The following is a 57,671-nucleotide window of genomic DNA, read 5'->3' on the forward strand; positions in this document are numbered from 1 at the left end:
AATATCTGGTAGTGCAATCCGAAAAAATGAAAATAATATATTAGGTTTGAAATTAGTTGTCCAACAAAAGGGCAGTATCATATTCCCCGAGTTTGCCACCGATTGCCTGACCATCATCCGCACAGGAAAAACAAGTGGAAATGATCATCCAGAACAAGCTGATTTTTAACGCGGACCATCTCATAATTTTCCCTTTATACTGACAAATGATCTACCAGCGGTATCGCAAGAATCAAGCCATGATAATCGAAAGAACTCAGTTGGCCATAAATTCCCCCGTGGCGGAATAGGCCGCCTGGCGGATAACCGGCATATCAAGAATTTGGTAAAGTTCATCCAGATGGAGTAAACTACCATTGGCAAGATTGGTCAGCAAAACGATCGTAATGTCTTCTTTCAAGTCACGGATATACAAATTGCGGAACCCGTGCCACCATCCCGTATGGTATACTACCTTATGGTTTCCCGGATCAAACGTACGCCACCCGTAACCATAGTTAAACAGCTCCTTCTTTGGGGTACTGTATCCTGCATATGCCGAGTCGAGTGTCGCCGGTTTCAGCAGTCGGCCATCCCGAAGCGCCCGGTCAAACAAAAACAGATCTTGTACGGTACTGTAAATACCTTTGTCGCCCACGGGGCCATCCTGAAAATTCTGTACCACGGAACGCCGCCATACCTTGTCGTGTCCTACCGCAGCACTTGATGGAATTTTTTCATAAACCGCAGTAGAATAAACGGCTGTGTTTTTCATCCCGGCAGGGCCAAAGATATTTTCCTGCATATAGACTGCAAAATCTTGGCCGGACACCTTTTCGATGATTGCTGCCAAGACCATATAGTTGGTATTGTTATAAAAAAAACGCACCCCCGGGGGGGCATATCTATCCGGTTTGTGAGCGGCTAATAAATTCATGACATCTAGATTGGTCATGCCTTTCCGTTTGTCCGGCCATATTTCCGACTTATCAGTAAAATACAGGTAATTCATGAGGCCTGACCGGTGAGTCAGCAATAACTTGATGGTAACGCCCGGATACGGAAAATCCGGGAAAAACTCATCAACAGTCTGATCGAGACGGATTTTACCTTCCTCCCACAGCTTGAGTATACCCGTAGCCGTAAGTGGCTTAGAAACAGAAGCCAATTCAAACTGGGAAGTGATTTTCAGACTATCCTTCATCAGATAATTAGCCCATCCGAACGTATTTTGGTAGAGAATTTTGCCTTTCTTGGCGATAAGTACGTTTCCGTTGAACCCGGAGCGGCTATGCAACCGCTGCATAAATGCATCCAACCGCTGATCGGCTTTGGCTGCATCATATACCAGCATCAAACTGTCTTTTTCGTGTTGCTTGCGTTCCGCTTTGGCCCTTTTCTTTTCTGTGGATGTGCAAGAAGCACCAATTAACGCAATAAATAAAATAACAAAAGTAAGGTTTTTGAACAACGGCTTCCCAGTAAACGTCATAGTGCGCTAAAGTATTGCAATTGACTTGCAACAGCAAACTTTTTGTTTAATTAACGGAATTTTAACTTAAATATTACAGGTTACGTCTCCTTGCATCATCCATGTATGTGCTCAGTTTTACCATACGATTGGATAAGTTTACCCTCAAATTCCAGCCACTCTTTCCATCGTCTCTCCACGTCTACATCGATTGTATACCGACGGGCGAAATTTAAAAATGTCGTATAATGGTTCGCTTCCGATACCATCAGATCGTAGTAAAATCTAGCCAACTCCTTATCGTTGATGTTTTGAGATAGGACACGGAAACGCTCGCAACTACGTGCTTCAATCATTGCAGCAAAAAGCAACCGGTCTATAAAAGCAGTGTTACGGCTGCCGTCTTTTTTCATAAACTTCATCAGCTGGTTTACGTAGTCGTCTTTGCGCTCGCGCCCCAGCGCATAACCACGCCGCTTAATGATATCAATCACCAACTGGAAGTGCTGCATTTCTTCAATGGCAATCGCCGTCAGCTCATGCACCAGGTCCGGATGTTCCGAATTTTGGGTAATCAGCGATATGGCATTGGTGGCTGCTTTTTGCTCACACCAAGCATGGTCTGTTAAGATTTCTTCCAAGTTGGATTCAGCTATATTGGCCCAACGTGGATCCGTCAGTAGTTTTAATCCCAGCATCGTAAAATCGTTTGGGACAAACTTACACATATTTTATTTTGACGCAATCGTTGTGCCTGCATCCGAAAAGCGGTTCACCCGCTCAATGGCAGCGGCAAAGTGTTGTTCCGCTTCCTGTAACAGCGGCCTAGTTTCTTCATCCACCAAATCCGCATATTTTCTTTTCGATTTTTCGAAATACTTCTGTTCTTTTAACAATTCTCTTTTCAGTTGAGATTGCAGCTGAGCCAGTTGCTTTTTCTCGTAAGTATCCCGTTGTGCATGTTTTTTAACATAATCAGCTTCGATTTGCGCAATGATTTTTTTACTCTCTTCAACACGGACTCCCTTTTCGATATCTCGCTGATAAACGCCTACGAAGAATGTTCTGTCACGCTCCAGCTCTGCGTGGTTACCATGACTCTCCCGGATACGGGTTTCGGCCCTGCCATATTGCGCCCATAATGCATCCACATTCCGCTGATGGAAAGCGATTGTCTGCTTAAACGCCTCCGTATTTTTTTGATCATGGTTAGCTTTATGGTTACTTTCCTTTCCAACATGTGAAACAGTATGTGCGGTTGCCGCACTGTTTCCTACTGCTGCCACACAAATCAGGGCACTTAATACGAATGGTTTCATAACGATACGTCTTTTTGTTTTTCTTTTCGTTTTCTATCGTCGGACTTTCTAATCTTTCTTCCCGACTTCCTACTGATAAGACGACAACCTTGGAAAAACGTTGCACATAGCCTATGGGATAATAGACCAACAGCCACTTGTCATCGATAAAAACAAGCCAATTAGACGAACGTAGTGTTTGGATAGACGAACACGTGTGTGTGGTTTACCTCTTTTCTACAAAATAGATGAGAATTTCTTTTCTTTTTACAAATCCCAATTCGGTATACACCTTTATTGCTCTTGCATTATCAGCCTTTACGTGCAAAAAGGGGATTTCCCTTGCCAACTGAATCCGATGGATTTGCCTCCTCATAAGCGAGGTGGCTAGTCCCCTACCCAAAAAATCAGGATGCATGATTTATTTGAAAAGACAAACTAAGATAAAATTGTCTTTTTTCACAAGTGTTTGGCTGAATTGGTATGCAAGCTTCGTAAAAGTTTTTTATATTCGTCAGTTCCTAATGGCTATCATGAGCACGACAACAAAATTGGCATTTCTGACCGGTATTTTTACCGTGTTGATTGTTGTTATGGCCTGTGAGAAGCAATCCATGATCGGGAGCCCCGAAGCAGAAAGCTTGCTGTTGGAACGACTGCATGACGAAATCGATTCACTTGCCGCTGCGTATCCCTGCGACGATGTGACCAACTGGCGTTTTACCCCCATCGGTGAAAAACCTTGTGGAGGCCCGGCGGGCTATATCGCTTATTCTGCCGAAATGGATACCGCAGGATTTCTCAATAAAGTGGAACTTTATACCGAACGGCAACGTGCCTATAATATAAAATGGAACGCTGTATCCGATTGTATGTTTTTGACTCCACCGAGCCGCATCGTCTGTGAAGAAGGTAAAGCAAAATTAGTTCGGGATACAGAAGCAACCGCTGAATAATCCAGCCCTCACGATATTTTCTCCCAGCCAATTCCGGGCTCTCCCCGGGCAAGGTGTTCACGTAGCCGGATGTTTTCAGGGTTAGTTAGCTGGGGGTCATCTTTAAATAGCTGAATGACCCGGTTGCGCACTTCGGTCAACAAGGCTTGATCGGTGGTCAGGTCGGCCAGTTTGAGGTTAAGTACGCCACTCTGTTGCGTGCCGGCTAGATCACCTGGACCGCGCAACCGCAGATCTACTTCGGCAATTTCGAAACCGTCATTTGTCCGGACCATCGTCTCAAGCCTCAATTTACTTTCTTTACCCAGCTTACTTCCAGACATCAAAATACAATAGGACTGTTCCGCCCCACGCCCTACACGGCCGCGCAATTGATGCAGTTGGGACAAACCGAAGCGTTCCGCATTTTCGATAACCATCACCGACGCATTCGGCACATCCACTCCTACCTCAATAACGGTTGTTGCTACCATGATCTGTGTTTCGCCTTTCACAAATCGCTGCATCTCGAAATCCTTGTCTTTCACGGACATTTTCCCATGCACAATACTGATCCGGAAATCCGGCAGGGGAAATTCTTTCATCAACGTTTCCAAGCCTGCCTCTAAATATAACAGGTCTATTTTCTCGCTTTCCTTAATAAGCGGATACACGATATATACCTGCCTTCCTTTGGCAATCTCTTCCTTCATGAAACCAAACATACGCAGGCGGCTGCTTTCATAAAGATGCAGAGTTTTAATCGGCTTTCGGCCGGCGGGGAGCTCGTCGATGATAGAGATATCAAGGTCTCCATACAGCGTCATCGCCAGCGTACGGGGTATGGGGGTAGCCGTCATCACCAGCATATGTGGTGGGACCCGATTCTTACGCCACAGCTTCGCGCGCTGCTCGACACCGAACCGATGCTGTTCGTCGATGACCACAAAGCCCAGGTTTTTAAAACGTACGGTTTCTTCAATCAGCGCATGCGTACCGATGAGGATATCCAGCGTACCTTCTTCCAATTGCGTATGGATGATCCGCCGGTCCTTTTTGGGTGTAGACCCCGTAAGCAACTGCACCGACGCAAGGCCGTTGTCCAGCAGCTTTTTGATGCTGTGGTAATGCTGCTGAGCCAAGATTTCGGTTGGCGCCATTAAACAGGCCTGGAACCCATTGTCTATAGCCAATAACATTGTCATCAATGCCACCACCGTCTTTCCACTTCCTACATCGCCCTGCACCAGGCGATTGAGCTGCGCTCCGGACGCTGTGTCCCTCCGTATTTCTTTGATTACCCGTTTTTGTGCATTGGTCAGTGAGAAAGGCAAGTGATGATTGTAAAACGTATTAAACCTGTCGCCTACCACTTCAAACCGGTGTCCTTTGAATTTCTGTGTATTCAGCAGTTTGTTTTTCAGCAGTTTTAATTGAATGAAAAACAGTTCATCAAATTTCAATCGGCGGATGGCTTGCCCAAGTTCCTGCTGACTTCGGGGAAAATGGATGGCAACCAAGGCCTGTGGCAAGCGCATAAGCCGGTGCGCTTCAATTACATAATCAGGCAATTCCTCCTTCAACTGGGAGGCCAAAGTTTCCAGCAATGCTTCCTGTAGCCGTTGGATACCACGGCTGTCCAACGTAAACTTCTTGAGTTTTTCTGTGGAGCTGTACACCGGTTGCAGGTGCATGTTACCCATCTCTTTTGCGCCCCGCTGATACAATTCCATCTCCGGATGTGTCATCGAAAGCTCCTGATTAAAAAGATTGGGCTTGCCATAAATAACGTATGCGGCACCCACCTGCAGGGATTTTCGCAGCCATCCGATGCTTTGGAACCATACCAGTTCCATCGTTCCGGTATCATCTTTGAAAAGCCCTATCAAACGCCTGCTTCTTCGCTCCCCCCTTTCTTCCAAATGCACCAACCTTCCAATTACCTGGGCGGCAGGCATATCGGGATGAAGTTGCCGTATTTTGTGAAATTGGGTTCGGTCGATGTAACGGAACGGATAATGTTTCAATAAATCGCCGAAAGTATGGATCCCCAGTTCGATCTTAAGCACTTCGGCACGGGCAGGCCCCACACCTTTGAGGTATTCAATGGGGGTTATGGTGTCGAGCGGTGCCACAACTGCTTTTTGCTGTCTACGGTTCCCGCGAATTTAGCTAAAACTTTTCGAAATACCCCCCAATTAAACAGGATCACCGCCCCAAATAATACCGTATAAGCCAGTAGCTGATACAGATAAATAGGTTCTCCAAAATAGATTAGGGCAACGGCAAAGGCGATAATGGGATTGATATAAATGAGGACGCCGACCGTCGAAGAGGATATACCGTTAAGTGCATACATGCTCATGTAAAGCGGAATAATCGTAAATACAACCGCGATAATCAGAATGGGGCCCCAAAACCCGGCAGCAACAGGAAAAGGATGGTGCTGACCCAATACCAGGGGCAGGATTACCAGGCTGCAGATAACCAACTGTACACCCAATAGGTTGAGCTTGTCAACCTGCTGGATAATCCGCTGAGCCACCAGGTAGAGCGCATAGAACAACGCAATCCCGACAGACCAGGAAACTTCGTAAAAAGACCCCCGGGCCAATACAATCACACTCACTATGGCAATGCCAATACTGATTTTTTTGAGAACTGAGAGGTTTTCTTTGAGAATAAGGAAACCAGCCAATGTGGTAAGCAGCGGACACACCAAATAAGCGAAGGCAGCAGACTGGATGCTGACGTGGTTAACAGCATAAATAAAGGTAAACCAATTACCCATGATCAATAGGGAGGCTAATAACGTAAGCCATCCCAAACGCCGTTGGCCAGCTCGGGGTAATGCCCTGACATGGGCAATATCTGCAACCAACTTCTTTTTACGGAATGCAAAAATGAACAACCATATTACTACCGTCGATACAAAAATCCGGTAATAAAGAATATCCTCGGGTGGCCATTCCTTAATTGCCCGTAGGGGAATGGACATGAAGCCCCATAACGCCGCCGCGGAAAACGCTGCCGCAAAATATTTTATACGTCCCCGCATTTAGGCCTTCCAAGCGATAACCGAGATTTCAACATTGACATTTTTGGGCAACCCGGCCACCGCTACGGTCTCCCGAGCGGGAGCCTGCTCGGTAAAGTACTCGCCATACACGGTATTAACAGCTCCAAAGTCATTCATATCCCGGAGGAAAATAGTGGTTTTTACCACATCGGCGAAAGCGTATCCAGCAGCCGCTAGCACGGCTTCGAGATTTTTAAGCACCTGGCGTGCTTCGTCTGCCACCGTACCTTCAATCAATGCACCTGTCTCTGGCACGAGCGCAATCTGCCCGGATACATACAGTGTATTGCCTGCCCGGACAGCTTGATTATAGGGGCCGATGGGAGCCGGTGCATGTGAAGTGTTGATGATTTCTTTGTTTGTAAACATGGTGTATTCGACTATTTAAAAAAAAGGCTTTCGATAATTTTGTATAAAATGGCTAACACAAACAGAATAATGGCCGTTGCATTAATGCCATGCATCACCCGGAGATTAAAACTATCCGGCCTATTCGGATCTTTTTTTCTAAAAAAATACATGATGCTACAAAATTAAAAAAAGCCGCCCTGAAAGTAACCATTCGGAGCGGCGTCGTGATTCTACGATGAAAATTTATTTCACCCGCTTCAGCGCCTTTTCCGCGCGCTTATTGGCTGCATTTATTTTATAGTTAAACCAGCGGTCTTTAAAAATTTTCCGCATGGTATTGTCAAAATTACGGGTAATGACCAGATTTCTGAACCCTCTCCACTTATCGTAAACTTTTGACGGGAGCGCCCGCACGCTGATTGAATATCCCTCGGTTACGTACTGGATATAATGCCACCACCCTGAGGGCATAAATAACGTTTCGCCCGGATGTATCTCTGCCTCATACCCATCCAGGTATTTCAGCGCGGGGAATTTTTCGTAGTCCGGATTCTTGATGTTCGCAATACTATGAAAATTATAAGGCAATTTGTACATCAAATCAGACTGTTCCAACGGAAACAACCAAATTCTTTTAACTCCTTTATACTGGGTAATGAATACATGCGACATATCAATGTCGAAATGGTTACGTGTACTCGAGCCTTCTCCGCCAAAAAAGAGATAAGGTAACCATTGCAACACCTTTCCACCGGTCACGTCGTTATAAATCAGATCGTGGTTCAATTCCGGCTTCAATTTCATGAGGTTAAACAGGAAAATACGCAAATCGGTAGGTTCGCGTTCAATCAAGTCTAAATACTCACTGAATTTCATTTTCGCAACAGGTGCGCTCGCGGCCCGGTCATTCGACGCATCTTCCCGCCCGTGCAGTGAAATCACTGTATCTCCGGCTATTTCCTTGAAATAGTCATAACTCCATTTTTTCCAAGCCGGGCTATCCTTGCTTACAAAATCATCCAAGATCACGGGAACGCCCTTATTCAGGTAATTTTTAATGAAGTCAGCCGAGCTTATCCCGGAGATCTTCTCTACTTTTTTGAGTTGCACGACTTAATATCCGTTTAAAACTAATTGTTAACGCATTAAATGCAAACTTAGGAAAACTTCATACGTCCTAATATGCCATACCCCAATTTTACATTCGCATTATAAAAGGAACATAACTATTTACGTGCCAAAAAATAAAAGATTCTGTTAAGTGACGAAAATCACTTTCCCGTAGCTTAATAAGACCACAGATCCTGCTCAAAATCCACGAGACTCTTCTTGATACGCTCCGCTTCGTTAAGCCGATCCACACCATTGTCGATGTAATCCCTTATCCGCAAATCTTCCGGGTTGGATTGTTTTACAATATAACTTGCAAACAAGCGCTTGATAAATACATCGTCATAGCTCAATCCGGTCGCATCGTTCTGCCGGGACGTTACTTCTTTGTTTACGAAAATATGCCTGGCTTCCGGAAAATAAATCCAAAAGGCAGGATATGCATCCGCCGATATCGAACCTGCATCCGTACCCATATCCAAACCTGGGATATCGGCAGGCACTTCTTCTCCTCCTAAATCGCCGGCAGCTACCCCTCCGCCGGTAATCTCATCCATTTTGGGAGTTACCAACGGTGCAATACCTATAATACGGGGCTCAAATACCGACCGCTGTTTATCGAATATCCAATCTTCCTTGATCCGGAACCGTACCACATCATCCGGATTAAAGGCCGCAGCCTCAAAATGAGAAGCAACCACATTGCCATCTTCATCGTATTCTTCCACAAGGGTACTGTCGGAACCAAACCGGCCGAGCACCTGGTCCGGTGCGAGGCGTTCCATGGCACTGAAGTCATCTCCGGTCGGATTCTTGTCCGTTGGTGTGGGGTCATAGGCGGTCAACTCACCCGCTAACACAGCTTCCATAATGATATCGATCAGCCTGGATTTGGGAGAAGCATATAGCGTATTCATTTTCTCGCGCACATCAAATTCACGCCATACCCGTTTTATATAGGCTACATCGGTGGGACGTATAACGGAATAAGGCACAACTTCCCGGTCCAGTATATCTGATTTGACATAATAGCCATCCACCGGTGGTTCCTCAGCCGCAATCGGCGTGGTACTGTTTGAAAGGTTGCCTTGCTGCGCATACGCAGTAAGCCCTACGAACACCGAAACAAAAAAAACAAACACCTTCATCGTGACCTCCTTCATGACAAAATTAATTAACCCTAAACGAAATCGGATCCAGCTCCTGCTGCAAGCCGTCTGGACCAACTGCGATAATATTGTAGAAAAACACAAAAGAACCCGGAGAAACCGAACTCAACGCATTCTTCATCGGTCCCGAGATCGCCCCATTGGTTCCCTGATAGGGCCCCATCGGATCTACCCGTGGCTTCTGTATCAACATGGAGAAACGGGAAATGTTGAATTTCGCATCAAATTCAAAATCCTCCAACGCAGCGAAAATGCGATCCTGCCCTTTAATCTGTGCGGCGGCAACCGCTCCGCCTGACCTTCCGGCAACCCGTGCCTGCGGCTTCGGAATCCGTTTTACACGGAAGTTTGTTGAACCGAGCGACTGTGTCTGCTCACCGATCCGGGCTGACACCTGAATGCTCGCCGTACCCGGCTGCGTGACCCGAGCAACATACTTTCCGCCCGAACCCGAGATGGAGACGCCCTGACCACTCACTGCCAAACTCTCCTTCGGAATACCGGGTGCTGATACGGAAATCGGGTTATCTACCCCGATGTACAGTACGTTCATCGCATCCGGTGAAACCACAGCGGAAGGCCTGGCAACCTGATACGTCTGCGGCTCGGTTACGTACTCTTTAACGGTCCCATCGGTTTGCTTCACCCGTATCGTACCCGTCCAGTTAAATACCCCCTCACTGGAAGTATTCACGGAATACGTAGCCTGCCCATCTATTACCGGCAATGTATTACCACCCACCGTTATTTCCGGATTCGACTTGGAGTCATAGGCGGTAAGAAAAATTTTCGCGGTGTAGGGTTGCCCCTGTATAACATACGAAGACGGCGCTACCGCCACAGCGGCAAAACGATCGAGGTTAACCACCGCCATGTCCATTTCACCGAAAATATGCTTCACAACAGCTGCTTCTGCATTTTTTACGTCGGCCTTTATCTTCTCCAGCGATGTAATGGCTGCCGTGAGGGGAATTCCGTCACCAAAATTAGCCTGTTCCCATGTTTTCTTAATGCCCCCGCGTGCCGGCGGGTCCTGTGCATCCAGCGAAAAAGACACCTCATTATTCGACAATTCGAGCAATTTCTGCCGGGTTTCGCTAATCAGGCCGCGCAGTCTTTCAGCGCGCTTCTCTTTCTGCCTGATCATGATGCGGGGACTGATGCTGAGATTATCACGTTTTCTTACATCGCCGGTCGATTCATTTTCCCCGCCACCTTCCTGTTCGAGCAAGGTTTTAAGCGAGTCTATATAGCTGGAAAGATTATTGGCTAGTTGACTGGCCTGCTCGGCCCTACCTAATATAGGCTGGGCACGTTCGGGTTCATCCTTCAGTTTGGTAGCCCGGAAGGCATTAAACATATTGTCAATTCCTTCCTGTGTGTTTTGTGTGGAGGTACCTAAGCTTGTTGCAAGGTTTTTGAAAGCATCGAGAACCGAATCGCTCACGTTCAATGCCACCAATCCCAACAATACGAGGTATAGGATCCCCATCATTCGTTGCCTTGGAGTCTGTTTTCCTGCTGCCATTGCGTAATTTCCTTTTTAGGTCAAAAAATTACACCCGGGGCTGGTTCATGGCAGCAAGCATATTCCCGTAAATCGCATTCAGTGATACCAAATTTTTGTTGAGATGGCTCACTTGTTCTTTTAGCTGCTGGGTATCCGAGGCAGACTCATTGAAGTTCTGTAACGTTCTCGCTATGCTGTCGTAATGCTGGGTAATATTCTTCAATTTCTCACCTGACTCCTTAAGCTCCAACTCATATACTGCATTGAGCTGTTGTAGGTTATTGGCTAGTTTGCCTACCTGCTCTTGGTAAGTTTTAGCATCTGTACTGGTTCCTCCTATGCTGGCTAGATCACTGGAGGCTTTCTCAAATGCAACATTCAACTTATCAAAGCTATGGGTTGCACCTTTTACTTTTTCGGTAAATTGATGGGTAGCCAACGAAGCATCGGATACGTTGGATATTGCGGCTACCTTATCACCAAAAGCACGCAGACCATCACCCAGGTTTCCAATCAAATCCGGGCTGATGCGCGCATCCTGCAACATCTTGTCAAGCGCTGCCGTTGTACCGACATTGGCTACCGGGCGTGCAGATGCTTTGGGAAGTTCACCTTGATATGCCTCATCCAATTCGGGATAAACCCGGGTCCAGTCTACATCTTTTTCCTCACTTTGGAAACCTAACAGAAAAAACAAAATTGCTTCCGTCCCCAACCCTGCAATAATCAACCAGTCACCGGCCGGCCAGTGCTGCAACTTGGCCATAAGCCCGATGATAACCACCGTTGCTCCCCATGAGACGATATTATTGATACCTACTTTGAATTTGCGTTTTCCTGCCATGATAGAATAGTCATTAATGTTTAAGTATGATTTAAAATAGTTAGTTATTCATTGGATCTACCCCCGGATAACCAGATACACTCCTGAAACCAATATATGATTTAGCGGTATCCTGATATTCATACGCACGGGCGGAATTCTGAAGAAAATAACCGATGTCTTTCCACGACCCTCCCCTAATAACTTTACGTTGCAGGGATTGCGGGTCTCCCGGTTTCGTATCATAACGATAGGTAGGGTTCATATCATGAACAAAAGATGAGGCAGATTCATTGAAAGTTGATGAGGTCCACTCCGCCACGTTGCCTGCCATATTGTACAATCCAAAATCATTGGGAAAATAGGAATATACCGGTGCAGTATAAGCTGCTCCATCGTCGATATAATTTCCCCTCCCCGGCTTGAAATTGGCCATTAAACAGCCTTTCGCATTGCGTGCCGAAGGCCCACCCCAAGGATACTGCGTACCCACCCTTCCGCCACGGGCTGCATATTCCCACTCCGCCTCAGAAGGCAGCATATAGGGTTGCCTGATTTCCCGGCTTCCTGATTTCCGGCTACGCTGGTAATTTTCGAAAAGCCGGGTACGCCACGTATTGAAAGCCTGTGCCTGACGCCAGGTGACGCCAACCACGGGGTATTCATCAAATGATGGATGGGAAAAATACCCCTCCACCATGGGTTCGTTTTGCGCATAACTGAAATCATTGAGCCAAACAGTCGTATCGGGATAGACTAAAATGGTATCCCGCCGGATAAAATCAGACCGTGTTTTCGTAGGATCATTTTTTGCCGCGGTTGCAGCACGTAGGTCGTACCACTCGTAATGGTAACGCAGCAAACGCACATCCAGTTCATCTTTACCGAAAATACGGTCCTCTCCCTGATAAAACATCTGGCGGGTACGTTCCCTTACTTCCTGATCCCGTGAGCCCCATAACGACCGTCGACCACCGTTTACCTTTGACCAATCGATGTATCGTTCGTTAGACCCTTCTATTTCCAGAAAATAGCTGTCGTCCTGCAAGTAATTGTAAATCAATATTGAGTCACGAACCCAGTTGACAAACTGCCGGTATTCGCTGTTGGATATTTCAGTTTCATCCATGTAAAAAGAGGAGATCGTCACCTGCCTGTTCTGGGCAACCTGCGCAAAGGTAATATCCTGGTCAGACTGTCCCATAATGAATGTCCCCCCCGGGACGAGAACCATTCCATGTGGAACCCGGTTCGTTTTTAAACGATCCCGCTTTACACCAACCAGTTCCCCGCCTCCGGATTTGCTGCAGCCACCTGCAAACACTGCGAATATAACAATGTATAGTATAGGTAAGTATTTTCTATTCATTTAGACATACATATGGTTAGGAACATGCTATACGACGCCAGCATCCATAAAACCCATGATTAATAACTCGTTATAAAAGCAAAATTCAGACCAAAATCGCATATAGAGCTCCCACATTCCTTAAGTTGCACAAAGCCAACATCCCCCTACGTGTTCAAAATCGTTTCTCAAGTAGATACATCCTTCCTATCCCATCTGGAATAGCGGCGATAAATTTATTAAAAGAAATGATATTTCTTTAGTAAAAGGGAAAGATAATTAAAAATATACTATTTGTTAACCGTCTTTATATATTGCTCAACCGCCATGGTCATACTGGGCGCTTCGGGAGTTGGCGCCGCAATATCCAAAATCAGTCCACGATCCAGAATAGCTTGATGAGTGCTGGGGCCGAATGCTGCAAGCCGCGTATTATTTTGTTTAAAATCCGGGAAATTTTCAAACAGCGACTGAACGCTCGATGGACTGAAGAAGACAATGATATCGTAAAAAACGTCTTTCAGGTCAGATAGATCACTCACTACCGTCCGGAAAAGTACTGCAGGAGTCACATTGTACCCGTTTTCCTGCAGCCAACTGTAGGTTTCTTCGTTGGCTACATCCGAACAGGGGTATAAAAACTTCTCCTTTGCATGCTTCTTCAACACATCCGCAAGATCTTTGGCCGTTTGTTTGCCAAAGAAGATCTTCCGTTTGCGGTATTGGATATACTTTTGCAGATACAATGCAATGGTTTCAGAAAGGCAGAAATACTTCATATCTGCGGGCACCTCGTAGCGCATTTCTTCACAGATCCGGAAGAAATGGTCGGCTGCATTGCGGCTCGTAAAAATTACCGCCGTAAAATCAGCAAGGTTAATACGCTGTTCCTTACGCACATCACGCGCAGGTACCCCCTCTACATGAATGAAAGCCCTGAAATCAAGCTTCAAGTTGTACTTTTGTGCCAAAGCGAAGTAGGGTGATTTTTCGTTTTCTGGCTTAGGCAACGTTACCAAAATGCTTTTTACTTTCTTTGCTCTATCTGCTTCTGACACTTGCATGTTCTTTACGTTAATTACCCAATACTTTTACTAAAATCAGTACCGGAGCGATTTCGAGGCAGCAAAGATACATAAATAAATAAAACTTTGAAAATCGATGGTTCGTAAGCACGTTGGCCGCAGTTTTTGCAAACCGGAAAATGAACAGTCCCAACACGATGGTCAGCGCCGCCGGGACAACCCAAACCATCTGAGTCTGCGGGACTAAACTTAAGATCAGTACGACCGGCAGAAACACCAACGCCGCATTAAAATAACTTAAATATAATATGGAGACATATTCACGGACGATCCGCTGCACATCAAAAACAACCCCTAAAAACCGGGTAACGATGATTTTGAGTATAAACAACAGCATAACAAAAATCGATATACCCAAAAAAGTGTCCAAACCGCGTTGGTAGCCGCCCTGCAGGTAATAAAGGTTGCACACATAAATGAACAAGCCTACCGCAAAACCAAATAACACATATAAAAAAACAAAAGGCCAAGAGCTGTATAAGGTGTCCTCTTTATTGATTTGCAAGAGCATCCGGTCATTATAAAAGGCTTGGATAATGGAAAGCACCTCGTTGGGAAACGAAACCCGCACCACCCCCAATAACAGCAGCAACAGCCCAATGACAACGATGACCCATTGCTCACGGGCGGCCTTTTCATGATCCGTTTCGACTTGCTGCTCCAACGAACGCGCAAAATCCAGCCAGCTCAAAAAGTCTCCGTTCTGGACCACAACCAGTTTACGCACGCTATCGGCCAATTGGTTGGGCCGGTCCGGATCCGGCATCCCGATGAACTGCATGACCAACGAGTCCTGCACCCGCTTTATCGAATCTGCTAATCGTCTTTCCTGCGCTATCTTTGCCTCTCTTATCGAGTCCTTCGCAGACAGATACCGCGGTTGCTGCAACGTTGAAACACCGGCAAGCGCATCGTTTATTGGAATAAACCAGCAAAAAGCAGCGACCGCCCATATAAAACACCTCATTGCCACACGGATTAGCATAGATGCGGCAAAGTTAGGCAAAAATTGAAGTTCTTACAGCCGTTTAATTTTTATATTTCTGAAGCTGACCCTATCACCATGATCCTGCAGGAGAATATGACCTTCTTCCGCCTGACCGAAGTTATCCCAATTTTTGTATTTGCTTTCGCTCACCAGCTGTTTGTATACATCGGAACCCCGTTTATACTCCAGCACCTTTTCACCGTTGAGGTAATGAGTCACCGTGTTATCCGGCTGCACCACCACACGCCCCTTATTCCACTCCCCGATTTTACGGATTGCCCGGCGGTTCTTCTGTGCTGTAATCAAATCGTAGAGCGAAGCGAGCGTACGATTACCATCCCTTCCCATCTTTGCATCGGGATGCCGCTCATCATCCAATACCTGGTATTCGAGCCCAATGGCAGACCCCCTATTGTTTTCGCTCAATGTGACAAAATACTTTACACCGCTATTCGCTCCCTCTGTCAATTTAAATTCAAACGAAAGGTCAAATGCACCGTATTGATCGACGGTTACAATATCGCCTCCATTGGTTGACTCTGCGCCATCCGAAGGAAGCACGGTAATGGTCCCATCCTTAATTTCCCATCCTTTTTCAGGAAACGAATCTTTATAGGCTCCTACCCATCCTGCAGGACTGCTGCCATCAAAGAGCAACTCGTACCCGCCCTGCTTTTCATACGCAGAAAGACTGTTGGGCGTAAGGTTTACGGTATATATCCCCGCCGGAAAATCCTGTGGTTTCAGGTTTTCAGTCTGGATACGGATATTCTTGAAATACACTTTTTTGCCCGCCAATGCTTCATCATTGATGCCATGCACCTGCAATCCGATAAAACCGGTTGCATCCAGCGTATCCACTACATAGGCTATGGGGACATCGTTCACCCATGTTTTGGTTTCGTTTCCGATGGCTTCGATGCGGATGTGATTGAATTCCTCTTTTTTATAAGCACTCTTTGCACTTTCATTTAAATCAAGCGGATACAACCACCCGCGGCGAGCCTCGTCATAAATACCTCCCGTCCAAGCCCTCGATGCGGGATCAATTTCCACCTGCCTGCCGTATACCCTTCCCCTGCCGTTATTTGCTTCTTTATCCAAATGGCTGCGTGTCTGTATACCGGAATTGGTTGTTTCACCTTCCAGCTTCACATCCAATTCCAGGATAAAATCGCCGTACTCTTTTTCGGTTATCAAGAAGGAGTTAGGTGTTTCAGCAGTCATTGTTCCGACAATTGCTCCGTCTTCCACGGCGTAAGGCGCCTCGCCTCCCACCGCCTGCCATCCGGTAAGGGTTTCCCCGTCAAACAGGGGCTCCCATCCGTCGTGGGGGGCCGTGGTACACGCAGTAAGCGCTACGCCCGCCATCAGGTAAACCAATGGAACCTGACGACTTAATCTTTTGATTTTCGATATACGCATATGATGATCTATTTATTGGTATAGGGTTATTAAAGGTGATCCAGAATAATTTAATTAGCTTTGCTTATAAGCTTATATTTGATTTTACATTCAATATTAGGCATTTTGAGCACAAATCACGTAAGTTTGCGTCATTTTTTTACGAAAACGATATCGTAATATCCAAATGGAACCACCCAATTTCTTTGAACAAGTATACCGAATTGTCAGGCAGATTCCCGAAGGCCGGGTTACTTCTTATGGAGCAATTGCCCGTGCATTGGGAGCCGGTGGTTCTTCTAGGATGGTCGGCTGGGCTATGCGGGCGGCTCGTACGGCACATCCCCCTATACCTGCCCATCGGGTGGTTAACCGTATCGGGGTACTAAGCGGCAAAATGGCTTTCGGCAGCCCCATTTTAATGCAACAGCTACTCGAAAACGAAGGAGTTACTATCGTCGACGACCGGGTAGTCGATTTCGACCGTCTATTTTGGGAACCACCCCTAGATGACGGGAAATAACCCCTTGCCTACCTTAACAAAAAAAGCAAGATATCGTTAATATCGATGGTACCCACCACATTTTTGTCCTCATCAATAACGGGCAACGCGTGCATATCTGCCTTTGCTATCAACTCTGCAACTTCCAAAACAGAAGAATCGAGAGAAATTAAAGTGGGGTTTTTAACCATTACCTGATCGGCCTGGAGCATGTCAAACATCCCTATTTCTACGTCTTCACGTCCGTCATATTCATATCCAAAGCCTAAATGCAGGATGTCTTTTCGGCTAATGATGCCAACGATTTTGTCTACATCAATAACCGGAATATGCTTTAGCTGAAATTTTTTCATCAGCCGATAGACCGCGCTTATCCGATCTTGCGGATTTACAGTGACCTTACTTTTTAATACGATCGCTGCAATTGGAATATTTTTTTCCATTCCAACAAATATTCCCAAGTGGAATACAATATTTGTTCCAACTTTTTTTGTGGCTGCTAGCAGGTCTATTTGACAGTAAAGCTTACCCTTTATCTTCGGTGCGAATCTCTTTATAAATATCCGGAAGAGTACGTCCTAATCCCTGATAATCCAATCCATATCCAACAACAAAATCATCGGATATCTCGAAACCAACGTAAGCGATGTTACTGAAAGAATGCCGCAGGGCTGCAGGTTTGAGCAGCAGGGTACAAACAGAAATGGAAGCCGGCTTTTGTGCTTCGATCAGCTCCAACGTGTGTTTCAACGAATTGCCCGTATCCACGATATCTTCCACGACGACAACTTCTCGTCCTTTTAAGTCAATTTCGAGCCCGATCAGCTCATCCACGTGTTCCCGTCTGTTGCTTCCATCGTACGAAGCTAATTTTACAAACGATATCTCACTTGTAATATGAATCTGCTTCATCAGATCTGCCATAAACATGAAACAACCGTTGAGTACCCCGATAAAAACCGGATACTGATTTTCATAGGCCACATTGAGCTGGATACCGATGAGCCGGATCCGTTTTTTGATCTGGTTGTAATCGATAGCTCGCTCAAACACCCGCTGGTTAATGGTTATCTTCACGGTGCTTCCTCCTCTTTGGGGTCCGTCCGGAATATGCGGTCCAATAGGCCCCTAACTTCTTCCAGTTCCGCATCAAAATCCGGGGTGGGCGCCTGCAGTTGAAGGGTATCAACGTTAGCGGGCTTATCCGGCCGCAATGGCTCCCTTAGACTTACAGCATAAAAACCGTAGCCGCCCGCCGAATCGGGCGGGGCCAGACCCCGCCTCGCCATGATATTTCCGATGTAAGTGAAATAACGCCCCAGATAAGGCTTGAGCCGCCCCTCATAGTCAAATGCGTATAAGCCTGTCTTAGGCCGCGGTACAATGCTCGCCAAATAGATGCTTTCCCCCAACGTAAGCTGAGAGGGATGCTTGCCGAAATAATAACGCGATGCCTCTGTAATACCGTAAACATTACGACCCCATTCAATGACATTGAGGTACACTTCATACATCCGTTCTTTGCTGACCGCCCTCGTACTTTCCATCAGCCATACAATCAGGATTTCTTCCAGTTTCCGCACAAGCGTCTTGTTCCGGTTGAGAAATACATTCTTTACCAGTTGCATGGAAATGGTACTGCCTCCGCGTTTAAATGCTTTTTCTTTGTAATTGGTAGCAATGGATGTCCGTATCGCTTCTTCCACAAATCCATTGTGGCTGAAAAATGATGGGTCTTCCGTGGTAAGAATCGCATTCCGCAGGTAGGGAGAGATCTGATTCAGCGGAATAAAATTAGGATTTTCCGGCCCCACCACAATATCGCGTACCGGTTTTTCATCTTCATAGGGAGTGTATACAAAGGTGCTGTTGAGCTTCGGTATATTGGCGGCTCCCCATGTATTTACTTTAAATCCCTTTTGCTGCATATCGGAGTGAAACCGTACACTATCCGGGTTATTTGCATCCAGGAACGCCTCCAGTTGATATTGGATATTGCCAGAAACCCGTATTCCTTCCAACGATTCAAAAAGCCCTTTCGGAAATGCGTCAAACAGATCCTGGGCTTCCATTTCCGGAGTTTCCAGGGCAATCGCATAGGTTTTTTCAGGCGCTGTGGTATACCGGATATAGGGATGTACTTCCAGCTTTTTCACAGTTATTGTCGACTCTTTTGACAGTTCTACATGGTTATTGCCCACAATCACCTCCGCATCGACGTGTGCATCCGGCACTGTGACATCCTCTTGGGCAATGCGCCAGTGGTTAATGTTGAGGTTTTTTACAGCCCATTCTCCCTTGATGTGCAAAAACTCGTTGTTCGTCCAGTACACTTCCCGTAGCCGGGTTTCAATCGTGTCAAAACTAAGCTTCAATCCGAATTTTTGCTCAAGTAACGGTAGCGCCACTTTCTGTCCGTTGGCATGTACTTTTACATACAGCTGCCGCTTTCCCGGATTTAGTTTCCCTGAAACCTGCCAAGCCGCCTTGTTGTCATTCAGGTATACCGCCGAAGTTAGGTTACCATTGTCGATATCCGCTTTGGGTACACTGATGCGCTGCTGTATGCTGTCATCGCGATAGGTAAGTAAGAATTCCCGCAATTCCATATCCTCCGGAATTTTATAAAGTATGCTATTAAGCATACGGTTCGCAGCTTGTGCCATATTAATGGATTGCGCCTCAGTCTGCTCAGCCGACGCCTGATCCGGTTCATGCTGTAGCGTATCGCGTTCCCTGAATAGGAAATCATAATTGCTTATGCTGTCTTTTTTGATGAGTTGTATGCGTGCATTATGGGCACGTAAACGCCCGAATTTCACATCTCCCGTAATCAGGGGGAAGAGCCTTACGCTCACAGAAACATCGGCTATACCGGCAAGTTGATCCCGGTCTTGTGGCGTAATCGAGACTTCCTCAAGGGTCACGGTGGTCAGTCCCGAAAAATAGGCCTTCCCGATGTCAAGATCAATTTGATAGTCGTCGGCCAGTTTGGTCTGCATCCGCTTTACGGTGGTAGCCAGCAGCGCTTCCCGTTTATGGTAGGCAATCGTGAAGGCAACTACGGCTCCCACCAGGAATACGCCCAATATGATCCCTCCAATAACGAGCTGTCTTTTTGTGATCTTAGCCAAAAACTGCCTAATTATACGATTCACCATAAGATCGATCTATTCCTCGCCTAAATACGGGATAATTCTCATTAAAAACAAAGATATGACAAGTTTGTGTTCGTGTTTCCATAGGTTTCGCCTATGGCCAATTTTTATCATAGGCAGGCGGAAGCTCGCAAAAATTGACATCTTTTTTACTTTTAAATGGCTACTTTTGTTCGGTATGGATTCCGTAAATGAGAGGAGTGAAATGATTACGAAAGAACAGGTATTGCATGCGTTAAGCCATGTGGATGACCCCGATCTCAAGAAAGACTTGGTTACCCTGAACATGATTAAGAATGTGGAAATCACGCCATCGAAAATCCGATTTGATGTAGTGCTCACCACACCGGCATGCCCGTTGAAAGGCCACATCGAACATGCCTGCCGGAATGCCATTGCCTTATTCGTGGATAAAAATATTGCCGTAGACATCAACATGACTTCCCGTGTTATCGGCTCAAAGAGCAATCAGTTGTCCAATATCAAAAACATCATTCTGGTTGCCTCTGGCAAGGGAGGTGTGGGCAAATCAACCGTAGCAGCGAACCTGGCCCTGGCATTGCACGCCAAAGGCGCAAAAACCGGCCTGCTCGATGCGGATATTTACGGCCCCTCTCTGCCCATTATGTTCGGATTGGAAGGAGCCCGCCCAAAAGCCTCGAAGACTGCAGAGGGCAAAACAAAAATCGAGCCCATCGAAAAATTCGGTCTGAAACTGCTGTCTATCGGATTTTTTACCGACCCCAACCAGCCTGTTCCGTGGCGTGGCCCCATGGTAAGCACCGCGGTTAAGCAATTGTTCAATGATGCAGATTGGGGCGAATTGGACTATCTTGTTGTGGATTTGCCTCCCGGCACGGGCGACGTGCACATCACCGTGGCCCAAGGATTTCCCATCTCGGGAGCCGTTATTGTGACCACCCCACAGAATGTTGCGCTGGCTGATGCCGTGCGGGGCGTCGGTATGTTCCTGATGGATTCCATCAACATCCCGCTGCTTGGCGTGGTTGAAAACATGGCGTACTTTACGCCTGCGGAATTGCCTGACCATAAGTACTATATTTTTGGGAAAGATGGCGGCAAACGCCTGGCTGAACGCTTCAACGCCCCCTTTCTTGGCGAAATCCCGCTCGTTAAGGGAATCAGTGATTCCGGCGACAACGGGCTGCCCGTGATGATGGACGATGAGAATCCGGCTGCCGCAGCTTTCCTGGAAATCGCCGGCAAGGTGGCTCAGCAGCTGTCAATCGCACAGATTGCCTCGTATACCTAACTAAGGGATTATCGCAAATAAGGATTACCACAGCTAATCATCCTCGGCAGGGACATCAATGCCTAAAAATTCCCGATAGGGATCGCCCGGATACAACACCGCATCCGGATTGTGCCGGAAGGGTACATCGGGATTGAACAGCTCTTCCAGCGTCTGCCGCAGGAAATCAGTAAACTGCGCTTTGATGTTTTCCAGCTCGGCATCCTCCGCCACATACCTGCCGCGACCGCTCATGTAGAATAAGGGCCCCTCCTTGCGAAGCTTACGTGCAATATACAGATTCGGTTCAACGCTGCGCCTGCCTGTCACCTGCTCGTAGACATAGGTATAAAACAAGGTCTGGATCATGGCCTTATTGCTCTTGGCCGATGCCGGAGCAAACAGCGTATCCAACCCATGGAACTTCACTTCATCGCGCCCGGTCTTGTAGTCAACGATGCGTGTCTTGCCATTTACCTCATCCACCCGGTCTATAATACCGTAGAGTACGATTGTCCGCGATTCACCTCCTACCGTAATCGGGAATGAGACGGAGTAATCCCGTTCATTTTCCAGTTCCACAATCCGCAGTGGCGCTACATGCGTCGCATCATAATGCAGGAACACCGCCGCATATTCTTCGGCTACCTTGAGCAGGATGCGCTGCATGCTGTTTGGTGCCTGGATCCTTCCGGCTTCGCCGTACAGCTCTTTGGACAGTGCCTCCAAACAGATTTGCGGCAGTGCCTTGATCTTCTGCAGGATACTGTGTGGGGCGATCGTATCGTTTTCAGCTTTCAACTGTTCATATACGTCCTGCATCACGGCGTGTACAACCGTACCCAGACGATTCATTTCAAACTCTTCCGTAAGCTTAGGTGGCTCCTTGATACCCGCTATGTATTTGAGGAAAAACAAGAGAGGCGACTGCAAATAGGTGGTCAATGCCGAAGCCGACAGCTTCGGGCGATCGGGGTTGGTATCATCCAGGTAGCGGCTCAGTTTGTCCCATACGGCTCCGGTTTTTTGCAAGCTAAGCGAAGGTGGTGCAGGGATCGTCTTGATGGGCTGCTGCTGATTGTGCTGCTGGAATGTAAACCGGCTTTCGAAGGCCAACTGTCGGACAAACCGGCTCACTTCGCCGCTGTTGCTATCATCTACCACGGCATTGTACACCACGGTGATGTGCCGTGGGTATTGCAGCAGACGGTAAAACAGGTATGCAGATAGGGCATCCTGGTTTTCCAGTACTGGCAGGCCATGGGCACGCCGGATGGAATCGGGTATGAAAGTGTGGGCCACCGTAATATTGGGCAGTTTCCCTTCATTTGCTCCGATGAGGTAGATCTCATCAAAGTCAAGGCAACGGCTTTCCAGCAGCCCCATGATCTGCACACCCTTCAATGGTTCACCCTCGATGGGAGCCGATATCCCCTGGAGTGACTTGCGCACCAGCGAACACAAGAAAGGCATCGATAGCTCGGGGTAGTGTGCCAGCCCCTCCTGTAACAGGTTGAGCGCCTTCTTAACGGCAAGGATCAGCACGGCTTCGATGTGACGGAGGCTTTTGGCGTTTTGACGGTGTCCCAGCACGCCATCCAGCAGGGCATGCAACGCTTGGAGCACAGCTTCATTACCGCTACGCGGAATGAAAAACTCCGGATAACTGCCTGTTGTCAGCGACAGTTCGGTAGCAGGCACCTCCAGCCATTCGTTGGCGTTGATATTGCCTTGCAGGTTATCGCGTTCTTCCGGTGATATACCACTGAGGGGGTGGGCCAAAATTGCTTCTACGTCGAGGTGATGTACGGATCGACCCTGGTTCGCAGCCAATTGCTGCTGGATGCCCAGCCATCCGTCCAGGTATCCAAATAGCGTGGATTGCGACAATGGATACCCCATCGTTACGTTGAAATCGATGCCATCGGGTAGGCTTTGCAGTACCGGTACCAGCAAGCTTTCATCGGCCAGGATAATAGCCGTGTTCGTTGGGGCCTCCCGATCAGCGGGCTGGCCTTCCAATAGAGTCGACAGCAATTTGGCCTGAGCGACTTTGCCCGAAGCAGCTACCAGCTCGATACGATCCGTTTTTGAGCCCAGTGCGGCCGGAAATTCACCAAGCGCATTGTGCAATCCATACTGCCCCACATTTTTCCGGAGGAAAAGGCCAGCCTCCTGCAGGTCATCGTCAAGGTAATAGCTGTCAGCGTCGAAGTAGAAAAGTGCCTTCCCAGCTTCCTGCCATTGTGTGAAGAGCTTCACCTCACAGCGGTTGAGTGCGTTGAACCCCACAAACGCTACCTGCTTATATGCTGAGATAAAGTCGGGATGGTCTGCGCGGCCTTCTGCCAGATCGCGGTAGTTTCCAGCCGTAGTAGTCAGCTTCTGCTCGCGCAGTTCCGCTTTGAACCGTTGATAAAGCGTGGGCAGGCGTCCCCATAGCTGGAGAAATTTCTGCTGAATAGCTGTCTGCTTGCCCACGGAAAAGGACTCCCAAAACTGGCGCATGAAGCGTTGCTGGTCGGCCGACAGGTGAGGGAAGCGCTGTTGAAGCAGGGCGATGTCACGCAGCTCAGCATAGACCGCTTCCGGCGCTACGAGGTCGTAGTCCAGTTGGGCGAAGTCACTTAAGATGGTTTCAGCCAGCGGGTAGAACTCATCCGGCGTCTCCTCCGGACGTCCCTCCTCGCGGAGCGCCGCATTGTGCAACCGGTGCAGGATGAAGAATTGCGCAAGTGGACTGGCCTCCGGCACAGCGGCCGACTGTCGGAAAAACTCCTGGACAGTGAAAAACGAAGGACTCCAAAGTGGCCTGCCCGCCAGGTCGGCCAGGTGTTTCCGCAGGAATACGATGGGCCGCTTGTTGGTCAGCACCACGGCTACATCCTTCAGGTCGTCGCCAAACCGGGACAATAAATCGGCAGCAACTTGTTGGAGGAACGGATCATTTCTCATATGGCTACCAATTTCTTGAGTTCTCCATAATACACATATCCTTTTACATTCGGCATGCCCATTTCACGAAGCACTAGCTGATAATCCGCTACCTGCCTCAGATGGGCCTCATCCTCGTGCTGCGTGAATTTGAAATCCAGCACGATGGTCTCATCCGGCCGGATCAACACCTTATCCGGGCGCAGTGTACGGCCACTGGGCAGAATGATGCTCCGTTCGTTCCAGTGTTGGTAATCACCCTTAAACCATTGTGCCAGTTGCGGATGGTGCCAGGTAGCCAACGCAAGCGCCAGGACGTCGGCCCGTTCTTCATGGCGAAGCCACCCCTGTGCCTGCAGGGCATCCAATCGTGCCTCCAACTCCGTGGCGGCGGTTGTCTCGGCCATCAGTTCATGCAACAGCCGGCCATGGCGCTTGGCTGCGTCCAGCCGTACGACATCCAGCTCGGTCTGTATTTCGGGGCGGGCCAGTTCTTCCTTCATCCGGGTGGATGCCGGGTAATGGCTGAACGACCATCCGCTCGGCAATGGTTTCTGCTCCCTAAGCGCGTCTGTTTCCGTACTATCTCCCAACTGTATGCCACCGTGGAAGGCGATATTCAGCTCATCGGCAACGTTGGGCAATACTTCGAGGAGCAGGTCGCTGGCCAGCAGGGAGCTGATTTCGCCGTCGCCCTTTTTGCCAGGTGCTGTAATGTACAAGTGCTTACGCGTACGCGTGGTGGCCACATAGAGCGTGTTGAGTGCGTCCATGTAGTTGAACAACATTTCCTCGAAATATGCTTGGTAAAGACGTGACTTACCGAGGTCGCCTTTATACTTCACGGGTGTTTTGCGCAGGAGCGCATAGGGAGTATCTTCGGTGCTTACCCAGAAGTTGCTGTTAATACGTCCGTCGATAGACCAGCTGCAAAACGGGATCATCACGACATCAAACGCCAGCCCCTTGGACTTGTGGATGGTCAGTACCTCCACGGCATCTGTCTTGCCTGCTGCGGGCAATGCACGGTCGATGCCTTCTTCTTCCCAATACGTCAGAAATGCCGGAATACCCCGCTCTCCGTTGGCAGTGAAAGCGGCAACGAGATCGCGGAAAGCCAGCAGATAAGGCAGGCTTTCTTGCTTCGCTTGCAGCCCATAAGCCACGATCAGTGATTCCACCAGTTCGGCCAGCGGGAGCTGCGACCACGCGTCCCAGTTCGTGCAAAGGGGTTCGGGCAGCAACCCCGCCAGTTGAATCGGTCTGCACGTGCGCACACGCACCCAGTCATCGGGCAAGACCGCTTCCCCGTTATCCGCCAGTTGGCTATGCAGATGGATGCAGTTGGCCAGGTATAATGCAGTATCAGGCAGCTTGCCTACCAGCGCACGCAGCGTGTCAACCAGCAGCCGGATGGCTGGATGGTTGGCCAATGCCAACGCATCACCTGAGATGACGTCAAAAGCAGTTCCCGATTCCCGCTGCCGATCCAGCAGGTATTGGATGACCTCCCGTGCCTCGTTGTTGGTACGGACGAGGATACCAATCTGGCCAGCCTGATAGATGCCTGATGATAACCATCCGGTGAGTGTATCTGCCAGTCGGGTAAGCGCCTCTTCTTTCACGGCACTCGCACGATGGTTGTTGCTTCCAACGTCAATAAAATCCACCTGCACTTTCCCGCCCTTCCGCGCAGATGCCGGCAATTGCTGTCGGCTGTCCGCATACGCCCGGATGAGCGTATCGTGGTTGCCGGACGGTTGCCACCACCGTTCGTATTCTTCCTCGCCCAGCTCGGATAGGATGCGGTCGTTCAGGCGTTGCTGCAACCATCGTGGTGCGTGTTCAAATACCAGGTTATTAAAAGCCACGATGTATTCAGAGCTGCGGTAGTTGGTTTCCAGCGTCGCATGCTCGATGAGCGACGACGTATCCGCCGTATTGAATGCCGTACCGACCTCCTGCTCAGCCTGATCCAGCAGGATACGCCAGTCGCCGTTGCGCCAGCGGTAAATGCTCTGCTTCACGTCGCCCACGATGAGGTGTTCACTCTGTGTACCTGTGGCATTGCCCATGGCATTGATCAGCAACGGGCGCAGGTTGTCCCACTGTTTCCGCGATGTATCCTGGAACTCGTCAAAGAGAAAATGCCGGAAGCGGTTGCCCGTTTTCTCCCAGATGAAAGTCGGGTCGCCCGACTCATTGACACCGATGTTGTTGAGTAGGATCTGTGCATCGCTGATGAGCTGAGCACCATTATCCCGGCGCCATTCCGCCAGCAGCGTGCTCATCTCCTTGAGCAGGCGCAGGTAGTAGAGATTCTCGTCAATGGCCTTGGCAAGGTAATAATCGGGGCTTTGTGCAGCATACTGTTCGTATAGCTGTTCGAGCAATGGATTCAGATCCCGATATAGCACAGTCACCTCGCCCGTAAGACCGCCTTTCTGCCACTCATCCGGTGCATGGATGTACTTCTCCAACTTTTTGATCACATCGTGTGGATTCTGTGCGGACAGACTACCCAGCTTGCCCAATTGGTTGCGCGACTTTCCCACCAGATCCATCACGTCCACGCCCGAGGCAGCGAACGTATCGGCAGCGGTTTTGAGCAATTGCTCGAATGCATCTTCAAACTGCTTGATGGTTTCCTTGCAGTAACTATCAAGGCTGGCAAATAACTCCTGCTCCGGAATGTCCGATATCGCTTTATCGAAATCCTGGAAATCCTCCTTGAAAATTTCCGACGCGAGGTCGCTCAGCGCCCAGCGGTAATTCCAGCTTTCATCCCGATCGATCCGCATCTGCGCATAATCCATGATCCATCGCAGCAGGTCGGGACGTTCGTCGAGCAGTCGGTTGAGGCGCAGCACTAGATCCGCTTTTACCTTGCGGATGTTCATCTCCAGCTTATATCCTGCATCGATACCCAACTCGAAGGTAAAACCCCGGATGACCTTCTGTGTGAAACCGTCGATGGTGCTCACCGAGAAATGACCGTAATCGTGCAGTACTTTGCGGTATACCGCGGCCGCACGTTGCCGCAGGGAAAAGGCATCCCATTGAGGATAAGCACCCAATAGAATCTCGCGGTATCCACCGGCGGCGTCTTTCGTTGAACCATCTCCTGTAGCAAGTGCCTCTAATACCGTCAGGATACGCCCTTTCATCTCGGCCGTCGCCTTATTGGTGAAGGTGATGGCCAAAATCTCCCGGTACTTGTTTTCTCCCGAAAACAGCAACGTCAGGTAATGCGCTGTAAGGCTGAAGGTCTTGCCGGACCCCGCCGATGCTTTGAGTATTTTAAGTGGAGGTATCGTAGGCATTATCTTTTTCTCAGGGTGAAGATAATAAAATCTAACGGAATGTATCGTAAGCTAGGGCTAGCTCGGAAAAAATAACATCCTCTTCTTTTATACTTTTAAGAAAAAGAAGTAAAAGTAAATGGGATAACGTTTGATCTATCAGCTAAATTAGATATTTTGTATTTATCTTTTAATTGTTATTTTATCGTCCAAAAGACGTCCAAAGGACGATGAAAAGACGTTAAAAAGACGATCAAATTAGGAAATATATACGTTCTAATTAGCATCTTTTCTTCTTCTCATCGAAGAAAGAATGAGTATACATTTACGAGCAGGCATGGGAGCACACCCTGAAATGTTTACCGATACCGGGCGTTAGAAGGCTCGTTAAATCACCAAAGTAGTTTGTTTGCAAAAATCAAGCGAACAATGCCTGCTGTTTATAGGGACTTTCATGTTCGAGCAGCCACTTTTTACGCCAAAGACCACCCGCATAACCGGTTAACGATCCGTCGCTGCCAATGACCCGGTGACAGGGCACCACAATCCAGAACGGATTCTGACCGTTGGCAGCTGCGGCAGCCCTGATAGACTTCACGTCACCCAACCTCCGGGCTAGCTCCAGGTATGAAATGGTTTTTCCATAGGGGATATGGAGCAGTTCCTGCCAGACACTCTTCTGAAAATCCGTTCCCCTGATGTTTAGCTGTAACTCGAAAGTGGTCCGTTTACCTGCGAAGTATTCCTGGAGTTGTATGGCGGCGGTTGCTAAGCTATCGGGAAATACTTCCGTTGGCACAAGGTTCTTATCATCCCCTACGGAAACGGATGTCAATCCGTGCTCATTTCCTTTGATAGCGGTTATTCCAAGTGGCGTCTGTATGTAAGCTTGATATAATTCCATGATCATTGGATTGACGCAGCCTAAGATAATGACAATATCCCCCAAAACAGTGCGTTGGATGTACCGCTTTACTGCATATCAAATAAGTGTTTCTCGGCGTGGTAGGATGAGCGGACCAACGGGCCACTTTCTACATACTTGAAGCCCATGCGCAAGCCAATTTCCTGATAGTATTTGAACTGATCGGGCGTAACCCATTCCACTACGGGATGATGCGCCTTGGTGGGCTGGAGGTACTGGCCGAGTGTAAGGATATGCACACCGGCCTCGTAGAGATCGGTCATGGCCTCAATAACGTCGGCTTCCGTCTCGCCGAAGCCGAGCATGATGCCTGATTTGGTACGCAATCCGGCAGCCGAAATGCGGCGCAGGCATTCGAGGCTACGGTCATATTTGGCCTGTATACGTACTTCGCGAGTAAGGCGGCGCACGGTTTCCAGGTTGTGCGATACAACTTCCGGGCGCACGGCCAACACACGTTCCAAGTTTTCCCAGATGCCCTTGAAATCGGGAATCAAGGTTTCCAATGTCGTGTCGGGGCTTTCGCGGCGGATTGCATTAACCGTTTCCGCCCAAATGGTGGAGCCCCCGTCTTTTAGGTCATCGCGGTCCACTGAAGTGATCACACAGTGTTTCACCTGCATGAGCTTGACCGATTGGGCTACCCGGTTGGGTTCATCCAAATCAACCGCTAAGGGCCGTCCGGTGGCTACTGCGCAGAACGAACAGGATCGGGTACAGATATTTCCCAATATCATAAACGTGGCCGTACCGGCTCCCCAACACTCTCCCATGTTCGGACAATTTCCACTCTCGCAGATGGTATGTAATTTATGCTCGTCCACCAACCCACGGACGTGTCTGTACTCTTTTCCTACGGGGAGCTTTACACGCAACCAATCGGGCTTGCGCTGCAGCTGGTGAGCCGGGATGACAGGAAGTTCGATCATATGACAAAGTTAGGGATTAATATTGAATTTCCCGGCACCCCAATACGGGTATCAGGATAATCTGACATTCCACAAACCGGCGGTACTGCTTGGCTATTTTGTAGCGGTCGTGGCGAGGAAAGCTGTATCAATACTCAGTCGGCAAGACCTATGCCATCTGCTTCGGCACGGCCGGTCCAGCCGGGCACATAGTTGGGTTCTTGTGTTAATAAGCCTTTCTGAGTGGTCGCATCCAATGCTGCATATTCACTGGGCGACTTGCCGAAATGATTTTTGAATGATTTGCCAAAATACTTCGGATCGCTGAATCCTACATGGTAGGCCACCTGGCTAACGGGCAGATTGCCTTGTGCCAACAGTTGGGCTGCTTTCCGAAGTCGCATCACATTGATTAGCTCAATGACGCTGAGATCGGTCAACTGCTTGAGTTTGCGGTACAGGACCGGGCGGCTCATAGCGAGCTCGCTCGATAACGTACTGACATTGAACTGTGTTTCTGCGAGATTATCTTCGATCACCCGGATAACTTTTTGGAGAAATTGCTGATCAGCCGACGGGCCCTCAGCTATCTGTTGGGGGGCAAGCACGTAGTCTCGTATAAACTTTTTGCGGAAGCGCTCTCGGGCCGCCAGGATATTGCGGATTTTAAGTATGAGCACGTCGGGATGGAAGGGCTTGGTGATGTAATCATCGCTACCTGATCTTAACCCCGATATCACATTTTCCACGGAAGAACGTGCCGTAAGCAACAGTACGGGAATATGATCGGTGGCTGCGCTTTGCTTGATGTTTTTCAGCAATGTGATGCCATCAGCTTCCGGCATCATGATATCGGTGATCACAAGGTCAGGAAGTTGTGATTTAACCAGTTGCCAGCCTTCCAGCCCATCTGCGGCTTCGAGTATTGAATAGTCGTCATACAGGGTATTTACTATGATTTCCCGGATTTCTGAATTATCTTCGACAACGAGGATAAGTGGCCGGTTTGCACCGTGGGGTGCTTCAATAGCTGCATCGGTTCCATGGCTTGAACTGAGAGGAGGTTCAAGCGGTGGATGGGTAATTGCCCGGTCTGTGGTCTCCGATTGATAGGTAGTTAGCTCCCTGGTGTCAAAATGCTGGTTGCCCAACGGCAACGTCACAATAAAACAGGTATATGTAGGTCTGTCATCGCCGTGGTAGCTTTCCACCGTGATTTCACCGCCATGCATTTCCGTCAGGTTTTTTGCCAATGCCAGCCCGATGCCAGAGCCTAGATGCCCCCGGTTTTTCTCGTTAACAGTACGTAGTTGATAGTAAAATTCAAAGATAGACTCCAGTTTATCGCCAGGAATCCCTTTTCCGTTGTCCCATACGCGAATGATTGCAGATCCAAGAGGATATGCCCTGGATGGCGTGATTTTTTCGATGGCGAGCCGCACACTACCACCCACAGGTGCAAATTTGAAGGCGTTTGAAAGCAGGTTGTAAACGACTTTCTCCAACTGATCGGCATCAAACCACGTTTCCACCGGCGCTATTGGTTTACTGTATTCGAAGTGGATATGTTGTTCTTCGGCGTAGTGCCTGAATTCGAAGGCTATGCGGTCTATAAATGCTACCAAATTGTGGGGAGCCACAATAAGCTGAAAATTCCCGCTTTCCTGCTTCCTGAAATCCAACAATTGGTTTACCAAGTTGAGCAGACGCAAGGAATTGTTTTTTACGGTTGTCATCATCGTCCGTGCATTTTCTTCCAGCTTGGCATGTGCTAGTAGGTGCTGCACAGGAGCGAGGATCAAGGTAAGGGGCGTACGGAACTCATGGGATATGCTGGTGAAAAAATTAAGCTTGATTTCATTGATCTCACGTTGCCGCTCATTCTCCAGGTGTTCCAATTGTAACTCGTGCTCCAAACGACTTCGGATCTTGGTAAACCGGATAATCATGTAGATGCCAACCGCTACCAACGCAATATAGCTCACGTATGCCCACCATGTTTTCCAGGGTGGTGGCAATATCCGGATGGTTAACGCAGCCGGGGTTTCATTCCAAATGCCATCATTGCTGGCTCCCTTAGCTAGGAGTGTATAGGTACCGGGGTGCAGGTTGGTATAGGTGGCCGATGGATTGACGACGTAATTCCATTGGTTTTCTAAACCATCCAAACGGTATGCATACCTGTTTTTTTCAGGCAACACATAATTGATAGCCGAAAACTCTACGGTAAAGATATTCTGCGCATAGCTCAATATGATGGTATCGGTTATGGAAATCGGCCTTTTTAACACCCCTTCATTGCTGGGAATTACCGATTCATTGAACAACCTGAAATCGGTAAATACAACCGGGGGCACGTAGGAACTTAAGCTAAAATCCTTCGGATCGAAACACGTAAGGCCGTGTGTACCGCCAAAGATCAGCTGCCCATCGGTAGTTTTGCAGTAAGCACCGATGGAAAATTCATTACCGCCGATGCCGTCTTTCGTATTGTAAGACTTGATGATGCCGGTCTCGGGCTCGAATGAGCAGATGCCATTGTTTGTGCTCAGCCACAATTTCCCGGCGTCTTCTAATATGCCAAAGATATTGTTCCCTGGTAATCCATCGTGTTCAGTAACCTGGCTAAATGAATCCGTTTCGTAATGGTATTGGTTGAGTCCGTTTTTATAGGTACCGAACCACATCCGGTGCTGGCTGTCTTCAAAGATACTGATAATAATATTGCCACTGATACTTTTGGCATCATCCAATGAAAACCGGAATATCTCGAATCGGTCTGACCCGGCACGTTTGAGGTTGAGCCCATCTTCGGTACCCACCCAAAGATTGTTGCGGCTATCGATAAAAACGGTACGCACCAGATCGGAGCTGAGGTGATAGCGACCCGTTTTGCCAGCCCGGTAGCTTTCAAATTGCATGCCCGACCCGGGTAGTTTGAGGTTAAGCCCGCCACCATACGTTCCAAACCACATATTTCCTCGGGCATCCTCCTTGATCGCATATACATTGTTGTTTGATAGCGAATGGGAAACCGATGGATCGTGTTTAATATGCTGGAAGGTATGTGATCCTTTTTTCAGCACATTCAACCCACCCGTGTATGTTCCTACCCACAACGTTCCCTGTTGATCGAGGTGGAGCGATTTTACGTGATTGTGGCTCAACGATCCAGGATTTTTGGGATCGTGCTTAAAGTGACGAAATACCCGGCCTGTATGATCCATGTAGTTTAAGCCACCCCCTTCGGTGCCCACCCAAAAATGGCGATCAGCACTTTCCAAAATACCGCTTATTACATTGTAGCTTAAACTGGGGATGTATGGACTATGGGCATAATTCTGAAAGATCGGGATATGCCTGTCATATACACACAGGCCACCGTAATAGGTGCCTACCCACAGGGATCCGCGTGCATCCTGAAAAAGCGGCCGGATCGAATTATTACTCAGGGAAAACGGATTGTAATCGTTGTTGGAGTAGGTGGAGAACCCCATTTCCTCGGTGTAGTAATTCAGTCCATTGATCGTTCCTATCCAATAGCCGCCGAAACGGTCTTTGAGAATAGACCGCACGTCGTTGCTCGCCAAGGAATGACCCGGGGCTTGGGGTTGGTGCGTAAGGTAATGAAATGCTCCCGTTTGGGAATTATAGACATTGATTCCTCCCTCTTTGGTGCCAAACCAAAATATGCCATTGCCCAAGTCTTGTACCACCCGCACATCTTCGCTATTAAGCTCACCGGGACGGCGGCGGAAATGCCTGGTCAACCGCAAGGCGCTTCCAGGACGATACGGCTCAAAAACCAATACGCCATTTACCGTACTCAACCAAATGTTTCCCTGTTCGTCGTCATAGAATGACTGTACGTTGTTACACCCCAACGGAACTCCCTGTTCGCTGTACATCGCGGCATCGAATACTAAAACAAGTTGCCTGGAATCTTCTCCTTCTTCCAGGCAATACAATCCCTGCGACGTTGCAAACCACACCCGACCGCTTCGGTCTTCTACGATGGCCGAAACAATTGGTTCAGAAAACGTATTACCCGACTGATTATTCGCCAGGGGAAATCGCTTAAAACACTCGGTATACCGATCGTACAAGTTGATACCAGAACTGGTGCCCACCCACAGCCTTTTTTTATGGTCTTCCAGCAAGGACATGATGTAATTGTCGGTAAGCGAGGTGGTATCCGAAGGGATATTCCGATAGGTAACAAACTTGCGCGCGTCGTACCGGTTCAGCCCGTCGCGCGTGCCAACCCACATGAAACCAAGGTAATCTTGACAAAGCGAAAACACACTGCTTTGGGACAGACCTTCCCGCAAACCGATTCGGGTGAATCTGACCGCCCTGTCACTGACCTGGCCAACGGCCAGGTTATTAAGCGACAAAAGGATTACCCAGATAAAAATTCGTGCGATGCTGCACATAGTAGTCGTCTAAAGGCATTAATTTCAGTGCAATATCGAAAATTAATGGGTTATTCCCAACCGTTAACGCTTCTACTCAATGGTCAGTGTACGACGGAAGGCCGTTGAAAAGATATCGACACGATACTCGGGTGTGATGTTGTCTTCAAAATTAATCTCTACCATCCGGGTACCGGGTTCGGGATTATTGAGCAGCTTGACATACACGGTATCCTTGGTTTTTACCGCCTGCGGAAACACCAGGGAATATTTACCGTTATCACCCGGTTGCAGGACATTCCCTTCTTGATCTACAATCTGGAAGTCCACGCCGACAACTGCGGGATTAGGCACATCCGGTGTAACGACTGAATAATGGGCAACCGCATCGTAGTTCCGGGTAAATTCGGAATAAAACTGTACCGGAAATTTAATCAGCTCTGTTTGACTTCTATTTACCGTAATACCGCTGTTGTTGTTGGGTACATATACAATGTAATAGTGATGCTCGTATTCAGGCAGCCCTGCAGGGTAATCTTTGTCTTCACAGGCAAAAAACAATCCACCGGATAACAGCAGCAGCATAATCAATATATTTTGTGTATTCATTAGAAAAAATTTATTCATTAGTTATTTGCTTTCAATGGCATTATTCAATGACGCGATAATGAAACCTGTGATTCCGCAGGTTTCATTGTTCAATTGTTTATGATTATTGCCAATTGGGATTCTGTACGACACTACCACCACTCAGGGTAACCTCATTGAATGGAATCGGATAGAGGTAATCCCGGTCGGAATTAAATGACCGTACGTTGGTGTTTTCCACAATCAGTACGCCGTCGCTATTGATATTCAAGGTAGACGGATCTGCACCCACCCAATCTTCCGTATCAAATTTGGCCCCGAGCAGCTGGCCCGGGAGAAGAGTTTCCGCAATTTTCCAACGGATCAGGTCGTCGTAACGAAATCCTTCCAGCGCCAGCTCAACAGTCCGCTCCCTTCGTATCTCCTCACGCATATCGAGGTTATTAGCCTGGGCAAACGCATTGGTAAGACGCGCCTGAAAGCCCGCCCGTTGCCGCAATGCATTGACGGTGAGGTCAAGATCGGCATCGCTGATGGCGTTGTCTAATTCATATTTTGCTTCGGCGTAGATAAGCAACACTTCCCCGTAGCGGATCAAAATTTTGTCAACCGTTCCGGCATTGTTGGTCTGCCAGTCTTCCAGATTGAATCCCTTTTTTGCGGCAAAAGCCGATCGTGATCCTAAGGTAGTGGTTGGAATCCAAGGGCCTTTATAGGCTTGTTCTCCGGCTTGGAAGAGCGTCATAGCCAACCGGGGGTCACGGTTTTGAAAGACAGCGTTGTAACTGTCTTCCTCGCTTTCCTCGACAAAATGTGTAGAACGGGTTAACGAGGGCTGGTTTAACCCATTATACGCAGGCAGCCCATCGGCATAGAGGTATTGGCGCACCAGATTACGTGTGGGTGCATTACGTCCATTTTCCATGTCTCGGGAATAGTTGTGTCCGACGATCAAGTTGGAAGCACTTACCCCATAGATTTTCACGAAAATATTTTCGGTATTATCCGGTCCTTCGGCTTCATGCTGGAATAGCCCGTCATAGGTAGGATACAATTGATGTCCCTGGTCCATCACCGCCTGGGCCGCCTGTAAGGCCAACGTGAGATGCGACTGCCAATCGCCGTCGTTGTGGAATTTAGCGCGGGTGCCCACATAAAGAGCTACCCGTGCTTTTAAGGCGAGTGCACTGCTCTTTGTTACCCGGCCGTATTGGGCTGTTGGTAACTGCTGATGGGTTGGCAGCCAAGCTGCCGCAAAATCCAGATCTTCATAAATAGCCTGAATGACCTCTGCTTTCGGTGTGCGCGGCATCGTAAGCTCGGGAGCGTCGGTATCGAGGGTTTTCAGGATCAGCGGGACATCTCCGTATTTCTGTAACAAACTGAAATAAGCATACGCCCTGAAAAAGCGGGCTTCACCGAAATACCGATTTTTGACTTCGTCGGAAACCTGGGCTTTAGCGCCTTTCTCCAAGATGTTGTTTGCGGTAAAAATATCCCGGTACGGATTATTCCAGTCGTCGCTGGTATTGGGAATGGTTCGGGTACCGTTACTCACGGAGTTGGCGGTCTGATTCACGTTATCGTCTCCCCGGGCATCCAATTGAAAGCCTGCAAGTAACTGGTAATGCCTATTGGCGGCATTCATCAGATCGGTCTCTGTGTTCCAGAAATCCACATCGCTGAATTCGCTTTCCGGGAAGCGGTCCAGGCTACAGCTACTGACAACGCCAGTCAAGCAGATAATGGCGATCCGTATAAAGCTTTTGGTTTTATTGGGTTGTTTCATAATTCTTCGATTAAAAGGTAACATTCAAGCCAAAGGAATAAGAACGGAAAAACGGATAGGTAGTTGCACTGACATTGTTGCCAACCTCCGGATCAAATACGCTCATCACATCGGTCGATTCCCATAGGTCCTGACCGGAAAAATACACACGCAAGCGTTGGATTTTATCCGTCCGGAACGGGATGGTGTAGCCGAGCTGCAGATTTTTCAACCGAACGTAGCTGCCGTTCTGTGCCCATCGGTCGGATGGTCTGTAGTTATGGGCACTTGTCTGATACATACGCGGGAAATACGCATCCGGATTTTCAGGTGTCCATCTATCCATATGAATTGTCCACGGCATATCAGCGGTACCCAACATGGGAGAGAGCGTGCCTTCGTTAATGAGGAACTTCCGTTTTGCCGCCCCCTGGAAAAAGATGGAAAAGTCAAAGTTCTTCCAATCGAACCCTAGATCCAATCCATAAGTATACCGGGCATTGGTAGTACCGAGGTAAACCAGGTCTCCCGGATTTTCCGGCGTCCCCTCTCCGGCATTGATACTGCCATTCCCATCCAGGTCAAGGTATTTAACATCTCCCGCTCCGGCGTTGCCCGGAAAAAACGGCGTAATCACCTGCTGCTTGTAGGCATCGTATTCTTCTTGCGATTGGAAGAAGCCGTCCGTACGGTATCCCCAAACACTGTTGAGCGGATAACCTTCGAGCAGCTCCACCACTCCGCCGTTGCCGATCGAATTGCGCCCATCGTAGCGTACGAGCTCATTTTGATTATCGGAAATATTGAAGCCAACCCTGTAGTTGAACGTGTTAATGCGGTCGCGCCACCGAACATCAAGCTCCCAACCCCAGCTTTTCAGTTCACCGATATTCATCGAAGGCACACTGATGCCGATGATGTTGGGCAAATTCAGCTGAGCGAGCATGTCTTTATTACGTTTCACGTAGTAATCGGCCGTTAGAGATAGTCGGTCGTGGAGAAAGCCGGCATCGATACCGATGTTCGATTGCTGTATGGTTTCCCACGTTTTCTGTGGGGAAGCCAACTGACTTTGGTAAAAATACTGTGTTCTGATATCGTTAAAGACAAGATTATTGGTCTGTGTAAGACCACTGGTCAAGAGCGCAATGTAGTCATACAACCCAAGTACAGCGCCATTGCCCAGTTGCCCCCAAGAGCCCCGTAGTTTGAGCGCTGAAAAGATCGATTGCCCCTGCATAAAATTTTCCTGATCGATACGCCATGCCGCAGAAAATGAAGGAAACAGCTGCCAGCGATTCTCCGGAGCAAGCCGCGAGCTCCCATCGTAGCGGAAAGACGCTTCAAAAAGGTATCTTTCGCGGAAATTATAGTTAAGCCGACCGAAGAAAGACCCCATAGCCCAACTTTCAATCTTATCGCCGTTTGTTTTCGTCAATGGATCGGCAAAATTAAAGCTGAAGAAATCGTTGGTAATCATGGTCTGTGCACCTGCTGAAAACTCATCTTTCCGGTATTCTTCAAACGACGCACCACCGAGCAGCGTAAAATTATGCGCATCGGCCAAGGATAGGTTGTAAGTTAACACCCCTTGCAGGTTGTTGTGATAACCCCGGTTCTTGGCCATGCTTTTGGTATTGGGGTCATTTATGCGAAACCGGACGGTATTGGTAGTCCGCCCATACCACAGGAGCGTACGACTATCGTTTTCCATGGAATAGTAATCCTGATTGCGCCAACCCGATAAGTCGAAAGTCAATCCTTTGACCAGGTTTTGCACCTTGAGGTTGAGCCTTCCAGTGAACGATTCGTACATCCGTTGTTCCAAACCTGCATTCTTCTCTATATCCACGGCATTGATCTGTAAGTCGCCATTATAAGGCTGTCCGGTGATATCCTCATCCGGCACATATAAACTTTGGCGGGCACGGCTGCGATAGAGGCGGTTAATGATTTGCTCGGTTCCATAAGCGTTTTCGTTCACGATGGAGCCGATATATCCGGCCACTACTTCCACACTCAGGTAGTTGTTAAGTTCGGCATTGATGTTGGCCCGCAGATTATACCTCGAATTGTCATCCGGCCCATAGCGCAGCACACCATCCCGTTGATAGTAACCGCCCGAAACCAGGTAATTCATCTGACTGGACCCTCCGTTTATCGAAAGCGTATGGTTCTGCATGCCATTGTATTTGTCCATCCCTTCTTTAAGCCAATTGTTGTTGCCGAAATATTCCCACCGGTCCTGCGTAGGGTTGGGGCGCACAGAGAAATTGGGATTGCTTACCCATTCCATTTGTTCCTCGCTGAATTCCGGATTTCCTGTCGCATTTCGACGTGATTCATCTATGAGCACCTGTTCATCCCATGAATTCAGCCGTTGAGGTTGACGTGCCGTCGCATTGATACCATAGTAGCTATTGAAGTTGATGCGAGTTTTTCCCGCAGTACCTTTCTTGGTTGTCACCAAAACCACTCCGCCTGCGGCACGAGCTCCATAAATGGCGGAAGCGGACGCGTCTTTTAATACCGAAATAGATTCGATATCATCGGGGTTCAGCAAATTCATGTCCATTTGGATACCGTCCACTAATACTAGGGCTTTCGTGTCATTCGATGAAGAGAAGCCGCGAATACGTACGTCATACCCTTCCGCACCCGGCTTTCCGCTCCCGCGAATTACCGTCACTCCGGGCAGAACACCCTGCAAGGCGCCGGTTACATTGGCCACGGGTCGGTTCACCAGCGCATCGCCGCTCACCTGGGCAACGGCTCCGCTCAGGTTTACTTTTTTCTGGGTACCAAACCCTACGACGACAACTTCCTCCAGGGCCGACACATCACTTTCGAGTGTGACATTGATAACTGTACGGTTATGGATGTCGATTTCCTGCGACAGACTCCCTAACTGTGTAAATACCAAGGTGCCCGTCCCCGGCGCTGAGATACGGTAGTTCCCATCGTCGTCCGATGCGGTAGCCGTGCTGGTCCCTTTCACTGCTACACTGACCCCCACGGCAGGCGTGCCATCCTGGAAAACAATTTTTCCGGTCACTATAGGTTGAGACTGGGCGTACGCCATTCCCATCCAACATACCAACAGTGCAATCACGAAACCATAGTTTCGCTTTTTTGTAAAACGTTTGCTCATCTGTATAGGTTTATATACGTTTATAAAATAGTTACAGCGGGCAAAGGTATTGGGAGATGTCCCTGCAAACGGGGTAATTATTGTTTGAAAGATGGGTAAAAAATGTTCAAAGCCATAATAACGGGTATCGTATGGGTAGATTTCGGATCACTTCTTCTTCAGTAGGCCGGTGTTCAAGAGACACCCAGGTATGCAAAAGCTCCTGATTGCCATAAGCCAGGGCACCCAGGAAAAGGAAGGGTTGGGCTACCGGCCAGTTATCCCAATACATTACATCCCGAGCGTACGGCCACCTGCCTTTTTCTTGTACAAAAGGCAACATATATTGTATACCCTTACCAATTGAACGGCCATCGGCCATTCCGTCATGCCAAAGATCCGTTCCGGATTTTGGAAGCAGGGAACAAATCGCAGCCATGGCATCCAGATTGAAAAGAGAATATCCATAGGGCTTTGTACGTTCGATTTCTAGCGGAAAGCTTCCATCTTTGGCCATTTGTTGGGGAAGCAATACCGTTTTATACCGTTCTGCGCATTGGCGTATCAGTTTGACATTCCCGGTGTAACTGGCAAAGGCTGCCACCTGCATGACCCAGCATGTTCCGTGGTTATTTTTTGCGTTCATCTCCTCGATACCATAAGGGTGTGTCGTTAACCATGCCAGGTAGTCTGCAAACCACTTTTTTGTTCCTTGGCACACCGATTTGCCGAGTAAGCCCGCCTCTTCCAGTATGCCCAGTGCTTTGGCCACTTCGATCAGGTGAATGGTATCAATGATTCCAATGCCACGCCCCGTAACCCGGCCTTTGATAGCCTGCGCATACAGGAGTGATGGGTTCATACGTGTATCGGCATCGATAAACCAGGCAGACACATGCCGGAGCGCATGTTGTACGTATTTCTCATCGCCGGTAAGCTTCCACGCAGACACCAATGCACCGACGATGCGACTGAAACGGATCATTGCCAAGCGATGGTCTACAAAGTTATCCGGATTGGAAAGCCCGTCCCTGCGGATATAAGGCCCATCAGGATGATCGGGGTCGGGCCACCAATAGTCGCCCTCTGAATAAAAATCATGTTTGCCACCGGCGCTCCGCACGGCAATGCTTGCTGTTACAGTGATGGGGGGCTGGGTGAGCGCCCAAGCGGCGTCCTTCAAGGTTTGGTCGTGCAGCGTTGCGGTAATCACGTCTTCCACATGCTGCCTGGCAGCGGTAAAGTCCAAGGGCAGGATGGCCGTTTCTAGATTATCTGCGGCCGCTACTGCCACCATCCGGTTACCTGTACGTTTTATGCGGATAATTGCCCGGCCATTGTATGCCTGTACTTTACGCGAGCCATCTGATGTGCCGAGATCGGCCAGTAGCTTCCCGTCGCCCGCCATCGAAAAGTAAATATAATTTGCGGCATCAAGGCACAATATTCCCTGGTTATCACGCAATGTCGCCTGAAGTGTAACCGTGTCAATCTTCGCGTCGAGCACCTCAAGCTGTATGGATGCAGGATCGGACCACTTGGCGGTCTGGTAAATCTGGGTAATGCTATCTCTTACCGTGATTCCGTCTTTGTGTGCAAGTACTTCCAGCTTATTCCTTCCTTCGCGCAAAACAACCATCCACCGGAGACCTGCAGCGGGAAAATCCTGGCTGTTTCGTTTGCGAATACCCTGACTCACGCCGTTGACGAAAAGTTCCGCTTCTCCACAGTTGGAATAAACCTTCACCATCTTTTCCTCACCCTGATTGCCCCACCTTACGGGCCAGCTGTGTCCATAAATATGAGCCATGGGTTTTTCAGACCAGTAGGACTGGAAGATATAATACGATTCCTTTTTGTTGAAATTGCGCTCCACAACTCCCTTTTGGTTGACATAAGGCACGGGATTTTCCGGGCGGATGGGGGTGGAGAAATCCTTGAATGTCCAATAGGCAGTACCCGTGAGCCAAGGCATGGTTTCCTGTTCCTTAAGATGCCAATCGATCAGGTTGCAAATGTAACTCTCACTCCAGTCGCCATCCTTGGATACGCGTGCCGGACCACCGAACAGCGATGCGTCACCTGCACGTTCGTCAGCTGTGGTACTATGCATGACCTCCGACAGTCCCTTGTCGGGTGTTTCCGAATGCCGCCGTGCATGACTATCGCCCCCCCATTCCACATGGAGGAAGTGCTCAACCTTATTGAATTCAGCCTCGGTCGCTGTTTTGTAATCCGTATAGATTCCCCGGTACCAACCTGCCCAAATGGAGGGCGAATAGACATCTACAACATCCTTACAAAAGTCGCATCGCCGAATCGCTGTTTTGCGTAGCGGATCCAATTGATGGGCCAGGTCGTTCAACTCCTTCATGAAGGTACGGATTTGCAGCTGGTCAAACCTTTCAAAATCTCCAGGCCAGTCATTTTCATTGCCCAGCCCCCAGACAATCACCGAAGGATGATTATAGTGCTGCTCAATCATGTTGGTAAGCATCCGGCGGGCCTGCTGTTTGTACTGCTCACCGCCAAGTCCTCCGCGGCACCATGGAATCTCTTCCCATACGAGAATACCCAAACTATCACAAGCTTCCAATACAATACGCGATTGTTGGTAATGACCCAAACGGATGAAATTGACTCCCATCTCCTTTATCAGACGCATTTCCTGCCAAATAAGCTCCTCTGTCATTGCAGCAGCCACCCCCGCATGGTCTTCATGGCGATGGGTACCCCGCAATAATAACCGCTCGCCATTGAGATAAAACGGACCTTTTCGGGCAAATTCAAACCGGCGGAACCCGATCCGTTCAGCATGAATACAGGTGTCTGCCCGGGTTGCTAGAACAACCCGTACCGTATACAGCCGGGGCTGATCGGGCGACCAAAGCATCGGCTGTTTAACTGTAAAACCTGCAAAGTCGATTTGATTGCCGCGTACGTCGATATGCTGCTGCTGTGTTTCGACGAGCCTCCCTTCGGCATCAAGCAACTGTACCGTGGCTTCGGCATCCGATAGTGCAGCAGGGTTGTAGAGACGTGCACTTATCTTGATTTCACCCACTTGTCCCCCTGCATCTGTGGTGGCAGTGGCAAAAACCTTTTCTATAGAAAGCTGGGGCACATACACCAGGTTGAGATAACGGTATAGTCCACCATAGACGTTAAAATCTGACAGATCTGATGGAATCAGTTCTACGTCACGGGAATTGTCACACCGGATCGATAGGGGAATCCGGCCGTTGAATTGCTTCGTATAAGCTTCTGTGGCTTGAAAAGTTTTCACTGCATCGGTAATATCCACAGACCATTCATCGTACCCTCCTATGTGTTCGCCAACTTTCTGGGTATAGATATACACTTCCGTTTTTTGACCCGAACCTTCAAAATGTAACAGCGTCCGCCCATTTTGATAGGGATTGGCAATTTCCAGGGATGTGCGATACCATCCTGGGCCTTGGTAATAATTGACATCTGGTGCTACGGCGTCCGCGGCGTTAAAGCAGTGAGGCAACGTGACAGGCTTCCAAATGGGAGAGGCTTCGGGATCACCCGGTTTATAGGGGCGTACAGACTCCCATATCCCGCCCAGATCCTGACGTACAAACTCCCAACCATCGGTTAGACGATGGCTTTGTTGGGCTAACGAAATGGATGCAAGGCAAAGTTGAAGCAATACAGTAAGGAGTCGAATACGTTTCACGGTGAAATAAAGCTAGTTACAGGTAATCATAATTGCGTTGTAAAAGTAGATAGATAACAAGGTAAAGAAGGGTATTAATCGATTAATTAAGGGGTGAAAATTGTTCAATACGGTAATGATTGACATATCACTGCATGAGTAAAGCTTCAACGGAGCTGGCAGAAATTCCACAGATATACGGTTGCGTTATTTTTTGGCATGGTTGTTGATAAACAACAATTATAAAATTGTCTTTTCATAATTTAGGTTTATAATTGGTTAGTTTAAAAGCCCTGATTCTCCCCGTTTCAGGGCTTTTTTGTTTTGCCGGAAAACCTTTATCTTTGCATTTTGTTAGTTACCGTAACGCCATGTACACCTTTTTATAGTTCCGTTTTTATAACTCCGCTTGTGACAAGCGCTATCGGATTTTTTACTTTTTATTTTTTACCTTTATTTTTTGAAATACATGGCAAAACAGAAGATTTTTGACACCGCTATACAACCCGAAACCGCTGTACTGGTAGGCATTATCCTGCCGGATTCAAGCGAAGAAAAAGAGCGGGAATACCTGGAAGAGTTAGCCTTTTTGGTGGATACTGCAGGAGGCATTGTAAAAGAGGTCTTTACCCAAAAACTTAACCACCCTGACCGGGCCACTTTTGTGGGCACGGGGAAATTGGATGAAATCAAAGCATACGTAAAAGCGGAAGAAATAGACATCGTGGTATTTGATGACGAATTGTCACCTTCTCAACTCCGCAACATCGAACGGGAATTGAATGTAAAGATTCTCGACCGCAGCAATCTCATTCTGGATATATTTGCCCGCCGGGCCAAATCCGCGCAGGCAAAAACCCAAGTGGAATTAGCACAATTGCAGTACCTCCTTCCCCGTCTTACACGTATGTGGACTCACCTCGAACGGCAACGTGGCGGCATCGGCATGCGGGGCCCGGGTGAAAGTCAGATTGAAAGCGATCGCCGGATGATTCTAAACAAGATCGCTTTATTGAAAGAACGGCTGAAGTCCATCGATCGGCAGGCCGAAACCCAGCGGAAAAACCGCGGACAGCTAATCCGCGTAGCATTGGTAGGATATACCAATGTCGGGAAATCGACAATCATGAACCTGATCTCGAAATCGGACGTATTTGCCGAAAACAAGCTGTTTGCCACGCTTGACACTACCGTGCGAAAGGTTGTCATTGACAACCTGCCATTTTTGCTGTCAGACACCGTTGGCTTTATCCGCAAATTACCCCATCATCTGGTGGAATGCTTCAAGTCTACCCTAGATGAAGTCCGTGAGGCAGATGTACTATTGCACGTGGTCGATATTTCTCACCCCAGTTTCGAAGATCACATCCGGGCGGTAAATGAAACCCTCAAAGAATTGGGGGCATTGGATAAGCCTACCATCACGGTGTTCAATAAAATTGATGCTTATCCGGGTGAAATGGAAGATTTTAGAAACAGCTGGATGGCGAAACACAACAGCCCGGCGGTATTCATATCCGCTACCGACAAAATAAACGTAGAAGAGTTTAGGAAATTACTGTATGATACCGTCGTAAACATGCACACGGAAAGATATCCGTACGACAATCTATTGTATTAAAGAGCAAGGATGAAAGGAATAAGGAATAAGGATGGATGGCGGACCGCTGAAAGCCGTAAGCCAATTCAACATGAATAAAAAAGTAATTTTCGAAGATTGGGGACTGATGGACTACCGGGAAGCCTGGGATAGACAGGAGGTCCTGTTTTCTGAGGTGATGGCTCAAAAAACGGCCAACCGTTTGGCAGGAAAAGCTTTCCCCACCACCAACTACCTTGTGTTTACAGAACACCCGCATGTATACACACTGGGTAAAAGCGGCAAGCCGGAAAATTTGCTCCTGGATGACGACGGGTTGACAGAAAAACAGGCAGCTTTTTATAAGATCAACCGTGGTGGCGACATCACTTACCACGGCCCCGGGCAGATCGTGGGTTATCCAATCCTCGACCTTGATAATTTTTTTACGGACATTCATCGGTATCTCCGCACACTGGAAGAAGCCGTAATCCGTACACTGGCCGATTATGGGATCTCAGCCGGCCGTTACCCGGGATACACCGGGGTATGGCTGGATGCGGACAACGCCCGGGCCCGTAAAATATGTGCGCTGGGCGTCCGGGCCAGCCGGTGGATCACCATGCACGGCTTCGCATTCAACGTAAATACAGACCTCTCATATTTCAACCATATCGTGCCGTGCGGTATCGACGATAAAGATGTCACGTCCCTGCAACGGGAGCTGGGTACTCCACAGGATATCAATGCGGTGAAAGCCCTACTGAAGAGCCATATTGCGGCATTATTCGGGATGGAATTTTCAAGTTACTGACAGCTATCTCAGATTCAACGGTGTTTTATTCAACGTCCGGGTAACATCTAGCGGCCGCGGATTTGAAAGATCCTTGTTAGCCTCATCTAATAACTTCACGCCCGGTAATTGCCGTCTCCTGCCGATATCCATCTGCCTCTGCATTTCCACCTGCATACTCGGATCGATGACTCCCAATGCTGTAGCAATAAGCGGATCCGAACGTGATCCCATGGGAGCAAAAGGAACCGTCTCACTGATCTGATAGTCCGGAGTTAGTCCATTAACGAAATTGCCGCCGCCATCTTTATTCTTGTACTTAAGGATAATCGGCTGGATACCCCAATCGTTCTCTCCCTCGAATTTTGGCGATGAGTTTTCAAACGTATAGGACGCCTCATCCTTACCATAGGTCTTTCCACCGATATGGATGACATCTATAAAAGGCTGAAGGTTGTTGATCAACAGCTCGCTGGCCGACGCCGAACTTTCTGTTGCTAATATAAACACCCTATTCAGCCCAAGATTCGTTGCGCTAACCAAGGGCTCATTAGCGGCACCGAACATGTCGGCATAGGTAAGTGTTTCATCCCGGAAATTTGAATTAAAATCAAACTGAATGAAGGGACTGTTAATATCAAAACCCCGGTGAATCAAAGCGGACATCAGCGCGGCGATATCCACTGCCCCACCTCCGTTGTACCGCTCATCGATAATCAGCTCGGTTACTCCTGCCGCCTTAAAGCGGCCAAATGCGTCAACCAGCTCTTGCGGCTGATCAAGAAAACGGTTATAAAACAAATATGCGACCTTCGTGCCATCGTCAGTAATGATCACGTCTTCCATATGAATGGCGTTTTCCTGAAAACCTTCTACCGGCGTCAGCGAGAGTGTCCCTCCCTCACTTATGGTGTTCCCATTGATAATGCCTTTTGTGAGGGTAAAGGTTTCATTACCGACCAAAGGCTCATAATCCTGAACATATCCGTCGCTCACGGTCAGCGCCACGCCATTCACCCGTGTGAAAATATCTCCACGCTTTATTCCGGCAGCATCCGCTGGCGAACCTTCGAGAACATACCGGACGGTAATACCCGCTCCATCTTCCCCAATCCTAAAAAAACTAAAGCCTAGTCCACTGGTCTTGATTACGCCGCTAAGTTCATTTTTCAACTCTTCTGCATTCTGAATCCAAGAAAACCGATCAGTTGGTGTATTCAACAAGGTTTCAAAGAAATCTTCCGGATCCAAATCAAAATCAAGGTTCCGATCCTGCGGTATCGAGGTGTTCCAATAGTAATAGTACCGCATCGTATCCGCGATCCAACGATTGATCTCCGAATTTGTCACTTCTCCCGTAGGTTCTGGTTCGGACGTTTCTTTTTTCTTGCAAGAAGAGACGACAATAAGTGACACAAACATCACCGCCGGTAAAATCCGATTTACCAAATGGGCGAAACGATTTAAAATCATACGTGCAAATCTTTAATCAAATCTAAGGAAGTCTGAACAAATTTCAAATGGAATCAGCCAGAAGTATGCCGTGACACTGTATATGAAATACTAATTTCCTGTTCAAATAGCAGATACGACGACATTTCTGCTTCTCCCAAACCATACACCCCTGTTTCGGCGTAACGCCCCGCGATGATAATCTCGGTATCCCCGCGATGATCATTAAACAAATTGTATACCAGCTCGGGGTCATTGTTGTCCCGAGATAGATGGGACAGAAACAGGTGACTCAGTTTCGGCGATCGATACCGCACAAACAGCTCCAAGGCTTCCGCGTTCGATAAGTGCCCATAGCCACTTCGGATGCGGTTTTTAAGAAAAAAAGGATAGCGGCCCTGCATGAGCATACCCACGTCGTAATTGGCTTCCAGGAAGGCCGCATCGCATTGACCAAAATAATTCACGACCCGTTCGCAGGCACGGCCAATGTCTGTAAAAACACCCACTGTATATCCGTCTCCGCTGATCAGAAAGCTGTGCGGATCTGCTGCATCGTGATATTTCCGGAAAGACGTGATATTCAGGCCGCCCACCGTCACCGTCTGCAGATCGGCCAATGGATATAGCAGCCGATCGGGGATAGCCAACCGGCAAGCAGCCCGTGTACCATCGGACAGGAATACGGGCAATTGGTATTTGTTGGCTAATACACTTAATCCCTTTATGTGGTCGGTATGTTCGTGAGAGACAAAAATAGCACGGACCTGCTGCATCGATAACCCCTGCCGGGCCATGCGTTTTTCCGTTTCACGACAGGATATACCCGCATCCACCAGAATTGCTTCACGGCCATTACCGATGTAATAGCAATTGCCATTGCTACCTGATGCGACCGAGCTGATGAAAAGAGGCATTTCACAAAGTAATGAAAAAATTAACATTCGGGCAAGCCCAGTGGAATATTCACAGCCAACCCTCCATCGGCGGTTTCTTTATACTTCACATTCATATCCTGAGCCGTTTCCCACATGGTTCTGACGACTGCATCCAGACTTACCTTAGCCTTATCCGGATTGGATTGCAGAGCGAGCTGTGCAGCCGTAATAGCTTTGATTGCGCCCATGGTGTTGCGTTCGATACAGGGTATCTGTACCAGTCCGCCTATGGGATCACAGGTCAGCCCTAAGTGGTGTTCCATGGCAATCTCGGCCGCCATGAGTACTTGCCGTTGCGAGCCGCCCAAACGCTCGGTGAGCGCGCCGGCAGCCATAGCAGATGATACACCGATCTCTGCCTGACAGCCCCCCATAGCCGCCGATAGGGTAGCACCCTTTTTAAAGATACTTCCAATTTCGGAAGCCGTGGCGATAAACCGAATAATCTGATCATCGCTCAACCCATCATGAAACGTAATAAAATACTGCAACACCGCCGGGATGACCCCTGCCGCACCATTCGTAGGTGCCGTGACCACCCGCCCGAATGAAGCATTTTCTTCATTGACTGCCAATGCAAAACAACTTACCCAATCCAGTGTGTACTGAAAACCGTTGCCCCCCGCACGAATAGCCCCTATCCAGCTTTCGTAATCGGCATAGGGCCTACCCGACATCAACCGCTTATTGAGCTTATGGGCCCGCCGCTCTACCTGTAACCCTCCGGGCAGCGAACCCGCCGTATGGCATCCCCGGTAGATGCAGTCACGGATGGTTCCAAACAACCGAAGGATTCCCTGCCGGGTATCTTCCTCCGGTCGCCAGGCCTGTTCATTTTCCAGTACCAGTTCCGAAATTTTGAGTCCCGTACGCATGCACCAAGCCAATAGGTCGTGTGCATTTTGTACGGGAAACGGCAAATCAACCTCCCGCTCCGTACCCTCCCCTTCACCCTCCTGTACCACGAAACCGCCGCCGATGGAGTAGTAGGTTTCGCTGACCGCCGTTCCATCAATCAACAGCGCCTGAAAAGTAACAGCATTGGGATGGAAGGGAAGACTCTCTCCAGATAAGAATAGTACGTCTTGTGAATACCGAAAGGGTATTTCGTGCGATCCAGCCAGTACCAACCGTTGCTGCTGTTTGATCCGTGTCACTTTGGGAGCAACCTCATCCACCGCAAAAGTCACCGGATCATCCCCACTCAACCCCAGCAATACCGCGACATCTGTACCATGCCCGATACCCGTCTTCGCCAACGACCCATAAAGCAGGATTTTGACAGCTTCTGTACGCTTAAGCAAATCTTTCTCTATCAGTTGATGCGTAAATTGCTGAGCAGCACGCCAAGGTCCCAACGTATGTGAACTTGACGGGCCAATGCCAATTTTGAACATGTCAAAAACTGAAATCTGCTCTTTTTTCATCGGTATTCCATTCATGTATGCCTTGCAAAGGTATTGCTTTTATTTCAAGACGACGATCCGGTGATATCTTTCAATTAATGCTTATAGTGCCTTTGTGAAGCGGGTGCCCAAAAGGAGAAGGAGAGATTGACAATTCTTTTTATGTGCATGCAAAAACATATTGTATATAAAAAGGAATTTACCTAAGTTTGACTTGAATTACAAACAAATACTAATCAATTTAATTGTTTCACTTCATCATCAAAACTAAAAATCATGGATAACTATGGAAACTATGACGGCGTAAGCGGCGGTTTATTTGCAGGTATCGGCATCGTTGGGATGATTTTTTACCTGGCAGTGATCGTATTGTACATCGCCGGCCTTTGGAAAATGTTTGAAAAGGCGGGGAAACCCGGTTGGGCAGCAATCATTCCTATTTACAATATGATCATCATTGCCGAAATTGTGGGCAAGCCGGTATGGTGGGGTGTTGTTGCGGCGTTAGTACCGTGCGTAAACATCGTCTTCTCCATTTGGCTGATCAATCTGCTGATGAAAAGCTTTGGCAAGGAAGTTCCCCTGTGGACCATACTGGCACTCTTTTTTGGAATCGTGGTGTTCCCTATTCTGGGCTTCGGCGATGCTAAGTACATCGGGCCTACCGCAGCAGAAGCCACGGGGGGCAACTCATTTAATAACCTGAAGGGCGACTTTGACAACTTAAAAGATTCATTTGGCGATCAAAACAATCCGCAAAACCCAACGGTATAACCTCCCCAGCACTCAATTTTTTGCAGGGGCAGTTTGCAGCCTGGAGGCTTCCTCCTGGCTGCAAAATTTTTTATTGCCCTGTCCATTCAAAGCACTGACCGGAATCGATTGCCCCGGCTGCGGATTCCAGCGTTCCCTGCTGGCCCTGCTCAAAGGCAACTGGGGGGAAAGTTATCACCTCTACCCACCTACCGTACCCTTATTAATCGTGCTGCTGTATGCCCTTGTTAAATGGATAGGCGGTTTCGATAAACGGGATGTGGTATTGAAAATCCTGGCTGTTGCCTGCGGTTGGTTTGTAATTGGCGTATATGTAGTCAAGTTATGGAACGGGCATGGATGAATGAGATCAGATTTGCGCGTTAGATTTTCGATTTTCGATTTTAGGCGTTAGATTTGCTGTGGATGATGACATTGGAGATTAGTACTATTCGTATTTGCGGGGGCTTGCTTCTTATTATTTTCTTATCGCTCTTATTTTTCCCAGGCTATGGTATTCCCAATCCACCCCTGGACGTATTGCCCAAACGCGAACTGCGTGGGGTCTGGATCGCAACGGTAGTCAACATTGACTGGCCGTCTGCCAATAACCTGACCACTGCACAACAAAAAGCAGAGCTGATTCAGCAGTTAGACAATCATCAACGGGCGGGCATCAATGCCGTCTTACTCCAAATACGGCCTTCTGCCGATGCATTTTATGCGAAAAGCCGGGAGCCGTGGAGCCGCTTTCTTACTGGGAAACCGGGGCAGCAACCCAATCCCTTCTACGATCCACTTGAATTTGCCATTGAGGAGGCACATAAACGCGGGATGGAATTACACGCATGGATCAACCCATACCGGGCCACTTTTGACCTGGTATCCACCAATACAACCGCTGATCACATTACCCGTCAAAATCCCGACTGGTTTTTCGTCTACGGAGGAAAAAAGCTGTTTAACCCGGGCTTACCCGAGGTAAGGGAATACATCACCGGGATTGTGATGGACATTGTACGAAACTACGATATTGATGGCATCCATTTCGATGATTATTTCTATCCGTATCCGGAAAGCGGCAAGCCGATTCCAGACACGGAGACTTTCAGAAAATATCCAAATGGCTTCCGGGACGTGGGCGACTGGCGCAGAAACAATGTCAATCTATTGATCCAGATGGTTTCGGACAGTGTGCATAAGGAAAAAAAATACATCAAATTCGGCGTAAGTCCATTTGGTATTTGGGACAACAAAAAAGACCAACCACGTGGATCGGCATCTTCCGGTCTCAGCGGCTACCGGCAACTGTATGCAGATGCACTGAAATGGTTGGAAGAGGGCTGGGTTGATTACATTAACCCGCAGATCTATTTTCCATTTGGCAACCCTGCAGCTCCATATGAAGTTTTGGCCGATTGGTGGAGCCAGCATGCCAACGGCCGGCACTTTTATATCGGCCATGCGGCTTACCGTGCCAATGAGAACCGGGAAGGCTGGCGGGAACGCAATCAGATTCCCAACCAGGTACGGTATGCGCGGCAGCATGCCCACGCGCAGGGAAGTATCTATTACAGTTCCAAACATATCAGCAATAATGCAGCCGGCCTTAGGGATTCGCTGCAATACAACCTGTACCGCTATAAGTCACTCCCTCCCAATATGCCCTGGCTGGACAGCGTTCCACCCGAACCTCCTTTCGGCTTACTGGCAACTGTTGCCGAAAACCGGACCTCTGTCATTCTCCACTGGCTGCCTTCAGCGCCTGCAGCCGATGGCGACGAAGCCTACGGGTATGTGGTGTACCGATTCAATGAAGGTGAAGAGCTAAATCTGAACAACCCACAGAACATTCTGTATATTACGTATGACAGCAAGCAGCTGACGTATACCGATAACATGACCCGCAGGAATGGCTACTACCGCTATGTAGTAACGGCCATAGACCGTATAAAGAATGAAAGTACGCCTTCAAACGTACGGGAAATATATATCGAGTGAATTGCGGTGCCGATTTTTATTTCTACTTCCCATCGCCATAACGGAAAAATGCATTGATAGTGACCGGTAATTTTCCGGAAGGGGTTAACTGCCGGAGGATGACTTTTGCAGCCGCCCGCTGCATGATATCATCATTTTGATAACATACAAGAATGGATTTTGCCTGTTCAACACCGGGCAATCCGGCAAGCGCATATGGGTTGGTAAATACACAAAAAACACTGTTCATTGCGGCCAGTTCGTTCAGGAACAGACGAACCGTTCCATTATAATTTAAGGTACTCCTTGGCCGGATGCGATCGTCGTGAATTGCCACGATTACCTGGCTGTACCGGCTCAGTTCATTGGCTACCGCCGCCACATCATCTGCCGTGGCCTTGGGTGATAATACGTAATTCATATGGTTGTCAAACCGCCACCCCAACATATCCTGGAATTCCGAAATCTGCGCCACTCCTACGCTGATGATAGCGGTTCGCTTGGTATAATCCAGGACTTTAATCAAGCTATCGCTTTTGAGTAAGGTCACTGATGCGTCCGCTAACCGCTGATTCAGCAATGCGGTTTGCCGCCTGTTGATATCGGAATACAAACCGTTAAGGTTTACCGGCTGTAGGGTATCCAGCCCAAGCCAATATTTGGCTGCCAGTATTTTCTTGACACGTGTATCAATATCGGGTTGGGTCAACCTTCCCTGTCTGACTGCCTTCAGTACCATATCAATTGCCCGTGCGCTATTTTCCGAGAGTTCCAACAGGTCGTTTCCGGCTAAAATTGCCCGGACATCGGCTTCGCCGTTCCGGAAATGTTTGACAACCCCTTTCATATCCATGGCATCGGTGAAGGTGAGCCCCTGGAACCCGAGCCTTTTTTTTAATACATCGGTAACAATGTGCTTGGATAACGATGAAGGCAGGTTGGGTGTCTTGTCCAGACTTGGGATGTTCATATGTGCAACCATCACGCCCGATGCTCCTGCTTTGATCAATTCGCGGAAGGGGTACATTTCAAGTGAGTCCAACCGACCGGCGGTGAATTTGAGCTGTGGAAGGTCGTAGTGTGAATCTACATCGGTATCACCATGCCCCGGGAAATGCTTCAACGAGGTAATCAGCCCTCCATCCATCATTCCCCGCATATAAGCAAACCCCTTACGGGTTACATTTTGTTTATCCTCACCAAATGAACGGAAGTTGATAACCGGATTACGGGGGTTGTTGTTGATGTCGACCACCGGTGCAAAGTTGACATTCAAGCCAAGCCGTTTAAAGTCTTTCGCTATTTCAAGCCCCATCTGATAGATCAGTGCTTCGTTCTGTATGGCACCCAGTGCCATCTGATACGGAAAGGAAACGGTCGAATCCACCATCCGCATACCCAACCCCCACTCTCCGTCGAACGCTACCAGCAACGGCACTTTTGACAACCGTTGGTAGCGATTGATGACCTGTGCATGGCGCACGGGCCCTCCCTGAAACAAAACAATTCCTCCCAACTGCTCACGCTGCACGACCCCCGCCACGGAATCGATATACCGCTGTCCTAAGTCCGTGTGAGCACGAACCATAAAAAGCTGGGCAACCTTGTCTCGCTGGCTGAGGGTATTGAATACGGAATCTACCCATGCATGCTGTGCATTGATAAAGGGAATAAACGCACCGCGTTGCTGGCCCATTACCTTAGCACATAATGACAACACGGCAAAACTAGTAATAAGGGTAGCTTTTTTGAGCATTTCTCTTATTTTTAGGTAGCAAGACCGTATTTGGCTTCCAGCAATTTAGCCATTTCTGCAGATTGCCCCAACTCGCCGTTGGCTTCTTTCTTCCACAGCGTTTCGATGATCATCAAGAGTAACTGCGTTTCCAGTTCCGGATTTTCGTGTCCCAATTCGGTAAAAGCACGTCGGATGGCCGGATAAACCGGCTTCATGAAAAGCTCATGCTGTTGGCGCGAAAATTCATGGTGCGATAACCGTTCCTGTAGTTTCCAGAATAAGGGTTCTTCACTGACTAATTCCCTGGGTAGATTAATCATACTGCGCAGGAAACTCTTGGCGTCCCGATAGATCATCATCCCCCGGTGATGCTGCAACACCCTACGGTATCCGGACTTAATCAAATGAAACAACAACCGGTCTTTGTTCCCGAAGTGTTTAAAGATAAGTGCTTCGGAAACTTCAGCCCGTTGGGCGATAACTTTTGTAGAAGTATCGATATACCCCTTTTCAGCAAACAACAAAAGTGCCTCCCTCATTATTTTTTCCTTTCTGCTTTCTGCTTTTTGCTTCATCATCGCTTCCTACCAAATGAACTGCAAATATATTACTCAAAAGGCGGTTACAGTAGCCAAATCGTGAAAAAAGACAAAAGCTTTTCAGAAAGTGAATCAATAAACGGCTGTAACAAAGCGATTACGATTAAACGTTGCATTGCTGACAGCGTCTTAATTTACTAAATTGTTTACACAGATACTAAAATTGACCATGAACAACCGTTATAAACGCTGTTATTTAGTGCTACCTTTCCTTTTCCTTTCGCTGACGGCATTTTCACAACAAGCTATACATGGCAAGGTCCTGGATAGCACGGATCATACGGGTTTACAGGGTGCCAGCCTGCGGCTGCTCACCACGCGCGACTCATTATTGGAACAACGGGCTTCGGGTGCAGACGGCAGTTTTCAATTGAAACAGGTGCCGCCGGGCAGGTATCGCATGCAAGTAAACTTCCTTGGCTACCGACCTGCTTTTTTAGATATCCACTTACCATCCGAGGGGCTTACCCAACCGATGAATATCCGCCTCATTCCCGAATACCGGGCATTGGAAGAGGTAGCCATCATTGCCGCCCCACCCGTTGCCGTGCTCAAAGGAGACACCACTGAATTCGATGCCTCGGCCTTCAGTACCGAGCCCTATGCGGACGCAGACGCGTTGGTTATGCAGATTCCCGGAGTCGAGATTGACGAGGAGGGGCAGATAAAAGCACAGGGTGAAGATGTACAGCGAATCATCGTGGATGGCAAAGAGTTTTTCAGTACCGACCCCCGTATCGCGTTAAAAACACTACCCGCAGATATCATTTCAAAAATCCAAATCATCGATGAAAAAAGCGAGCAGGCACAGTTTACGGGGTTTGACGATGGGCAGCGCCGGAAAGTGATCAATATCGTTACCCGGCCGGATCGCAGGCATGGGTATTTTGGCCGGGCGGCAGGTGGTTACGGAGCCAGCGAACGATACAACACTGGGGGAAACCTGAACCTGTTTAACGGTAATAGGCGCTTTACCGTCTTTGCCGTATCGAATAACGTGAATCAATCAGATTTTTCCATGGCAAGTATCGCAGGCGGGGAGTCGGAAGGCGGGCGTAACAGCCGTGGCGGAAGAAGCCGCGGTAATCCGGAGGGTGGTGGCAACGGCCGGGGAATTAATCAGACGAACAGCATTTCGGCCAACTTCAACAACGAATGGCTGGATGAGCGACTGGATTTCAACGCGAATTATGCATTCAATTCCACCCGTAACACGACAAATAGCCTGACCAATCGGGAATACCTGATCGGCGCCAATGCCAACCAATTCAACACCCAAAACCAGAAATCAAACAGTATCAACTACAGCCATCGAACCAATATGCGTATCCGCTTCGACATCGATTCTAACCAGCGCATCGATTTCCGACCCGTTCTGTCCTTCCAGCAAAATAACCGTACGTTATTTTCCAACAGCCACACGCTGTTATCCAACGACGATCCCATCAACGCGTCAGAGCGGACCAACGACAATGACAACTTCAATTTCAATTTCAATGGAAGCCTCGACTACCGGCTACGTTTGGGTAAACCCGGAAGGACCGTATCATTGAGTGCAAACGGTTCGGCTAATTCCAATAAAGGATTAGCACATACCTATTCGCTCAATGAGTTTTTCGAGTCGCAGACTACCGGTCGCATCGATACCGTCAGCAACCAAAATAACACGAGCGGATACGGAAATGGGATTACCGGTAGATTGGCTTATACGGAGCCTCTGGGTCCACATAGTGGCTTACAGGCCAATTACAGCCTTCGAAATACGGCCAACTATTCTAATAGGGAAACCTTTGAATTTCTGATTGAGACCGGACAACTGGGAGAGCTGGACCGGCAGTTGTCTAACGAATTCCGGAACGACTACACCTACCAAAGTGGTGGCCTGTCTTATCAAATTGCCAAGCGAGATTCTTTTCGTTTCGAGGTAGGCATTGATTTTCAGGATGCAAAGATCAACAACCGCCGTACCTTTCCAGATTCCCACATAGCGGCCAGCCACTTTAGTAGTTACCTGCCCAGCGCCAGTTTTTCTTACCACTTTTCTCGGGATAAGGAAGCACAGATCAGCTACAATTCGGCCACCAATGCACCTTCCATTAACCAGTTGCAGGATGTGATTAATAACCAGAACCCGTTGAACATACGTACGGGCAATGCTGATTTGAAACAGGAATACGGGCATCGCGTCAACCTTCGATTCAACAGTGTTAAACGGGAAACAGGGAGTAATTTCTCGGCTAATCTGAATGCCGAATTTTCCAATAACCGGATTGTGAATTCCACCTATATAGCAAGCAGCGACACACTGATTGCCCCGAATGTGCTATTGGGTGCGGGCGGACAGTTTACACGGCCGGAAAACATCAACGGGTACTACAGCGTACGAGTTAATACCACGTATGGCACGCCCATTAAACCGTGGAAAATAAACCTCAACCTCAGCACCAATTTATACCAAAACCACGACATCGGATTGCTGAACAACGCGGAAACATACGCTGATTCCTACGGCATCAACCAGCGGATCGGCGCGAACAGTCGTTTCGGCCCGCATTTGGTCATTGGGCTAAGCTATGTGGGCAATTATAGCATTGTACGGAACAACTCCAATACCGATCTGAGTTACAACTACTACAACCAAATTATCCGCAACGACCTGTCCTATACGTTTTGGAAGGGCATACGCGTGGCTTCTTCCTTCTATTACAATTATAACCAAGGGCTTGCCGAAGGTTACGACCAACAGTTTATTCTGTGGAATGCATCGATCGGCAAAAAGCTATTCAAACGGGAGGAGGCAGAGATTACGCTGTCGGCATACGACCTGCTCAACCGCAATACGAACATCAACCGCAGCATTAGCGAGCGGTATATACAAGATACCCAAAACAATGCGCTTCAACAGTATTTTTTATTGAGTTTTACCTACAACGTAAGGCATTTTGGAGGGGTCGCTCACCGCAACTTCCCTCCCCGTTGAAGGAAGGTTGCCCGCTTATCCATATAGGCGGAAGCATCTATCGGACGCACGGCTTCTTCAACAATGTAGGTATCAAAGCCCAGCTCCAACGCATCCATTGCAGTAAAATACACACAATAATCGGCAGCCAGGCCACAGACGGAAACAGCGGTCACCTTTCTGTCTCGTAAATAACCTGCTAAACCCGTATTTTTACGTTTGCCATTATCAAAAAAGCCACTGTAACTGTCGATATCGGGGTCAGTGCCTTTACGGAAAATAGCTTCGATACGGCGTGTGTCCAGCAGACCGGCTAACTCCGCGCCGCCACTTTCCTGCACGCAATGATCTGGCCACAGC

The 57,671-nt window shown here is 48.4% G+C and carries 43 protein-coding genes (1 of these 43 running past the window's edge); 9 read left to right on the forward strand and 34 right to left on the reverse strand.

Translation table 11 applies throughout. The features are described from left to right. Positions 1 to 256: 256 nt before the first annotated feature. From IEX60_RS20610 to IEX60_RS25210, 4 genes are all read right to left on the reverse strand, one after another. The gene (locus IEX60_RS20610) at positions 257 to 1,471 is read right to left on the reverse strand and encodes a serine hydrolase domain-containing protein (protein ID WP_188753295.1); all 1,215 of its coding nucleotides are present in this window, start codon (positions 1,469 to 1,471) and stop codon (positions 257 to 259) included. Positions 1,472 to 1,566: 95 nt separating this feature from the next. Continuing rightward, entirely contained in the window at positions 1,567 to 2,148 is a 582-nt protein-coding gene (locus IEX60_RS20615) for a MiaE family protein (RefSeq protein WP_188753296.1), read from the reverse strand. Between the two features lie 33 nt (positions 2,149 to 2,181). Further along, entirely contained in the window at positions 2,182 to 2,769 is a 588-nt protein-coding gene (locus IEX60_RS20620; protein ID WP_188753297.1) for a hypothetical protein, read from the reverse strand. A 205-nt stretch (positions 2,770 to 2,974) separates the two neighbouring features. Then, positions 2,975 to 3,166, reverse strand: coding sequence for a GNAT family N-acetyltransferase (locus IEX60_RS25210; RefSeq protein WP_188753298.1), 192 nt, complete (start codon positions 3,164 to 3,166; stop codon positions 2,975 to 2,977). 115 nt (positions 3,167 to 3,281) lie between these two features. On the opposite strand from IEX60_RS25210, the gene IEX60_RS20630 reads away from it, so the two are divergent. Then, on the forward strand, positions 3,282 to 3,704 hold the full coding sequence (locus tag IEX60_RS20630; protein WP_188753299.1) for a hypothetical protein: 423 nt from the start codon (positions 3,282 to 3,284) through the stop codon (positions 3,702 to 3,704). Positions 3,705 to 3,712: 8 nt separating this feature from the next. Here the strand turns inward: IEX60_RS20630 and recG are convergent, their stop codons facing one another. The 12 genes from recG to IEX60_RS20685 form a co-directional block, all read right to left on the reverse strand. Then, positions 3,713 to 5,818 (reverse strand): ATP-dependent DNA helicase RecG, encoded by a 2,106-nt coding sequence (gene recG / locus IEX60_RS20635; RefSeq protein ID WP_188753300.1) that lies wholly within the window; start codon positions 5,816 to 5,818, stop codon positions 3,713 to 3,715. Further along, a complete protein-coding gene (locus IEX60_RS20640) occupies positions 5,797 to 6,741 on the reverse strand; it encodes an EamA family transporter (protein ID WP_188753301.1) in 945 nt (314 codons plus the stop codon). The genes recG and IEX60_RS20640 overlap by 22 nt, the downstream gene beginning before the upstream one ends. Continuing rightward, complete coding sequence (locus IEX60_RS20645; protein ID WP_188753302.1) at positions 6,742 to 7,131, reverse strand: RidA family protein; 390 nt, start codon at positions 7,129 to 7,131, stop codon at positions 6,742 to 6,744. An 11-nt stretch (positions 7,132 to 7,142) separates the two neighbouring features. Then, a complete protein-coding gene (locus IEX60_RS25040; RefSeq protein ID WP_308420767.1) occupies positions 7,143 to 7,283 on the reverse strand; it encodes a DUF6728 family protein in 141 nt (46 codons plus the stop codon). Between the two features lie 73 nt (positions 7,284 to 7,356). Beyond that, positions 7,357 to 8,223 (reverse strand): cupin-like domain-containing protein, encoded by an 867-nt coding sequence (locus IEX60_RS20650; RefSeq protein WP_188753303.1) that lies wholly within the window; start codon positions 8,221 to 8,223, stop codon positions 7,357 to 7,359. 176 nt (positions 8,224 to 8,399) lie between these two features. Further along, the gene (locus tag IEX60_RS20655) at positions 8,400 to 9,386 is read right to left on the reverse strand and encodes a gliding motility protein GldN (RefSeq protein ID WP_229717680.1); all 987 of its coding nucleotides are present in this window, start codon (positions 9,384 to 9,386) and stop codon (positions 8,400 to 8,402) included. A 7-nt stretch (positions 9,387 to 9,393) separates the two neighbouring features. Then, a complete protein-coding gene (porM, locus tag IEX60_RS20660) occupies positions 9,394 to 10,920 on the reverse strand; it encodes a type IX secretion system motor protein PorM/GldM (RefSeq protein WP_188753304.1) in 1,527 nt (508 codons plus the stop codon). 28 nt (positions 10,921 to 10,948) lie between these two features. After that, complete coding sequence (porL, locus tag IEX60_RS20665; protein WP_188753305.1) at positions 10,949 to 11,746, reverse strand: type IX secretion system motor protein PorL/GldL; 798 nt, start codon at positions 11,744 to 11,746, stop codon at positions 10,949 to 10,951. Between the two features lie 40 nt (positions 11,747 to 11,786). Then, a complete protein-coding gene (gene porK, locus IEX60_RS20670) occupies positions 11,787 to 13,094 on the reverse strand; it encodes a T9SS ring complex lipoprotein PorK/GldK (protein ID WP_188753306.1) in 1,308 nt (435 codons plus the stop codon). A gap of 269 nt (positions 13,095 to 13,363) precedes the next feature. After that, complete coding sequence (locus IEX60_RS20675; RefSeq protein WP_188753307.1) at positions 13,364 to 14,137, reverse strand: uroporphyrinogen-III synthase; 774 nt, start codon at positions 14,135 to 14,137, stop codon at positions 13,364 to 13,366. A 10-nt stretch (positions 14,138 to 14,147) separates the two neighbouring features. Then, complete coding sequence (locus tag IEX60_RS20680) at positions 14,148 to 15,125, reverse strand: DUF4271 domain-containing protein (protein WP_188753308.1); 978 nt, start codon at positions 15,123 to 15,125, stop codon at positions 14,148 to 14,150. 51 nt (positions 15,126 to 15,176) lie between these two features. Further along, positions 15,177 to 16,517 carry a 3-keto-disaccharide hydrolase gene (locus IEX60_RS20685; protein WP_188753353.1) on the reverse strand — a complete coding sequence of 447 codons (1,341 nt, stop codon included), beginning with the start codon at positions 16,515 to 16,517 and terminating at the stop codon, positions 15,177 to 15,179. Positions 16,518 to 16,737: 220 nt separating this feature from the next. On the opposite strand from IEX60_RS20685, the gene IEX60_RS20690 reads away from it, so the two are divergent. Further along, positions 16,738 to 17,073, forward strand: a complete 336-nt coding sequence (locus IEX60_RS20690) for an MGMT family protein (RefSeq protein ID WP_188753309.1) — start codon at positions 16,738 to 16,740, stop codon at positions 17,071 to 17,073. An 8-nt stretch (positions 17,074 to 17,081) separates the two neighbouring features. Here the strand turns inward: IEX60_RS20690 and IEX60_RS20695 are convergent, their stop codons facing one another. From IEX60_RS20695 to IEX60_RS20705, 3 genes are all read right to left on the reverse strand, one after another. Then, positions 17,082 to 17,495, reverse strand: a complete 414-nt coding sequence (locus IEX60_RS20695; protein WP_188753310.1) for a CBS domain-containing protein — start codon at positions 17,493 to 17,495, stop codon at positions 17,082 to 17,084. Between the two features lie 82 nt (positions 17,496 to 17,577). Beyond that, positions 17,578 to 18,129, reverse strand: coding sequence for a hypoxanthine phosphoribosyltransferase (hpt, locus tag IEX60_RS20700; protein WP_188753311.1), 552 nt, complete (start codon positions 18,127 to 18,129; stop codon positions 17,578 to 17,580). Beyond that, positions 18,126 to 20,186 carry a biosynthetic peptidoglycan transglycosylase gene (locus tag IEX60_RS20705; protein ID WP_229717681.1) on the reverse strand — a complete coding sequence of 687 codons (2,061 nt, stop codon included), beginning with the start codon at positions 20,184 to 20,186 and terminating at the stop codon, positions 18,126 to 18,128. Before IEX60_RS20705 ends, hpt begins: the two co-directional genes overlap by 4 nt. 229 nt (positions 20,187 to 20,415) lie before the next feature. Between IEX60_RS20705 and IEX60_RS20710 the strand changes: the two genes are divergently transcribed. Continuing rightward, positions 20,416 to 21,483, forward strand: coding sequence for an Mrp/NBP35 family ATP-binding protein (locus IEX60_RS20710; protein ID WP_188753312.1), 1,068 nt, complete (start codon positions 20,416 to 20,418; stop codon positions 21,481 to 21,483). 33 nt (positions 21,484 to 21,516) lie between these two features. Here the strand turns inward: IEX60_RS20710 and IEX60_RS20715 are convergent, their stop codons facing one another. The 9 genes from IEX60_RS20715 to IEX60_RS25045 all read right to left on the reverse strand — a co-directional run bounded on the left by IEX60_RS20715 (position 21,517) and on the right by IEX60_RS25045 (position 43,135). Next, complete coding sequence (locus tag IEX60_RS20715; RefSeq protein ID WP_188753313.1) at positions 21,517 to 24,417, reverse strand: PD-(D/E)XK nuclease family protein; 2,901 nt, start codon at positions 24,415 to 24,417, stop codon at positions 21,517 to 21,519. Next, entirely contained in the window at positions 24,414 to 27,719 is a 3,306-nt protein-coding gene (locus IEX60_RS20720; RefSeq protein WP_188753314.1) for a UvrD-helicase domain-containing protein, read from the reverse strand. Before IEX60_RS20720 ends, IEX60_RS20715 begins: the two co-directional genes overlap by 4 nt. Positions 27,720 to 28,116: 397 nt before the next feature. Continuing rightward, a complete protein-coding gene (locus tag IEX60_RS20725; RefSeq protein ID WP_188753315.1) occupies positions 28,117 to 28,602 on the reverse strand; it encodes a methylated-DNA--[protein]-cysteine S-methyltransferase in 486 nt (161 codons plus the stop codon). A gap of 68 nt (positions 28,603 to 28,670) precedes the next feature. Continuing rightward, positions 28,671 to 29,552 carry a lipoyl synthase gene (lipA, locus tag IEX60_RS20730; protein ID WP_188753316.1) on the reverse strand — a complete coding sequence of 294 codons (882 nt, stop codon included), beginning with the start codon at positions 29,550 to 29,552 and terminating at the stop codon, positions 28,671 to 28,673. A gap of 134 nt (positions 29,553 to 29,686) precedes the next feature. Continuing rightward, entirely contained in the window at positions 29,687 to 33,967 is a 4,281-nt protein-coding gene (locus IEX60_RS20735) for a hybrid sensor histidine kinase/response regulator transcription factor (RefSeq protein WP_188753317.1), read from the reverse strand. 72 nt (positions 33,968 to 34,039) lie between these two features. Beyond that, positions 34,040 to 34,555, reverse strand: coding sequence for a hypothetical protein (locus IEX60_RS20740; protein WP_188753318.1), 516 nt, complete (start codon positions 34,553 to 34,555; stop codon positions 34,040 to 34,042). 103 nt (positions 34,556 to 34,658) lie between these two features. Beyond that, positions 34,659 to 36,323, reverse strand: coding sequence for a RagB/SusD family nutrient uptake outer membrane protein (locus IEX60_RS20745; RefSeq protein ID WP_188753319.1), 1,665 nt, complete (start codon positions 36,321 to 36,323; stop codon positions 34,659 to 34,661). Positions 36,324 to 36,333: 10 nt separating this feature from the next. Continuing rightward, the gene (locus IEX60_RS20750) at positions 36,334 to 39,453 is read right to left on the reverse strand and encodes a SusC/RagA family TonB-linked outer membrane protein (protein ID WP_188753320.1); all 3,120 of its coding nucleotides are present in this window, start codon (positions 39,451 to 39,453) and stop codon (positions 36,334 to 36,336) included. 106 nt (positions 39,454 to 39,559) lie between these two features. Next, positions 39,560 to 43,135: an alginate lyase family protein gene (locus IEX60_RS25045; protein WP_373285075.1), complete on the reverse strand. Its 3,576-nt coding sequence runs from the start codon at positions 43,133 to 43,135 to the stop codon at positions 39,560 to 39,562. 448 nt (positions 43,136 to 43,583) lie between these two features. Here IEX60_RS25045 and hflX point away from each other — a divergent pair, with 448 nt between their 5' ends. Together hflX and lipB are read left to right on the forward strand one after the other, a co-directional pair. Beyond that, the gene (gene hflX / locus IEX60_RS20765) at positions 43,584 to 44,735 is read left to right on the forward strand and encodes a GTPase HflX (protein ID WP_188753321.1); all 1,152 of its coding nucleotides are present in this window, start codon (positions 43,584 to 43,586) and stop codon (positions 44,733 to 44,735) included. A gap of 70 nt (positions 44,736 to 44,805) precedes the next feature. Further along, positions 44,806 to 45,507 carry a lipoyl(octanoyl) transferase LipB gene (lipB, locus tag IEX60_RS20770; protein ID WP_188753322.1) on the forward strand — a complete coding sequence of 234 codons (702 nt, stop codon included), beginning with the start codon at positions 44,806 to 44,808 and terminating at the stop codon, positions 45,505 to 45,507. A gap of 3 nt (positions 45,508 to 45,510) precedes the next feature. Here the strand turns inward: lipB and IEX60_RS20775 are convergent, their stop codons facing one another. The 3 genes from IEX60_RS20775 to IEX60_RS20785 are packed head-to-tail and all read right to left on the reverse strand — an operon-like array spanning position 45,511 to position 49,303. Then, positions 45,511 to 46,959: a S41 family peptidase gene (locus tag IEX60_RS20775; protein WP_188753323.1), complete on the reverse strand. Its 1,449-nt coding sequence runs from the start codon at positions 46,957 to 46,959 to the stop codon at positions 45,511 to 45,513. Between the two features lie 53 nt (positions 46,960 to 47,012). Further along, positions 47,013 to 47,855, reverse strand: coding sequence for an MBL fold metallo-hydrolase (locus IEX60_RS20780; protein WP_188753324.1), 843 nt, complete (start codon positions 47,853 to 47,855; stop codon positions 47,013 to 47,015). Between the two features lie 20 nt (positions 47,856 to 47,875). Beyond that, positions 47,876 to 49,303 carry an L-serine ammonia-lyase gene (locus tag IEX60_RS20785; protein ID WP_188753356.1) on the reverse strand — a complete coding sequence of 476 codons (1,428 nt, stop codon included), beginning with the start codon at positions 49,301 to 49,303 and terminating at the stop codon, positions 47,876 to 47,878. A gap of 255 nt (positions 49,304 to 49,558) precedes the next feature. Here IEX60_RS20785 and IEX60_RS20790 point away from each other — a divergent pair, with 255 nt between their 5' ends. The 3 genes from IEX60_RS20790 (at position 49,559) to IEX60_RS20800 (ending at position 52,036) form a co-directional block, all read left to right on the forward strand. Then, a complete protein-coding gene (locus IEX60_RS20790) occupies positions 49,559 to 50,056 on the forward strand; it encodes a DUF5684 domain-containing protein (RefSeq protein WP_188753325.1) in 498 nt (165 codons plus the stop codon). Next, on the forward strand, positions 50,019 to 50,399 hold the full coding sequence (locus IEX60_RS20795) for a DUF2752 domain-containing protein (RefSeq protein ID WP_229717683.1): 381 nt from the start codon (positions 50,019 to 50,021) through the stop codon (positions 50,397 to 50,399). Before IEX60_RS20790 ends, IEX60_RS20795 begins: the two co-directional genes overlap by 38 nt. Positions 50,400 to 50,503: 104 nt before the next feature. Further along, complete coding sequence (locus tag IEX60_RS20800) at positions 50,504 to 52,036, forward strand: glycoside hydrolase family 10-like protein (protein WP_229717684.1); 1,533 nt, start codon at positions 50,504 to 50,506, stop codon at positions 52,034 to 52,036. A 22-nt stretch (positions 52,037 to 52,058) separates the two neighbouring features. Here IEX60_RS20800 and IEX60_RS20805 read toward each other — a convergent pair whose 3' ends face one another. Both IEX60_RS20805 and IEX60_RS20810 read right to left on the reverse strand, forming a co-directional pair. Further along, a complete protein-coding gene (locus IEX60_RS20805) occupies positions 52,059 to 53,771 on the reverse strand; it encodes a glycoside hydrolase family 3 protein (RefSeq protein WP_188753326.1) in 1,713 nt (570 codons plus the stop codon). 11 nt (positions 53,772 to 53,782) lie between these two features. After that, positions 53,783 to 54,331 carry a TetR/AcrR family transcriptional regulator gene (locus tag IEX60_RS20810; protein WP_229717685.1) on the reverse strand — a complete coding sequence of 183 codons (549 nt, stop codon included), beginning with the start codon at positions 54,329 to 54,331 and terminating at the stop codon, positions 53,783 to 53,785. A gap of 190 nt (positions 54,332 to 54,521) precedes the next feature. Between IEX60_RS20810 and IEX60_RS20815 the strand changes: the two genes are divergently transcribed. Continuing rightward, on the forward strand, positions 54,522 to 57,332 hold the full coding sequence (locus IEX60_RS20815) for an outer membrane beta-barrel protein (RefSeq protein WP_188753327.1): 2,811 nt from the start codon (positions 54,522 to 54,524) through the stop codon (positions 57,330 to 57,332). On the opposite strand, the gene pncA is transcribed toward IEX60_RS20815, so the two are convergent. Next, a protein-coding gene (pncA, locus tag IEX60_RS20820) for a bifunctional nicotinamidase/pyrazinamidase (protein WP_188753328.1) crosses the window boundary here: on the reverse strand, positions 57,308 to 57,671 show its 3' portion. Its footprint extends 227 nt past the window's final position; only the last 364 of its 591 coding nucleotides appear in the window; its start codon lies off the right edge, out of view; it ends in the stop codon at positions 57,308 to 57,310. The genes IEX60_RS20815 and pncA overlap by 25 nt on opposite strands.

Source organism: Parapedobacter defluvii, assembly GCF_014642075.1.
In the GTDB taxonomy this organism is placed as follows: Bacteria; Bacteroidota; Bacteroidia; order Sphingobacteriales; family Sphingobacteriaceae; genus Parapedobacter; species Parapedobacter defluvii.

Excerpts from the sequence above, each read along its gene's own strand:
- IEX60_RS20810 (WP_229717685.1), bottom strand. The coding sequence starts at position 54,331 with ATGATGAAGCAAAAAGCAGAAAGCAGAAAGGAAAAAATAATGAGGGAG.
- IEX60_RS25210 (WP_188753298.1), bottom strand. The coding sequence starts at position 3,166 with ATGCATCCTGATTTTTTGGGTAGGGGACTAGCCACCTCGCTTATGAGG.
- IEX60_RS20640 (WP_188753301.1), bottom strand. The coding sequence starts at position 6,741 with ATGCGGGGACGTATAAAATATTTTGCGGCAGCGTTTTCCGCGGCGGCG.
- IEX60_RS20690 (WP_188753309.1), top strand. The coding sequence starts at position 16,738 with ATGGAACCACCCAATTTCTTTGAACAAGTATACCGAATTGTCAGGCAG.
- IEX60_RS20610 (WP_188753295.1), bottom strand. The coding sequence starts at position 1,471 with ATGACGTTTACTGGGAAGCCGTTGTTCAAAAACCTTACTTTTGTTATT.
- IEX60_RS20620 (WP_188753297.1), bottom strand. The coding sequence starts at position 2,769 with ATGAAACCATTCGTATTAAGTGCCCTGATTTGTGTGGCAGCAGTAGGA.
- lipB (WP_188753322.1), top strand. The coding sequence starts at position 44,806 with ATGAATAAAAAAGTAATTTTCGAAGATTGGGGACTGATGGACTACCGG.
- IEX60_RS20720 (WP_188753314.1), bottom strand. The coding sequence starts at position 27,719 with ATGCCTACGATACCTCCACTTAAAATACTCAAAGCATCGGCGGGGTCC.
- IEX60_RS20775 (WP_188753323.1), bottom strand. The coding sequence starts at position 46,959 with ATGATTTTAAATCGTTTCGCCCATTTGGTAAATCGGATTTTACCGGCG.
- IEX60_RS20630 (WP_188753299.1), top strand. The coding sequence starts at position 3,282 with ATGAGCACGACAACAAAATTGGCATTTCTGACCGGTATTTTTACCGTG.
- IEX60_RS20645 (WP_188753302.1), bottom strand. The coding sequence starts at position 7,131 with ATGTTTACAAACAAAGAAATCATCAACACTTCACATGCACCGGCTCCC.
- porM (WP_188753304.1), bottom strand. The coding sequence starts at position 10,920 with ATGGCAGCAGGAAAACAGACTCCAAGGCAACGAATGATGGGGATCCTA.
- IEX60_RS20780 (WP_188753324.1), bottom strand. The coding sequence starts at position 47,855 with ATGCCTCTTTTCATCAGCTCGGTCGCATCAGGTAGCAATGGCAATTGC.
- porK (WP_188753306.1), bottom strand. The coding sequence starts at position 13,094 with ATGAATAGAAAATACTTACCTATACTATACATTGTTATATTCGCAGTG.
- IEX60_RS20750 (WP_188753320.1), bottom strand. The coding sequence starts at position 39,453 with ATGAGCAAACGTTTTACAAAAAAGCGAAACTATGGTTTCGTGATTGCA.
- hflX (WP_188753321.1), top strand. The coding sequence starts at position 43,584 with ATGGCAAAACAGAAGATTTTTGACACCGCTATACAACCCGAAACCGCT.
- IEX60_RS20655 (WP_229717680.1), bottom strand. The coding sequence starts at position 9,386 with ATGAAGGAGGTCACGATGAAGGTGTTTGTTTTTTTTGTTTCGGTGTTC.
- IEX60_RS20740 (WP_188753318.1), bottom strand. The coding sequence starts at position 34,555 with ATGAATACACAAAATATATTGATTATGCTGCTGCTGTTATCCGGTGGA.
- lipA (WP_188753316.1), bottom strand. The coding sequence starts at position 29,552 with ATGATCGAACTTCCTGTCATCCCGGCTCACCAGCTGCAGCGCAAGCCC.
- IEX60_RS20790 (WP_188753325.1), top strand. The coding sequence starts at position 49,559 with ATGGATAACTATGGAAACTATGACGGCGTAAGCGGCGGTTTATTTGCA.
- porL (WP_188753305.1), bottom strand. The coding sequence starts at position 11,746 with ATGGCAGGAAAACGCAAATTCAAAGTAGGTATCAATAATATCGTCTCA.
- IEX60_RS20735 (WP_188753317.1), bottom strand. The coding sequence starts at position 33,967 with ATGTGCAGCATCGCACGAATTTTTATCTGGGTAATCCTTTTGTCGCTT.
- IEX60_RS20675 (WP_188753307.1), bottom strand. The coding sequence starts at position 14,137 with ATGCAAGTGTCAGAAGCAGATAGAGCAAAGAAAGTAAAAAGCATTTTG.
- IEX60_RS20680 (WP_188753308.1), bottom strand. The coding sequence starts at position 15,125 with ATGAGGTGTTTTATATGGGCGGTCGCTGCTTTTTGCTGGTTTATTCCA.
- IEX60_RS20725 (WP_188753315.1), bottom strand. The coding sequence starts at position 28,602 with ATGGAATTATATCAAGCTTACATACAGACGCCACTTGGAATAACCGCT.
- IEX60_RS20805 (WP_188753326.1), bottom strand. The coding sequence starts at position 53,771 with ATGCTCAAAAAAGCTACCCTTATTACTAGTTTTGCCGTGTTGTCATTA.
- IEX60_RS20615 (WP_188753296.1), bottom strand. The coding sequence starts at position 2,148 with ATGCTGGGATTAAAACTACTGACGGATCCACGTTGGGCCAATATAGCT.
- IEX60_RS20710 (WP_188753312.1), top strand. The coding sequence starts at position 20,416 with ATGATTACGAAAGAACAGGTATTGCATGCGTTAAGCCATGTGGATGAC.
- IEX60_RS20685 (WP_188753353.1), bottom strand. The coding sequence starts at position 16,517 with ATGGCGGGCGTAGCGCTTACTGCGTGTACCACGGCCCCCCACGACGGA.
- IEX60_RS20715 (WP_188753313.1), bottom strand. The coding sequence starts at position 24,417 with ATGAGAAATGATCCGTTCCTCCAACAAGTTGCTGCCGATTTATTGTCC.
- IEX60_RS20785 (WP_188753356.1), bottom strand. The coding sequence starts at position 49,303 with ATGAAAAAAGAGCAGATTTCAGTTTTTGACATGTTCAAAATTGGCATT.
- IEX60_RS25040 (WP_308420767.1), bottom strand. The coding sequence starts at position 7,283 with ATGTATTTTTTTAGAAAAAAAGATCCGAATAGGCCGGATAGTTTTAAT.
- IEX60_RS20815 (WP_188753327.1), top strand. The coding sequence starts at position 54,522 with ATGAACAACCGTTATAAACGCTGTTATTTAGTGCTACCTTTCCTTTTC.
- IEX60_RS20695 (WP_188753310.1), bottom strand. The coding sequence starts at position 17,495 with ATGGAAAAAAATATTCCAATTGCAGCGATCGTATTAAAAAGTAAGGTC.
- IEX60_RS20745 (WP_188753319.1), bottom strand. The coding sequence starts at position 36,323 with ATGAAACAACCCAATAAAACCAAAAGCTTTATACGGATCGCCATTATC.